At 71.3% G+C, this 56,889-nt stretch carries 48 protein-coding genes and 1 pseudogene (1 of these 49 only partly in view); 24 read left to right on the top strand and 25 right to left on the bottom strand.

Going from position 1 to position 56,889, the window contains the following annotated elements:
• Positions 1-68 precede the first annotated feature (68 nt).
• Positions 69-1,076, bottom strand: coding sequence for a phosphatase PAP2 family protein (locus ACFWWR_RS34960; RefSeq protein ID WP_383873002.1), 1,008 nt, complete (start codon positions 1,074-1,076; stop codon positions 69-71).
• Positions 1,077-1,313: 237 nt separating this feature from the next.
• Positions 1,314-2,552, bottom strand: a complete 1,239-nt coding sequence (locus ACFWWR_RS34965; RefSeq protein ID WP_384307541.1) for a hypothetical protein — start codon at positions 2,550-2,552, stop codon at positions 1,314-1,316.
• A 261-nt stretch (positions 2,553-2,813) separates the two neighbouring features.
• Between ACFWWR_RS34965 and ACFWWR_RS34970 the strand changes: the two genes are divergently transcribed.
• Together ACFWWR_RS34970 and ACFWWR_RS34975 are read left to right on the top strand one after the other, a co-directional pair.
• Positions 2,814-4,418: an MFS transporter gene (locus ACFWWR_RS34970; RefSeq protein ID WP_383872997.1), complete on the top strand. Its 1,605-nt coding sequence runs from the start codon at positions 2,814-2,816 to the stop codon at positions 4,416-4,418.
• A gap of 364 nt (positions 4,419-4,782) precedes the next feature.
• Positions 4,783-5,955, top strand: coding sequence for an acyl-CoA dehydrogenase family protein (locus ACFWWR_RS34975; RefSeq protein WP_383872994.1), 1,173 nt, complete (start codon positions 4,783-4,785; stop codon positions 5,953-5,955).
• Between the two features lie 39 nt (positions 5,956-5,994).
• Here the strand turns inward: ACFWWR_RS34975 and ACFWWR_RS34980 are convergent, their stop codons facing one another.
• Positions 5,995-6,435, bottom strand: a complete 441-nt coding sequence (locus tag ACFWWR_RS34980; RefSeq protein WP_383872991.1) for a cell division protein SepF — start codon at positions 6,433-6,435, stop codon at positions 5,995-5,997.
• Positions 6,436-6,735: 300 nt separating this feature from the next.
• On the opposite strand from ACFWWR_RS34980, the gene ACFWWR_RS34985 reads away from it, so the two are divergent.
• Positions 6,736-7,932, top strand: a complete 1,197-nt coding sequence (locus tag ACFWWR_RS34985) for a DUF5685 family protein (RefSeq protein WP_384307544.1) — start codon at positions 6,736-6,738, stop codon at positions 7,930-7,932.
• An 11-nt stretch (positions 7,933-7,943) separates the two neighbouring features.
• On the opposite strand, the gene ACFWWR_RS34990 is transcribed toward ACFWWR_RS34985, so the two are convergent.
• Entirely contained in the window at positions 7,944-8,885 is a 942-nt protein-coding gene (locus ACFWWR_RS34990) for an ABC transporter substrate-binding protein (RefSeq protein ID WP_384307546.1), read from the bottom strand.
• Positions 8,886-9,317: 432 nt separating this feature from the next.
• Between ACFWWR_RS34990 and ACFWWR_RS34995 the strand changes: the two genes are divergently transcribed.
• From ACFWWR_RS34995 to ACFWWR_RS35035, 9 genes are all read left to right on the top strand, one after another.
• On the top strand, positions 9,318-10,181 hold the full coding sequence (locus tag ACFWWR_RS34995; RefSeq protein WP_384307548.1) for an amino acid ABC transporter permease: 864 nt from the start codon (positions 9,318-9,320) through the stop codon (positions 10,179-10,181).
• A complete protein-coding gene (locus tag ACFWWR_RS35000) occupies positions 10,178-11,935 on the top strand; it encodes an FAD/NAD(P)-binding protein (protein ID WP_384307550.1) in 1,758 nt (585 codons plus the stop codon). Before ACFWWR_RS34995 ends, ACFWWR_RS35000 begins: the two co-directional genes overlap by 4 nt.
• Before the next feature lie 75 nt (positions 11,936-12,010).
• The gene (locus tag ACFWWR_RS35005) at positions 12,011-12,772 is read left to right on the top strand and encodes an amino acid ABC transporter ATP-binding protein (protein WP_383872977.1); all 762 of its coding nucleotides are present in this window, start codon (positions 12,011-12,013) and stop codon (positions 12,770-12,772) included.
• Between the two features lie 23 nt (positions 12,773-12,795).
• Entirely contained in the window at positions 12,796-13,875 is a 1,080-nt protein-coding gene (locus ACFWWR_RS35010; protein ID WP_383872974.1) for an LLM class flavin-dependent oxidoreductase, read from the top strand.
• The gene (locus tag ACFWWR_RS35015) at positions 13,872-15,185 is read left to right on the top strand and encodes an NtaA/DmoA family FMN-dependent monooxygenase (protein ID WP_384307553.1); all 1,314 of its coding nucleotides are present in this window, start codon (positions 13,872-13,874) and stop codon (positions 15,183-15,185) included. The genes ACFWWR_RS35010 and ACFWWR_RS35015 overlap by 4 nt, the downstream gene beginning before the upstream one ends.
• A 4-nt stretch (positions 15,186-15,189) precedes the next feature.
• Positions 15,190-15,972, top strand: coding sequence for a DUF1684 domain-containing protein (locus ACFWWR_RS35020; protein WP_383872969.1), 783 nt, complete (start codon positions 15,190-15,192; stop codon positions 15,970-15,972).
• Positions 15,973-16,181: 209 nt separating this feature from the next.
• Positions 16,182-17,087: a S1 family peptidase gene (locus tag ACFWWR_RS35025; RefSeq protein WP_383872965.1), complete on the top strand. Its 906-nt coding sequence runs from the start codon at positions 16,182-16,184 to the stop codon at positions 17,085-17,087.
• Between the two features lie 153 nt (positions 17,088-17,240).
• Positions 17,241-18,143: a slipin family protein gene (locus ACFWWR_RS35030; protein WP_383873017.1), complete on the top strand. Its 903-nt coding sequence runs from the start codon at positions 17,241-17,243 to the stop codon at positions 18,141-18,143.
• 233 nt (positions 18,144-18,376) lie between these two features.
• Positions 18,377-19,459: a S1 family peptidase gene (locus ACFWWR_RS35035; RefSeq protein WP_384307555.1), complete on the top strand. Its 1,083-nt coding sequence runs from the start codon at positions 18,377-18,379 to the stop codon at positions 19,457-19,459.
• Between the two features lie 268 nt (positions 19,460-19,727).
• Here the strand turns inward: ACFWWR_RS35035 and ACFWWR_RS35040 are convergent.
• Positions 19,728-19,940: pseudogene (locus ACFWWR_RS35040) on the bottom strand (DUF3533 domain-containing protein); the annotation flags it as partial.
• A gap of 285 nt (positions 19,941-20,225) precedes the next feature.
• Between ACFWWR_RS35040 and ACFWWR_RS35045 the strand changes: the two are divergent.
• Complete coding sequence (locus ACFWWR_RS35045; RefSeq protein WP_384307558.1) at positions 20,226-23,657, top strand: DNA polymerase III subunit alpha; 3,432 nt, start codon at positions 20,226-20,228, stop codon at positions 23,655-23,657.
• Complete coding sequence (locus tag ACFWWR_RS35050) at positions 23,654-24,622, top strand: hypothetical protein (protein ID WP_383872957.1); 969 nt, start codon at positions 23,654-23,656, stop codon at positions 24,620-24,622. The genes ACFWWR_RS35045 and ACFWWR_RS35050 overlap by 4 nt, the downstream gene beginning before the upstream one ends.
• 3 nt (positions 24,623-24,625) lie before the next feature.
• Here ACFWWR_RS35050 and ACFWWR_RS35055 read toward each other — a convergent pair whose 3' ends face one another.
• Positions 24,626-25,000 carry a cupin domain-containing protein gene (locus ACFWWR_RS35055; protein ID WP_383872955.1) on the bottom strand — a complete coding sequence of 125 codons (375 nt, stop codon included), beginning with the start codon at positions 24,998-25,000 and terminating at the stop codon, positions 24,626-24,628.
• Positions 25,001-25,093: 93 nt separating this feature from the next.
• Here ACFWWR_RS35055 and ACFWWR_RS35060 point away from each other — a divergent pair, with 93 nt between their 5' ends.
• Positions 25,094-25,540, top strand: coding sequence for a MarR family winged helix-turn-helix transcriptional regulator (locus tag ACFWWR_RS35060; RefSeq protein ID WP_383872952.1), 447 nt, complete (start codon positions 25,094-25,096; stop codon positions 25,538-25,540).
• 183 nt (positions 25,541-25,723) lie between these two features.
• Complete coding sequence (locus tag ACFWWR_RS35065) at positions 25,724-26,587, top strand: esterase/lipase family protein (RefSeq protein WP_383872950.1); 864 nt, start codon at positions 25,724-25,726, stop codon at positions 26,585-26,587.
• Positions 26,588-26,642: 55 nt separating this feature from the next.
• On the opposite strand, the gene ACFWWR_RS35070 is transcribed toward ACFWWR_RS35065, so the two are convergent.
• Complete coding sequence (locus ACFWWR_RS35070; protein ID WP_384307561.1) at positions 26,643-27,677, bottom strand: lytic polysaccharide monooxygenase; 1,035 nt, start codon at positions 27,675-27,677, stop codon at positions 26,643-26,645.
• 271 nt (positions 27,678-27,948) lie between these two features.
• Complete coding sequence (locus ACFWWR_RS35075; protein ID WP_384307564.1) at positions 27,949-28,518, bottom strand: dihydrofolate reductase family protein; 570 nt, start codon at positions 28,516-28,518, stop codon at positions 27,949-27,951.
• A gap of 246 nt (positions 28,519-28,764) precedes the next feature.
• On the opposite strand from ACFWWR_RS35075, the gene ACFWWR_RS35080 reads away from it, so the two are divergent.
• The gene (locus tag ACFWWR_RS35080) at positions 28,765-29,214 is read left to right on the top strand and encodes a GNAT family N-acetyltransferase (protein WP_384307566.1); all 450 of its coding nucleotides are present in this window, start codon (positions 28,765-28,767) and stop codon (positions 29,212-29,214) included.
• A 31-nt stretch (positions 29,215-29,245) separates the two neighbouring features.
• On the opposite strand, the gene ACFWWR_RS35085 is transcribed toward ACFWWR_RS35080, so the two are convergent.
• Complete coding sequence (locus tag ACFWWR_RS35085; RefSeq protein ID WP_095749573.1) at positions 29,246-29,380, bottom strand: hypothetical protein; 135 nt, start codon at positions 29,378-29,380, stop codon at positions 29,246-29,248.
• A 140-nt stretch (positions 29,381-29,520) separates the two neighbouring features.
• Here ACFWWR_RS35085 and ACFWWR_RS35090 point away from each other — a divergent pair, with 140 nt between their 5' ends.
• Positions 29,521-30,138 carry a class I SAM-dependent methyltransferase gene (locus ACFWWR_RS35090; protein WP_384307568.1) on the top strand — a complete coding sequence of 206 codons (618 nt, stop codon included), beginning with the start codon at positions 29,521-29,523 and terminating at the stop codon, positions 30,136-30,138.
• 67 nt (positions 30,139-30,205) lie between these two features.
• On the opposite strand, the gene ACFWWR_RS35095 is transcribed toward ACFWWR_RS35090, so the two are convergent.
• A complete protein-coding gene (locus tag ACFWWR_RS35095) occupies positions 30,206-30,706 on the bottom strand; it encodes a DUF402 domain-containing protein (protein WP_383872935.1) in 501 nt (166 codons plus the stop codon).
• Positions 30,687-31,616: a GNAT family N-acetyltransferase gene (locus ACFWWR_RS35100; RefSeq protein WP_383872932.1), complete on the bottom strand. Its 930-nt coding sequence runs from the start codon at positions 31,614-31,616 to the stop codon at positions 30,687-30,689. Before ACFWWR_RS35100 ends, ACFWWR_RS35095 begins: the two co-directional genes overlap by 20 nt.
• A 71-nt stretch (positions 31,617-31,687) precedes the next feature.
• Between ACFWWR_RS35100 and ACFWWR_RS35105 the strand changes: the two genes are divergently transcribed.
• Positions 31,688-32,059 (top strand): GntR family transcriptional regulator, encoded by a 372-nt coding sequence (locus ACFWWR_RS35105; RefSeq protein WP_383872929.1) that lies wholly within the window; start codon positions 31,688-31,690, stop codon positions 32,057-32,059.
• 400 nt (positions 32,060-32,459) lie between these two features.
• Here ACFWWR_RS35105 and ACFWWR_RS35110 read toward each other — a convergent pair whose 3' ends face one another.
• Positions 32,460-33,230 (bottom strand): DUF72 domain-containing protein, encoded by a 771-nt coding sequence (locus ACFWWR_RS35110; RefSeq protein ID WP_383872926.1) that lies wholly within the window; start codon positions 33,228-33,230, stop codon positions 32,460-32,462.
• Positions 33,231-33,251: 21 nt separating this feature from the next.
• Complete coding sequence (locus ACFWWR_RS35115; protein ID WP_384307570.1) at positions 33,252-34,346, bottom strand: DUF5925 domain-containing protein; 1,095 nt, start codon at positions 34,344-34,346, stop codon at positions 33,252-33,254.
• 202 nt (positions 34,347-34,548) lie between these two features.
• Here ACFWWR_RS35115 and ACFWWR_RS35120 point away from each other — a divergent pair, with 202 nt between their 5' ends.
• Entirely contained in the window at positions 34,549-35,979 is a 1,431-nt protein-coding gene (locus ACFWWR_RS35120) for a xylan 1,4-beta-xylosidase (RefSeq protein WP_384307572.1), read from the top strand.
• 3 nt (positions 35,980-35,982) lie between these two features.
• Here the strand turns inward: ACFWWR_RS35120 and ACFWWR_RS35125 are convergent, their stop codons facing one another.
• The 7 genes from ACFWWR_RS35125 to ACFWWR_RS35155 all read right to left on the bottom strand — a co-directional run bounded on the left by ACFWWR_RS35125 (position 35,983) and on the right by ACFWWR_RS35155 (position 45,697).
• Positions 35,983-39,795: a lipopolysaccharide biosynthesis protein gene (locus ACFWWR_RS35125; RefSeq protein WP_384307574.1), complete on the bottom strand. Its 3,813-nt coding sequence runs from the start codon at positions 39,793-39,795 to the stop codon at positions 35,983-35,985.
• Positions 39,788-40,588 carry a polysaccharide deacetylase family protein gene (locus ACFWWR_RS35130; protein WP_383872914.1) on the bottom strand — a complete coding sequence of 267 codons (801 nt, stop codon included), beginning with the start codon at positions 40,586-40,588 and terminating at the stop codon, positions 39,788-39,790. Before ACFWWR_RS35130 ends, ACFWWR_RS35125 begins: the two co-directional genes overlap by 8 nt.
• Entirely contained in the window at positions 40,581-41,588 is a 1,008-nt protein-coding gene (locus ACFWWR_RS35135; protein WP_383872911.1) for a glycosyltransferase family 2 protein, read from the bottom strand. The genes ACFWWR_RS35130 and ACFWWR_RS35135 overlap by 8 nt, the downstream gene beginning before the upstream one ends.
• Positions 41,585-42,406, bottom strand: a complete 822-nt coding sequence (locus ACFWWR_RS35140; protein WP_384307577.1) for a glycosyltransferase family 2 protein — start codon at positions 42,404-42,406, stop codon at positions 41,585-41,587. Before ACFWWR_RS35140 ends, ACFWWR_RS35135 begins: the two co-directional genes overlap by 4 nt.
• A gap of 365 nt (positions 42,407-42,771) precedes the next feature.
• The gene (locus tag ACFWWR_RS35145; protein ID WP_383872905.1) at positions 42,772-43,869 is read right to left on the bottom strand and encodes a GNAT family N-acetyltransferase; all 1,098 of its coding nucleotides are present in this window, start codon (positions 43,867-43,869) and stop codon (positions 42,772-42,774) included.
• 1 nt (position 43,870) lies between these two features.
• Positions 43,871-44,305 carry a hypothetical protein gene (locus tag ACFWWR_RS35150; protein WP_383872902.1) on the bottom strand — a complete coding sequence of 145 codons (435 nt, stop codon included), beginning with the start codon at positions 44,303-44,305 and terminating at the stop codon, positions 43,871-43,873.
• Between the two features lie 183 nt (positions 44,306-44,488).
• Positions 44,489-45,697: a S8 family peptidase gene (locus ACFWWR_RS35155; RefSeq protein WP_383872899.1), complete on the bottom strand. Its 1,209-nt coding sequence runs from the start codon at positions 45,695-45,697 to the stop codon at positions 44,489-44,491.
• A 294-nt stretch (positions 45,698-45,991) separates the two neighbouring features.
• Here ACFWWR_RS35155 and ACFWWR_RS35160 point away from each other — a divergent pair, with 294 nt between their 5' ends.
• Positions 45,992-46,798 carry an SGNH/GDSL hydrolase family protein gene (locus ACFWWR_RS35160; protein WP_384307580.1) on the top strand — a complete coding sequence of 269 codons (807 nt, stop codon included), beginning with the start codon at positions 45,992-45,994 and terminating at the stop codon, positions 46,796-46,798.
• Between the two features lie 4 nt (positions 46,799-46,802).
• Here ACFWWR_RS35160 and ACFWWR_RS35165 read toward each other — a convergent pair whose 3' ends face one another.
• The 4 genes from ACFWWR_RS35165 to ACFWWR_RS35180 form a co-directional block, all read right to left on the bottom strand.
• On the bottom strand, positions 46,803-48,449 hold the full coding sequence (locus ACFWWR_RS35165; protein WP_383872894.1) for a protein kinase: 1,647 nt from the start codon (positions 48,447-48,449) through the stop codon (positions 46,803-46,805).
• Positions 48,450-48,494: 45 nt separating this feature from the next.
• Entirely contained in the window at positions 48,495-50,249 is a 1,755-nt protein-coding gene (locus ACFWWR_RS35170) for a sulfite exporter TauE/SafE family protein (RefSeq protein WP_384307583.1), read from the bottom strand.
• On the bottom strand, positions 50,246-52,057 hold the full coding sequence (locus ACFWWR_RS35175; RefSeq protein ID WP_384307596.1) for a tetratricopeptide repeat protein: 1,812 nt from the start codon (positions 52,055-52,057) through the stop codon (positions 50,246-50,248). The genes ACFWWR_RS35170 and ACFWWR_RS35175 overlap by 4 nt, the downstream gene beginning before the upstream one ends.
• Positions 52,058-52,580: 523 nt before the next feature.
• A complete protein-coding gene (locus ACFWWR_RS35180; RefSeq protein ID WP_384307585.1) occupies positions 52,581-54,113 on the bottom strand; it encodes a DUF4331 domain-containing protein in 1,533 nt (510 codons plus the stop codon).
• Positions 54,114-54,320: 207 nt separating this feature from the next.
• On the opposite strand from ACFWWR_RS35180, the gene ACFWWR_RS35185 reads away from it, so the two are divergent.
• The 3 genes from ACFWWR_RS35185 to ACFWWR_RS35195 all read left to right on the top strand — a co-directional run bounded on the left by ACFWWR_RS35185 (position 54,321) and on the right by ACFWWR_RS35195 (position 56,062).
• Complete coding sequence (locus tag ACFWWR_RS35185; protein ID WP_383872887.1) at positions 54,321-54,863, top strand: sigma-70 family RNA polymerase sigma factor; 543 nt, start codon at positions 54,321-54,323, stop codon at positions 54,861-54,863.
• The gene (locus ACFWWR_RS35190; protein ID WP_383872884.1) at positions 54,860-55,666 is read left to right on the top strand and encodes an anti-sigma factor domain-containing protein; all 807 of its coding nucleotides are present in this window, start codon (positions 54,860-54,862) and stop codon (positions 55,664-55,666) included. Before ACFWWR_RS35185 ends, ACFWWR_RS35190 begins: the two co-directional genes overlap by 4 nt.
• Positions 55,667-55,792: 126 nt before the next feature.
• Positions 55,793-56,062 (top strand): hypothetical protein, encoded by a 270-nt coding sequence (locus ACFWWR_RS35195; RefSeq protein WP_383872881.1) that lies wholly within the window; start codon positions 55,793-55,795, stop codon positions 56,060-56,062.
• Between the two features lie 181 nt (positions 56,063-56,243).
• Here the strand turns inward: ACFWWR_RS35195 and ACFWWR_RS35200 are convergent, their stop codons facing one another.
• Positions 56,244-56,889: the 3' portion of an ABC transporter permease gene (locus tag ACFWWR_RS35200; RefSeq protein ID WP_383872878.1), read on the bottom strand. Its footprint extends 137 nt past the window's final position; the window shows 646 of its 783 coding nt (coding positions 138-783); the start codon falls outside the window, past its right edge; the stop codon is at positions 56,244-56,246.

Below are 56,889 nucleotides of genomic sequence, written 5' to 3' on the forward strand. Positions count from 1 at the left end.
CTCGGAAGGAGAGCCGGGGCCGTCGCCGTGCGGGGTGGGACGGTGCGCACCGGCCCCGCTGCCTCGGGTCAGCCGCCTGTCAGGGGACGGGCCGTCGAGGGCGTACCGCGCACCACGCGGTCCGTCTGGGGTGGGCGCCGACTGCCGACCGGCGTGACCGGTGAGCGTTCCGAGCGGGCCGTGTGCGGGCCCGGGGCCAGGTAGACGGGCGCGCGTGGCGTCGCCGCGCGGGCCGCGGTCTCGTTCTGGGAGGCCGGGCGCGGCTTGAGCCGCACGGGGGTCTCGACGGGTGACAGGGAGGCCGGAGCCGTCATGCCGTCGCGGGCGCGCCAGCGGTCGCGCAGGTCGAAGATCTTGGTCTCCGCGAGCGCGATCAGCGGCTCCACCCACGGGAGGGCCAGCAGTACCAGCAGGCCGGCGGCCCAGCCGAGGAGCACGTCGCTCAGCCAGTGCGTACCGAGGTAGACCGTGGCCATGCCGACGCCGAGCGAGGTCACCGCGGACACGGCGGACAGCCAGCGGCGGGCCCACGGCGCGGAGGCCAGGTAGGCCAGGATTCCCCAGGTCACCACGGCGTTGGCGGTGTGGCCGCTGGGAAATATATCGCCGCCCAGACCCATCTCGTTCGAGCCGATGGCGGTCGCGTAGTGCGGTCCGAGTCTGCCCATGCCGAGCTTGGCGGCGCCGACCGTGATGTTCAGCAGCAGCAGGGCCGCGCCGAGGGTCAGCAGCGGGCGCAGCGTGTGCTGCCGCCAGGAACGCCAGCCCAGCCAGGCCGCGACCATCACCGCGGTCGGGCCGCGCTGGCCGAGCACCACGTAGTAGTCGACGAACCAGTGGATGCCGGCCCACTGCTGGTACGGCCGGAAGAACATGACCTGCCAGTCGAGCCGGACCAGCCAGGAGGTGATCACCACGAGCCACACGATCGCCAGGTAGAAGGCCAGGGTTCCGGCGAGCAGCGCGACCCGGTGCCGGCTCATCTTCGGCACGTCGATGTGAGCCGGCCGTTCCGGCTCACGGTCCAGCCTCGCGAACACCCGGTCCAGACGGGTGAGGTTTCGTTCGGTACGCACCCAATCGACGTTACAGCGAGTGAGCTCTGTTCCCTGGCGATTCCACGGCTTTGTGATGACGATGTGATGTGGGATTCCTCTCAGAGAGAGGTTTATATCCACTGATTCCGCAATGCCGGGTGCCGGTGCCCTTCAATTCCTTTGATCATTCTGGGTTGCGGTTTTATCCCGCTTATGAATTCGTTCACCGAATCATGGGGCGGAATTGTCCGGGCGCTCATCGCGTCCGGTAGCCGGTCAGGGCGGACCGGAGCCGTTCAGCCAGAACGCCCCGTACACGGCCGATCCCACCGCGACCGTCCCGAGCACCAGGGCCGACCTGGGCGTACGCAGCCGGGCCAGGGCCAGGGCGAGCGGCAGCAGCAGGGGGAAGGCGGGCATCAGCAGGCGCGGTTTCGAGCCGAAGTAGCTCGACGCGCACAGGGCGAGGGCGGTGACGACACCCGCGTACACCAGGAGCGGGAGCGGTTGGCGCTGCCGTACGCAGACGACGTACAGCCAGACGATCAGTCCGACCCCGACGATCAGCCCCACGCCCGCCAGGGCCGACGGAAACGACGTGAACTTGTCGGCGACGAAGCGGGCGAAGGCCTGGCCGCCGTCGAACCCGTTGCGCCAGCCGGCCTGGACGTCGAGGTAGCCGAGCGCGCCGTGGCCGGTGCGGTGTCCGACCCACAGGACGTAGGCGGCGGCGCCGAGGGGCGCGAGGAGCATGCCGAGGGCACGGCGTGTGCCGGTGGCGCGGTGCGTGCCCCGGGCGCGTTCCTCGAAGGGGGCGCCGTCCGGTCGCGCCGGGCTCCGGTCCCGCCCGGACGAGGGATCACCCGCCGTGCCCCGTTCCCGCACGAACGCGACGATCGCCGCCGCCCACACCGCCGCGACGACGGCGAGGCCCACCGGGCGGGTCAGGCCCGCCAGCAGGGCCAGGATGCCCGCCGTCACCCAGCGGCCGGTCACGACCGCGTACAGCGACCAGGCGGCCAGGGCCGTGAACAAGGACTCGCTGTACGCCATCGACTGCACGATCCCGACCGGCAGGGCGGCCCACAGCAGCACCGCGCAGACGCCCGCCCGGCGGCCGTACAGGTGATCGGTGACCGCGAAGATCCCCCAGGCCGCCGCGAGCGAGGAGAGCAGGGCGACGACGAAGCCCCCGTCGGCGTACGACAACGGGGTCACCGCCGCCGACAGCCGCTCCAGCCACGGCAGCAGCGGGAAGAAGGCGAGGTTGGAGTGGACGTCGCCGTTCGGCAGGCGCACCTCGTAGCCGTACCCCTGCTCGGCGACCCTCGTGTACCACAGGGAGTCCCAGCGGGCGGTCAGCAGCGTGTACGCGTTCTTGTCGCGCGCCGCGCTCCACAGGGCCAGCGCGAGCAGCCCCAGGGCGCGTACGGCCGCGTACCCGAGGAGGGCCGGGGCGGCCCGGCGCAGACTCGGGGCGCCCGGCGGTGCCGTGCGCGTTTCAAGATCGGTCACGGGCTCGATTATCGACGGCGTACGGAACCGGCCGGCCGGCCGGGGGCCCGGTCGCGGCCGAGGGGAGTGGTGTACGCCACACGCGTTCCGTGCAACCTCTGAGAGGTCCGCCACTTGGTACCGGCACGAACTCGCGTACTCTGACGTGTCACTCGCCATCGTTGCGCGGGCCGGAGACCACCGCTCCTCTCCGGCCGAGTCACGGGGAGTCCCCACCCTGTGAACCCGCCGAACGCGAGGGAACATCTGGGAGGTACGTACATGTCCGGGACGACCACGGCCGCCGCTGGGTTGCGCCGTCGGGCGGCCGGGGCCGGTGCCAACCGCTGGGTCGTCCTCGTCGTCCTCTGTGCCAGCCTGCTCCTGGTCGCCCTGGACGCGACCGTGCTGCACGTGGCGGTCCCCGCCGTCACCGAGGACCTCAGGCCCGGCGGGATAGAACTGCTCTGGATCGTCGACATCTATCCGCTCGTCTGCGCCTCGCTGCTGATCCTCTTCGGCACGCTCGGCGACCGCGTCGGCCGCAGACGGATCCTGCTCCTCGGCTACACCCTCTTCGGCGTCGCCTCCGCGATGGCCGCCCTCGCCGACACCGCCCAGGTGCTGATCGTGGCGCGGGCGCTGCTCGGCGTCGGCGGTGCCATGATCATGCCCGCCACGCTGTCGATCCTCCGCCAGGTCTTCCCCGACCGGCGGGAACGGGCGCTGGCGATCGGCATCTGGAGCGCGGTCGCGGCGGTCGGCGCGGCGGTCGGCCCGCTGCTCGGCGGCTTCCTCCTGGAGCACTTCTGGTGGGGCTCGGTCTTCCTCGTGAACATCCCGTTGATGCTGGTCTGTCTGCCGATCGGGCGGTTGTTGCTGCCCGAGTCGAAGGGCGACGGGCGGGGGCCCTGGGACGTGGTCGGCGCGCTGATGGCGGCGGCCGGACTGTTCTGCCTGGTGCTGGGCGTCAAGCGCCTCGGCGGCGGGGAGCTGGGCCTTTTCACGGTGGTGCCGCTGGTGGTCGGTGCGGTGCTGATCGTCTTCTTCGTACGGCGTCAGCGGCGCCGGGCGCATCCGCTGGTGGACCTGCGGATGTTCGCGCGGCCGGCGTTCAGCACGTCGGTGGGCTGCATCGTGCTGGCGATGCTCGCGCTGGTGGGTCTGGAACTGATCGCGGCGCAGTACCTGCAACTGGTGCTCGGTCTGTCTCCGCTGGAGACCGGTCTACGGCTGCTGCCGCTGACCATCGCCGCGATGGCGGCGGGCCTCGCGGGTGCACGGATGCTCCGGCGGTTCGGGCCGCGCCGGATGGTGAGCTGCGGTTTCTGTCTGACGGCGGTGGCCGTGCTGCTGCTGACGGCGATGGGCGGCGAGGACAACACGGGTCTGCTGCTGGTCGGGTTCCTGCTGCTGGGCTTCGGCCTGGAGACGACTCTCTTCGGAGCGTACGAGTCGATGCTGAGCGAGGCTCCGCCGGAGCAGGCGGGTGGGGCGGCGGCGATCGGGGAGACGTCGTACCAGCTGGGTGCCGGCATCGGGATCGCGCTGCTCGGAAGCGTGATGAACGCGGCGTACGCGCCTGGGGTGACGTCGGTGCCGGGGGTTCCGGCGTCGGCGTCGGCGGCTGCGGGGCATTCGCTGGGCGAGGCGTACGAGGTTGCCGGGCGGCTCGGGGGGTCGGCCGGAGTGGCCCTGCGTCGGACCGCCCGGGACTGTTTCGTGCACGGGCTGCATGTGACGTTGCTGGTCAGTGCCGGGTTGTTGCTGCTGGGGGCGGTGATGGCGTTGCGGTTGCCGCGCGTCATGCAGTGCGGGGAGGTCGAGGGCGGGGCCGTGGAGGTACCTGCGCCTCGGGAAGTCGCGGAGTCCCGCGTCTCCGCCTGAACGAAGAACGTCTCCCACCCACGCATCGCCCGTCACGGTTCGTTGAGTGATGGAGCCCTCCTGTGGGGTGGAGTCGCCGTCGGCGGCTGCGGGTCGCCTGTCGGTTGACGCGCCACATCCCTCGGCGGCGGCGAGACGCACACATCCCTCGGTGGCTGTGCGGTCCGCCGCGTCCCTCTGGCGTGACGCGACGCGGCACATCCCTCAAGCCGCCGACGGCGAGTACCCCCACTGGCGACGATCACCTGCAACTGCTGTCTCGGGTGGTGCGTGGGCCGGTGAGGGCCTGGACGTGCGGGACACTGCCTCGTATCGTCAGCCTCGGAAGCGTAACTAGCAGTGCTAGTTTTGAGAGGACGTGCTCATGGCCCCGTTCGACCCCGCCGACCCCCTCGGTATCGACGACCTGCTCGAGCCGGAGGACCTCGCCGTGAGGGAAACCGTGCGGGCGTGGGCCGGTGATCGTGTGCTGCCGTATGTCGCCGAGTGGTACGAGAGCGGGGAGCTGCCCGGGATTCGGGAGCTCGCCCGGGAACTGGGCGGGATCGGGGCGCTCGGGATGTCGCTCGATGGATACGGGTGCGCCGGTGCGAGCGCGGTGCAGTACGGACTGGCCTGTCTGGAGCTGGAGGCCGCCGATTCCGGGATCCGGTCGCTGGTCTCGGTGCAGGGGTCCCTCGCCATGTACGCCATCCACCGGTTCGGGAGCGAGGAGCAGAAGCAGGGCTGGCTCCCGCGCATGGCCGCCGGTGAGGTCATCGGGTGCTTCGGGCTCACCGAGCCCGACCACGGATCCGACCCCGCCTCCATGCGGACGTACGCCAAGCGCGACGGCGGAGACTGGGTGCTCAACGGCCGGAAGATGTGGATCACCAACGGGTCCGTCGCCGGGGTGGCCGTGGTGTGGGCGCAGACCGAGGAGGGGATCCGCGGGTTCGTCGTGCCGACCGACAGCCCTGGGTTCTCCGCGCCCGAGATCAAGCACAAGTGGTCACTGCGCGCCTCCGTCACCAGCGAGCTCGTGCTCGACGACGTACGCCTGCCCGCCGACGCGGTACTGCCGGAGGGGACAGGGCTCAAGGGCCCGCTCAGCTGTCTCTCCCACGCCCGCTACGGCATCGTCTGGGGGGCCATGGGCGCGGCCCGCACCTGCTTCGAGGCCGCGGTCGACTACGCCAGGACGCGGGAGCAGTTCGGGCGGCCGATCGGCGGGTTCCAGCTGACCCAGGCCAAGCTCGCCGACATGGCGGTCGAGCTGCACAAGGGGATTCTGCTCGCCCATCACCTCGGGCGGCGCATGGATGCCGGCCGCCTGCGTCCCGAGCAGGTCAGCTTCGGCAAGCTCAACAACGTCCGCGAGGCCATCGACATCTGCCGCACGGCCCGGACCATCCTCGGGGCCAACGGGATCTCGCTCGAATACCCCGTGATGCGGCACGCCACCAACCTCGAGTCGGTGCTCACCTACGAGGGCACCGTCGAGATGCACCAGCTCGTGCTGGGCAAGGCGCTCACCGGGCTCGACGCCTTCCGCTGAATTCCCCCAGCAGCGGCAGGGCCGGTGAGCGGCCCTGCCTCAGCTCTGGTTGAAGAAGCCGTCCGTGCGGTGCGCGGCCGGGTCCCCGTTCACGATCTCCGTGTTGGCGGGAGTGAGCAGGAACACCCGGGTGGACACCCGCTCGATCGAACCGCGCAGGCCGAAGATCAGCCCCGCCGCGAAGTCGACGACGCGCTTGGCGTCGCCGGCCTCCATGGCCGTGAGGTTCAGGATGACCGGGACGCCTTCACGGAACAGTTCGCCGATGGCGCGGGCGTCCCGGAAGCTGTCCGGGGTGACCGTGCCGATCCGGCGGCCCTTCTCCTCGGCGACGTCGGACGCCACCTTGACCCGCGGGTCCGTGACCCAGGCCTCCCCGGGCTGCTCGGTCCCTTCGGAGTAGTCGTCGTCGTAGTAACGCTCGTCATCGTTGTCGTCGACGAGGCCAAGCCAGGCACTTGCCTTGCGTACCGATCCCATGGACGCCTCCTCTCACAGCGGTCATTTCTGCCTTCCGCATCCCTATGGTCATCCATGATGCGGACGTCGCGCCAAGTGGATAGACGCCGCGCGGGGGGTTTGTGACGGTACTGGTGCACAGCGAATCCGTCGAGAGTCCAAGTGTCCCAAGGGTCGTTCCGCAAACGGCTGCTGACTGTGAGTGAAATATGATTGTCCACGGCGTATGGGTGATGGGCGGTGCGTACGGGTGAATGCGACGATCGGTACGATGCCGCAGCTCACCGCAGTTCAGCGCCGTAAGCATCACGGGGGATCGTCGTGTTCGGAATCGTCAGGCCCTGCCGTCACCGGCTCGGCGAGAGTCTCAAAACCCAGTGGATGGCCCATTTGTGCGGGCTGTGCCTCGCGCTGCGCAAGGATCACGGGCAGTTCGCGAGGATCGTCACGAACTACGACGGCTTGCTGATATCGGTTCTGACGGAAGCTCAGGCCGAGCGGGCCGGTGGCGGGCGGCGTACGGCCGGGCCCTGTCCGTTGCGCGGAATGCGTACCGCGTCCGTCGCGCACGGTGAGGGGGCGCGGCTCGCGGCCGCCGTCTCGCTGGTGCTCGCCTCGGCCAAGGTGCGCGACCATGTCGCCGACGGGGACGGGGTCCTGGCCCGCAAGCCGGTGGCGCTCGCCGCGCGCCGGGTCGCCACGAGCTGGGGCCGGGCCGGGGAGCGGACCGGCTCGGACGTCGGATTCGACACCGCCCTGCTCGTCGACGCCGTGGACCGGCAGCTCGGCATCGAGGCGCTGGCAGGGCCGGGAACACCCCTCCTGACGGTCACCGAACCCACCGAGACCGCGACCGCCGCCGCCTTCGCGCACACCGCGGTCCTCGCCGGACGGCCGGGGAACGCCGAGCCGCTCGCCGAGGCCGGACGCCTCTTCGGGCGGCTGGCGCATCTCCTGGACGCCGTGGAGGACAGGGAAACTGACGCCGCGTCGGGTGCCTGGAACCCGCTCACCGCGACGGGTACGCCGCTCACGGAGGCCCGGCGGCTCGCCGACGACGCCGTGCACGGGATACGGCTCGCGCTGCGGGAGGCCGACTTCACGGACGCGAAGCTCGCGCACCGGCTGCTCGTGCACGAGCTGCGCACCTCCGTGGACCGGGCCTTCGGTACCGCCTCCTGCGCGCACGGACCCGCGCCGACGGGTGCGATGCCGGGCGGACCGTACGCCCCGCCCGGCGGCCCGTGGACCCCGATGCCCCCGGAGCCGCCCCGCCGCGACCGGCGCGGGCTGCTCGCCGGGTGCGCGGTGTGGATGGGGCTCGCCTGCACGTGCCAGATGTGCTGCGGGGAGTTCGACGACCCGTGGAGCAGGGAGCGCCGGGAAGGGCTGTGCGCCAACACCGACTGCAGCGGCTGCAGTGACTGCTGCAGCTGCTGCGACTGTTGCGGGAAGTGCTGCGGTGACGGTTGCGGCTGTGACGGCTGTGACGGCTGCGACTGCGGCTGCAGTTGCTGAGCCTCTCCCGGTCAGTCCTTGAGCTCCGGTGGTGAGATCCGCGACTTCGCGATCGCCGAGCCCGTCGTGCCCCACTTCTTGAGGATGCTGTCGTACGTCCCGTCCGCGATGAGACTGTTCACCGCGGCCTGGAAGGCGGGGGCCAGTTCGCTGCCCTTCTTGAACGCGAAGCCGACGTCCAGGCGGTGGAACTCGTTGAGGAACTTCACCCCCTCCTGGTGGGCGACCGCGTAGCGCAGACCGTTGATCGTGGACATCACGATGTCGCTGCGGCCCTGCTGGAGCGAGGACCAGACGGCGCCCTGTTCGTTGTAGGTCTGCACCTTGTACGCCTTCTCGCCCGTGTCGGTGCACAGGTGCTTGTTGTCCTCCAGCGTGGCCTCGAAGGTGGTGCCCGCGCCGGTCGCGATGTTCAGGCCGCACAGCTGCTTCAGGTCGGTGACCTTGGACAGCTTGCTGTCCTTGCGGGTGGCGAAGCCCTGGCCGTCGTTGATGTAGGTGACGAAGTCGATGGTCCTGCGGCGCTCGTCGGTCACGCCGAAGTTGCCGACGCCGAGGTCGTACTTGCCGCTGTCGAGGGCCGGCAGGATCGCCTCGAAGCTTGCCTGTTCGGTCCTGAGCCCGAAGCCGAGGACCTTGGCGACGGCGTTCGCGAAGTCGACGTCCTGGCCGGCCAGGGTCTTCCCGTCGTCCAGGATCGAGGTGCCGGGCGGCTGACCGGAGACGCTGACGGCGATGGTGAGGCTCGACGCACCGGACGGCAGGAGTCCGGCAGCCGCCTCGTCCTTCTTGACGGCCGAGACGACGTCCGTGGTCGGGATCTCGTCGGACTGGGCGGAGGCGTTGACGGAGTCGTCCGTGCCGGAGCCGCACGCGGTGAGGAACAGGGTCGCTGCGGTGATCAGGGCAAAGGGGGCGATCAGCTTATTTCGGGCACGCGTGGGCGTACGCATGGTCTGGCGGTCTCCTGAGGGCGAGAAGCGCTGGGTGAGGGGGAGCGCGTGTGAAGGCGAAAGGAGAAGGCGAAGGGGAGAACGCGAAGGGAGAACGCGAAAGCGCCCCGCCGGATCAACAGCTCAGGGCGCGCAGTGGGTCAGCTCAACAGGAGGAGGACCACACTCGACCGAAGTCGATGTGGGAGCGCTTGACCAGCCACTGCTGTGGATGCATGGGCCAAGTGGAACAGGCATCCGGTTGTGCGTCAACCGACTTGAGACGCACGGCTCACAGTCTGGACAGCCTTGACAGTGAGGGGAAACCCACCCGTAGTCTCAAGGGACGGTCCTGCTGAGGGGCTCGGCCGTACCGACGCGTTCACGTTCCGCGCGTCTCCGTGTGAAGGCACCCACCCGAGTTCTCCCGACTCGATGTCACGGAGCCTTCGCATGTCCTCCGACACCCTCGCCAAAGCCCCCGCCGCCCCGGATGTCCCCGAGCACGCGGACTCCCTGCGGATCGTCCCGCAACGCCGGCTCGGCCAGTGGACCGCCGCCGTCGCCGTGCTGGTACTGCTGGCGCTCGCCGTCAACTCCGTTCTGCGCAACGAGGCGTTCCAGTGGGACGTCGTCGCCGACTACTTCACCTCGGACGCGGTGCTGCGCGGCCTGTGGCTCACCCTGTGGCTGACCGCGCTCGTGATGGTGCTCGGCTTCGCGCTGGGCACGCTGCTCGCCGCGTTCCGGCTGTCGGCCAACCCCGTGCTCAGAACCGTCAGTTGGGGATACGTCTGGCTGTTCAGGTCGATCCCGATCCTGGTGCAGCTGCTGCTGTGGTTCAACATCGGCGCGCTGTACCCGCAGATCCTCGGCGTGAAGACGGTCGACCTGCTCGGCCCGGTCACCGTCGCGATCATCGGCCTCACCCTGCACGAGGCCGCGTACGCCGCCGAGGTCGTCCGCGGCGGCATCCTCTCCGTCGACCGCGGACAGATCGAGGCCGCGCAGGCGCTCGGCCTGAGCCGGTGGCGCCGTTGGTGGCGGATCGTGCTCCCGCAGGCGATGCGCTCCATCGTGCCGCCCGCCGGGAACATGCTGATCGGCACCCTCAAGGGCACCTCGATCGTCAGCGTCATCGCCGTCCAGGACCTGCTCTACTCGGTGCAACTCGTCTACCACCGCACCTACCAGGTCATCCCGCTGCTGATGGTGGCCACCGTCTGGTACACCGTCGTCACCTCGGTGCTCAGCGTCGGCCAGCACCACGTCGAGCGGCACTACGCCCGGGGCACGGGCTCGGGGAGCACTCGATGAGGCCCTCCCTCGTGATCGTCGGGGCCGGGCCGCGGGGAACCGGCCTGATCGAACGGATCGCCGCCAACGCACCTGAGCTGTACGCCGGTTCGGGCCTCGACATCCACCTGGTCGACCCGCATCCGCCGGGCGCCGGACGCATCTGGCGCCCGGCCCAGTCGCCGCTGCTGTGGATGAACTCGCACGCCGAGGACGTCACCATGTTCACCGACGAGACGGTCGACATGGCCGGGCCGGTGCGGGAAGGCCCGACACTGCACGAGTGGGCCGGCATCGACGGCCGTACCTTCGCGGACCGGCGGCTCCAGGGCGCCTACCTGAGCTGGGTGCACGAGCGGGCGGTGGCCGAGCTGCCGCCGGGCGTCGTCGTCCACCACCATCCGCGCCGTGCCCTGCGGATCGGCGGGCCGCCCCAGGGGCGCCAGCAGGTATGGCTGGAGGGCCGCGCCCGCCCGCTCCTCGCCGACCTCGTCGTGCTCGCCCTCGGCCACCTGGACGCCGAACCGGACGACGGCCAACGCGAGTTGGCGGCATACGCCGGCGAGCACGGCCTCGTCCACCTCCCACCGGACTTCACCGCCGACAGCGACCTGTCCCGGCTCGCGCCCGGCGAACCCGTCCTCGTCCGCGGCTTCGGGCTCGCCTTCGTCGACCTGATGGTGCTGCTCACCGAGGGCCGGGGCGGGCGGTACGTCGGGGGCAGGTACGTGCCTTCGGGGCAGGAGCCGGTCCTGTATGTCGGTTCGCGGCGCGGAGTGCCGTACCACTCGAAGATCGGATACGACTGGACCGGTGAACGGCCCCCGCTGCCCCGGTTCTTCGGGCCCGCCGAGGTGGACGGGCTGCTCGCCCGGCCGACAGGCTTCGACTTCCGGCGGGACGTGTGGCCGCTGGTGGAGAAGGAACTGGGTTTCGCCCACTACCACCGGCTGTTCACGGTCCACCCCGAGCGGACCACCGTGGCCTGGAGTGTCTTCGAGGAGAAGTACGCGGCCGTCGACGACCCGGCCGGGCGGGCGGCCCTCGTCGCGGCCGCCGTGCCCGATCCCGCCGACCGGCTCGACCTCGCCGCGCTCGACCGTCCTCTGGAGGGGGTGCGGTACGGGTCGTACGCGGAGCTTCAGGAGGGGGTGCGGGCTTACGTCGAGGGCGACCTGAGCCGCCGTCACGATTCCTCGTACAGCCCCGACCTCGCCGTCTTCCTCGGGCTGCTCTCCGTCTACGGCCAGTTGGTCCGGCTCGGGGACATCGGGCCCTGGTGGCACGGGTTCTTCAGCTATCTGGCCTCCGGGCCGCCCGGGCCCCGGCTGCGGCAGCTGCTCGCCCTGTCCCGCGCGGGCGTGGTGCGGTTCCTCGGCGCGGGCATGACCGTCAGCGCCGAGGGCGGGGTGTTCCGGGCGTCGAGCGCCACCGTGCCGGACTCCGTCGTGGAAACCCGGGCGCTGGTCGAGGCACGGCTGCCCGAGCCGACGGTCGGGCGGGCCCGTGACCCGCTGCTGCGCGGGCTGCACGCCGACGGGGTGGGCGAGACGCCGGACGGGCTGCTCAGGGTGGACCCGGTCGACGGGCGGATCCTCGACCGGGCCGGTCGGCCGCATCCCCGGCGCTTCGCTCTCGGGCCGCACACCGACGCCCGTGCCCCCGGGGCGTTCACCCGGCCGCGCACCGGCGGGCCCGCGTTCCGTCAGAACGACGCGACGGCCCGGGCCGCGCTGGCGTTCCTGAGCGCGCTCTCCGGGCGTGCGGCCGCCTGAGAGACACCCCTTCGGCCGACCTTCGACCGTCCTTCGACCGTCCTTCGACTGCCCTTCGACTGCTAGGAATCCGCGATGACCGTCATGGTCGACATCAGGTCCGTCCACAAGAGCTTCGGCTCGCTGGAAGTGCTCAAGGGCATCGACCTCGCCGTGCGCGCGGGCGAGGTCACCGTGATCCTGGGCCCGTCCGGGTCCGGCAAGTCCACGTTGCTGCGGACCATCAACCATCTGGAGAAGGTGGACCGGGGCGCGATCAGCGTGGACGGGGCGCTGGTCGGCTACCGGCGCTCCGGCGACCGGCTGTACGAGCTGAGCGAGCGCGAGGTGCTGAGGCAGCGCACGCGCATCGGGTTCGTCTTCCAGAACTTCAACCTCTTCCCCCACCTCACCGTGCTGGACAACATCATCGAAGCGCCGGTGTCCGCGCTCAAGCGGCCCCGCAAGGACGCCGTCGAGTCCGCGCGCCGGCTGCTCGACCGGGTGGGGCTCGCCGAGAAGGCAGACGCCTATCCGAGGCACCTCTCCGGCGGGCAGCAGCAGCGGGTGGCCATCGCCCGGGCGCTCGCGCTGGAACCCGGGCTGCTCCTCTTCGACGAACCGACCTCCGCGCTCGACCCCGAGCTGGTCGGTGAAGTCCTCGACGTCATCAAGGACCTGGCCCACCAGGGCACCACGATGATCGTCGTCACCCATGAGATCGGGTTCGCCCGCGAAGTCGCCGACACCGTGGTGTTCATGGACGACGGGCGGATCGTCGAGCAGGGCGCGCCCGGTGACGTGCTCGACGCGCCCCGCCACGAGCGGACCCGAGCCTTCCTCTCCAAGGTCCTCTGAGACCTGCCAAGAAGGGTTTCCCCATGACCTCATCGCACGGCCGGCGCCTGCTGCACCTGGCCGCCGCCGTCGACCAGCGGGCGGTGTACGACGCCGACTCCTACGTCGCTCTGGCGCGGCTCGCCGAGCGCGGCGGCCTCGACTTCGTGACCCTGGACGACAGCTTCGCCCGCCCCGGTCCCGACGCGCTCCGCGTCCTGTCCCGGGTGGCGCCCGCGACCAGCCGGGTCGGCCTGGTGCCCACCGTCACGACCACGCACACCGAGCCCTTCCACGTCCAGGCGGCCGTCGCGACCCTCGACTGGGTCAGCGGCGGCCGGGCCGGCTGGCGGCTCGACGTGTCGACCACCGAGGGCGAGGCCCGCCTCTTCGGCCGGCGGAACGCGGCCCCGGCCGAAGCGCTGTGGCAGGAGGCCGGTGAAGTCGCCGACGTCGCCGCGAAGTTGTGGGACAGCTGGGAGGACGACGCCGAGATACCGGACGCGGCGACCGGCCGTTTCATCGACCGGGCCAAGCTGCAGCACGTCGACTTCTCCGGCTCCGCCTTCTCGGTCCGGGGTCCCTCGACCGTGCCGAGACCCCCGCAGGGCCACCCCGTGCGCGTGGTCGACGCCACCGAGGGACCCGCCCGGCCAACCGCCGCCCGGTACGCCGACGTGGCGCTCGTCCGGGCCGTGAGCCCGGCGCAGCTCGCTGCCGTACGGGACCAACTCCGGGACGCGGCGTCGGCGTTCGGCCGGGACCCCGACGACCTGCGCGTCCTCGCCAGTCTCGTCGTCGACCTCGGCGGCGGCGAGTACGCGGCCGAGCCCGGCCACGGCGGGGGCGGCCCCCGGCAGACGGCCCAGGGCCCGCTGTACCGGGGCGGCCCCGTCGACCTCGCCGAGCTGATCGCCGCCTGGTACACGGACGGCACCACCGACGGCTTCCACCTCACCCCCGCCGAGCCTCGCCGTGACCTGGAGCGGCTCGTCAACGGCACGGCGGCGCTGCTGCAACACCGGGGGCTGTTCCGCACGTTCTACCCGGGCAGCACGCTCAGGGAGCACCTGGGACTCGCCCGGCCCGCCAACCAGTACGCCGTGAGCGGGGGAGCGTCATGACCGTACGGCAGCGCCCCGCGCGCAAGCGGGTCCACCTCGCGGCGCACTTCCCGGGCGTCGACGACACCCCCGTCCCGGCCGGTCCCCGCTCCCGGTCCCCGATCGGGTTCTCCACCTTCGAGCATCCCGCCCGGACCGCCGAACGCGGCCTGTTCGACTTCTTCCTCCTGGCGGAAGGGCTGTGGCTGCGGGAACACAAGGGGCGGATCCACGACCTGGACGTGGTGGGACGTCCCGAGTCGCTCGCCGTGCTCGGTGCCCTCGCCGCCGTGACCGACCGGCTCGGACTCGCCGCGACCGTCGACGTCACCTTCAACGAGCCGTACGAACTCGCCCGCGGACTGGCCACGTTGGACCACCTCAGCGGCGGGCGGGCGGCCTGGAACGTGGTGACCTCCGCCGATGCCCGCACCGGCGAGAACTTCCGGCGCGGGGGGTACCTCGACCGGGCCGACGGCATTGCCCGCGCGGCCGAATTCGTCGCCACCGCACGGGAGCTGTGGGACGCCTGGACCCCGGACGGAGTCTCCCGGCCGTTCGCGCACCGGGGGCAGCACTTCGACATCGCGGGCGAGTTCGGCGTCCCGCGCCCGCCGCAGGGGCACCCGGTCGTCATCCAGGCGGGGGACTCGGCGCAGGGGCGGGAGTTCGCCGCCGCCACGGCCGACGTGCTCTGCACGCGGCACAGAACCCTGGAGGCCGGGCGCGCCCTCTACGCCGACGTCAAGAAGCGCCTGGAGAAGTACGGCCGTGCCCCCGACGACCTCAGGATCATGCCCGGTGTCACGGTCGTCCTCGGCGACACCGCCGCCGAGGCGCAGGAGCGGGCGGCCGGGATCCGGCGGCAGCAGGTCTCCCCGCAGAACGCCATCCTCACGCTGGAGCAGATCTGGGGCGTCGACCTTTCGTCGTACGACCCGGACGGGCCGCTGCCCGAGATCGATCCGGTGCCGCAGCCGGCGGTCGCACGGGAGCGGACCCGGCGCGGTGACACCGTGGCGATCGCGGAGAAGTGGCGGGCCCTGTCGAAGGCGAAGGGGCTGTCCATCCGGCAGACCGTGATCGAGGCGGGCGGCCGGCAGTCCCTCGTCGGCACTCCGGAGGCGGTCGCGGCCGAACTCGACGCGTTCGTACGGCGGGACGCGGCCGACGGCTTCGTCCTCGTCCCGCACCTCACTCCGGGCGGGCTCGACGAGTTCGTGGACCGGGTGGTGCCGCTGCTCCAGGAGCGCGGCGCGTTCCGTACGGAATACGAGGGCACCACCCTGCGCTCACACCTAGGGCTCCCCGACCTGGCGTGGAAGGGCTGATCACATGGCGACGGACGCGTCCGACGCGTGGAAGCGGTGGCACGAGCACCGCCTCGAGACAGTGGCGGCTCCCTACGGACCGCTCGCGCTGACCGGCACGTACTGGCTGGAGGACTATCCGGACGGGCGGCTTCCGGACACCCCCGGGTCATGGAGGGCCGAGGGCGACACGGTCGTCCTGACGGCCGCCGACGGGGACGGTCTCACCGTGGACGGCCGGCCCTTCGCAGGTGAGGTGCGGCTCACCGGCGACCCGGGCCCGGCCGCCGCCGCCCGGGTGGCCCACGGCGAGCGGCGGCTGGTCGTGCTGGTGCGCGAAGGGGTCTGGGGGGTACGCGACTTCGACCCCGCCTCCGCCGCCCGCCGGGCGTTCCGGGGCATCGAGGCCTCGCCGTACGATCCGCGCCGGTCGGTGCCGGGCCGCTTCACCCCGTACGGCGAGGACCGCACCGTACGCGTCGAGAACGCGGACGGACGGGCGCGCGGTCTCGGCCTCGGCGGGGAGCTGGCATTCAGCCTGGACGGGCGGGAGCTGACGCTTCAGGTGACGGTCCAGGGCGACGGCTCGCTGTGGGCTGTTTTCGGCGATACCACGAGCGGGAGGGGCAGTTACCGCTTCCGGTTCCTGCGGCCCGCCGCGCCGGACGCCGACGGCCGGACGACGGTCGACCTCAACCGGGCGCTGCTGCCGCCGTGCGCGTTCGCCGACCACTTCATCTGCCCTTTTCCGCCACCGGGGAACAGGCTCGATGTCGCGGTCGAGGCGGGGGAGCGCAACCTGCTCTGAAAAGCGGTCATCTCGCGTAGACCATAAAGATCGTTTAAATGTTGACGGCCGAAAGGCGCCCTTGCGCCTACCGTCCGTTCGGCCGAATATTCCCCACAGCGCTTGTCAGGAGCACGGCGTGTTCGGAATCCGGGCGCCCGGCATCCTGGCTGCGCCTCACGGGCCCGACCCCACGAGGGCCCCCGACTTCCCCTGTGGAGGAACGAAAAGTGAGGATCAAGCGCACCACCCCCCGTAGCGGCATCACGAGACGGACCCGGCTGATCGCCGTATCCGCCGGCCTCGCCGCCGCAGCCGCGATCGCGATCCCCAGCGCGAACGCGTCCGACGCCCCCACCACTTTCAGCGCCACCGCGCTCAAGAGCGCCAGCAGTTCGGTGCTCAAGGCCGACATCCCGGGCACCGCCTGGGCGGTCGACAGCAAGACCAACCGTGTCGTCGTCACCGTCGACAGCACGGTCTCCCAGGCCGAGATCGCGAAGATCAAGGAGCAGGCGGGCACCGGCGCCGACGCGCTCACGATCAAGCGGACCCCCGGCAAGTTCAACAAGTTGATCCAGGGCGGCGACGCCATCTATGCGAGTAGCTGGCGCTGCTCCCTCGGCTTCAACGTCCAGAACAGTAGCGGCGTCCAGTACTTCCTGACCGCCGGTCACTGCACCGACGGCGCGGGCACCTGGTACTCCAACTCCGCCCGCACCACGGTGATCGGCTCGACCACCGGCTCCAGCTTCCCGGGCAACGACTACGGCATCGTGCGCTACTCCGGGTCCGTCAGCAGGCCCGGCACCGCCAACGGTGTGGACATCACCCGCGCGGCCACGCCCGCCGTGGGCACCACCGTCATCCGTGACGGCTCCACCACCGGTACGCACAGCGGCCGTGTCACCGCCCTCAACGCGACCGTCAACTACGGCGGCGGCGACATCGTCTCCGGTCTGATCCAGACCAACGTCTGCGCCGAGCCCGGCGACTCCGGCGGTTCGCTCTACGGCAGCAACGGCACCGCGTACGGTCTCACCTCCGGCGGCAGCGGCAACTGCACCTCCGGCGGTACGACGTTCTTCCAGCCCGTCACGGAGGCCCTCAGCGCCTACGGTGTCAGCATCTACTGACGCCCTGGCCCGACTTCGGCACCCGTAACGGCCTGGCCCGCAGCCGGCAGCAGACGAGCCCCCGCACGCAACTGGCGTGCGGGGGCTCGCCCTTGTCCTGTACCGGCGTTACCGTCAACACACAGGCGGTCACGTCGGACCCTGGGGGCCGTGATGGTCGAGGAGCTGGTGGCGGCGGGAGCGACGCTCGCGTCCGCCGGAGCGGTGTACGTGATGGCGGCCGCGCGGGTCGTCAAACAGTACGAACGGGGTGTGGTCTTCCGGCTCGGCAAGCTCCGTCCGGAGGTGCGCGAGCCTGGCTTCACCATGATCGTTCCGGGCGTCGACAAGCTCCGGAAGGTCAACATGCAGATCGTGACGATGCCGGTGCCCGGCCAGGAGGGCATCACTCGGGACAACGTCACGGTGCGGGTGGACGCCGTCGTCTACTTCAAGGTCACCGCGCCGGCCGAGGCGGTCGTCCGGGTGGAGGACTACCGGTTCGCGGTCGCGCAGATGGCGCAGACCTCGCTGCGGTCCATCATCGGCAAGAGCGAGCTGGACGACCTGCTGTCCAACCGCGAAAAGCTGAACCAGGGCCTGGAGTTGATGATCGACAGCCCGGCCGTGGAGTGGGGCGTCACCATCGACCGGGTGGAGATCAAGGACGTCTCGCTGCCCGAGACCATGAAGCGGTCCATGGCCCGGCAGGCCGAGGCCGACCGGGAGCGGCGGGCCCGGGTCATCAACGCCGACGCCGAGCTCCAGGCGTCGAAGAAGCTGGCCGAGGCCGCCAAGGAGATGTCCGAGCAGCCCGCCGCGCTGCAACTGCGGCTGCTGCAGACGGTGGTGGCGGTCGCCGCCGAGAAGAACTCGACGCTGGTGCTGCCCTTCCCGGTGGAGCTGCTGCGGTTCCTGGAGCGGGCGCAGCAGGCGCCGCCCGCGGTGCGGCAACCGCCTTCCGGGGAGCGGCAACCTGCGCCGCCCGCGGCACAGCAACCGGTGCAGGAGCAACTCCCGTCCGTCGAGCCCCGTCCGAACTCCGATGCGCAAGGGTCGATTTCAAGACAGGACTAGACCTCACAGGCTGATGGATATTACTCGCACGTAGTGTTTGCAGCGCGAAGAGCCTGGGGTGACCGTGGACAGTCAAAACTGAAAGGGGCGCGCAACCGCGTTCTACGCGCGTCCGGAAGTCGACCTTGTGCGCCCCCTGTGGGGTTCGAAAGAGTGGGCGCTCGTCAACCAGCCTTCCGGTCCGCGAGGTCCCCACAACCTCCGGGCCGACCCCCCCCACAGGAGGACGCGAGTTGAAGCACCGACGCATACCCAGGCGGCGGATCGCCGTGGCAGGTGCGGGCATCACCGCACTGGTCGCCGCGGGAGTCACCTTCCAGACTGCGAACGCCAGCGAGCCGGCGAACACCCCTGAGCCTCAGGTCCTTTCGGCTCTCGCGGCCGGAAAGCTCGCCTCGACGCTCGGCCAGGACCTCGGCGCCGACGCGGCAGGCACGTTCTACGACGCGAAGACCAAGAGCCTCGTGGTCAACGTGGTCGACGAGGCCGCGGCCAAGACCGTCGAGGCGGCCGGCGCCCAGGCCAGAGTCGTGGAGAACTCCCTGGCCGAACTGAAGAGCGCCCGCAGCACCCTCACGCAGGACGCGACCATCCCCGGCACCTCGTGGGCGACCGACCCGACGACCAACAAGGTCGTGGTCACCGCCGACCGCACGGTCTCCGACGCCGAGTGGGCGAAGCTGACCAAGGTCGTCGACGGGCTCGGCGGCACGGCCGAACTCCAGCGCACCAAGGGGGAGTTCAAGCCCTTCATCGCGGGCGGCGACGCCATCACCGGAGGCGGCGGGCGCTGCTCGCTCGGCTTCAACGTGGTCAAGGGCGGCGAGCCGTACTTCCTCACCGCCGGGCACTGCACCGAGTCCATCTCCACCTGGTCGGACTCCAGCGGCGCCGAGATCGGCACCAACGAGGTCTCCAGCTTCCCGGACAACGACTACGGCCTGGTCAAGTACACCGCCGACGTGGCCCACCCGAGCGAGGTGGACCTCTACAACGGCTCCGCCCAGCAGATCACCGGGGCGGCAGCCGCCACCGTCGGCATGAAGGTCACCCGCAGCGGCTCCACGACCCAGGTGCACGACGGCTCGGTCACCGGTCTGGACGCCACCGTCAACTACGGCAACGGCGACATCGTCAACGGCCTGATCCAGACGGACGTCTGCGCCGAACCCGGCGACAGCGGCGGCTCGCTCTTCTCGGGCAGCAGCGCGATCGGCCTCACCTCCGGCGGCAGCGGCGACTGCAGCTCGGGCGGGGAGACCTTCTTCCAGCCGGTGACCGAGGCGCTGTCGGCGACCGGCACACAGATCGGCTGACCTCGGCCCGCACCGGTTGCCGGATCACCTGATCCGGCACCGCGGTTCGGCTTCCGTGAAGTCCCGCCCCGCGCGCGAGGGGCGGGACTTTCGCGTCGTACGAGACCGAACCACGGCCACGGTGGGCCGAGCCGGTGCCCCGTTCGCGCCGCTGTGACGTCCACGGCTTCGCCCGCGTCGTCCCCGAGACCCTCGCGAGCCGTCCGTGCTTCCGCCGCGACGACGACATGGCCCTGCTCCCGGCGACGGCCTGCGTGGCTCGCGTGGCCTACGCGGTCTGCGCGGCCTGCCTCGGCTGTCGCTTTCCGCGCAGACCCGCCGCCAGCAGCGTGATCACGATCCCGGCGAACGCCCACGCCGACAGGACCAGCAGTGCGGCGGTCGTGTCGTTGCCCTCGAAGTACGCGATCGAGCGTGCCGCCCAGGTGCCGGCGCCCGGCGGCAGTGCCGGTCCGATGGCGCTCCAGAACGGCGGCAGCATCTTCCGTCACCACCTGGACGCCGCCGCGGTGCACCGCGTCGCCGACCACCCCGTCCTGTGGGCCCACGGCGTCCTTCACCTCGCCGAGAAAAGGGGTACCCGGAGTGTCGGCACCGGTGGTCCGCGTCATGCCCCCACGGTCCGGGCCACGGGGTGTTTGTGCAGGTGGGACGGGCTCGAACGGATGTCGCACATACATTCGAGAATTGGTCTATGGTGGGGGTGAGGTAGCTGGGAACAAATGTTCGAGAGCCCCTGTCGGGCCCACGAGTGCGGGAGGTGCGTGTGCCGGGCTTCACGCATCTGCACACCGTCTCCGGGTTCTCCCTGCGGTACGGAGCCTCACACCCGGAGCGGCTGGCCGAGCGCGCCTCCGAGCGGGACCTGGACGCCCTGGCCCTCACCGACCGCGACACTCTCGCCGGCACGGTCCGCTTCGCCAAGGCCTGCGCCAAGGCGGGGGTCCGCCCGCTGTTCGGCGTGGACCTCGCGGTGGAGATGTCCGAGGGTGTACGGCAGGAGCGGCGCCGCACGCCCGTGCGCGGAGGCGCCTTCATCGACGAGTCGACACCCCGCGTCACCTTCCTCGCCCGGGACGGCGCCCGCGGCTGGGCGGACCTGTGCCGGCTCGTCACGGCGTCGCATGCGGGGGAGGGCCCGCCCCTGCTGCCCTGGGCCGACAACATGGCGGCCGGCCTGACCGTCCTGCTCGGCCCCGCCTCCGACGTCGGCCGCGCCCTCGCCGCGGGCCGCCCCGACCGTGCCGCCAAGCTGCTCTCCCCCTGGCGGGAGGTCTACGGCGACGCCCTGCGCCTCGAAGCCGTCTGGCACGGCCGCGAGGGCACCGGCCCAGGCTCCCTGCGGCTTGCCGCCCGTACCGTCGGCTTCGCCGCCGAACAGCGGATCCGGCCCGTGCTCAGCAACGCCGTCCGGTACGCCGATCCCGGCCTCGGCCCGGTCGCCGACGTCCTGGACGCGGCCCGCCGCCTGGTTCCTGTCGACCCGTCGAAGGAACTGGACTCCGGCGAGGCCTGGCTCAAGGACTCGCCCGCCATGCTCGGGGTGGCGGAACGGGTCGTCGAGGCCGCCGGCTACCGGCGCGACACCGCCCACCGCCTGCTGGAACAGACCCGGGCGACGGCCGCCGAGTGTCTGGTCGACCCCGAGGACGACCTCGGTATCGGCACCGTCCACTTCCCCGAGCCGCACCTGGTCGGCGCGGACCGCCGCACTGCACAGCGGGCGCTGGCCTCGCGGGCGGCGACCGGGATGGTGCTGCACGGTTACGACCGTTCCGCAAAAGCGCGGCACTACTGGGAGCGGATGCACCGGGAACTGGACATCATCGCCCACCACGGCTTCGCCTCCTACTTCCTGACGGTCGCTCAAGTGGTGGACGACGTACGGGACATGGGCATCAGGGTCGCCGCCCGGGGCTCCGGTGCCGGCTCCCTCGTCAACCACCTCCTCGGCATCGCGCACGCCGACCCGGTCGAGCACGGACTGCTGATGGAGCGGTTCCTGTCCAAGGAGCGGATCGTCCTGCCGGACATCGACATCGACGTGGAGTCCGCGCGCCGCCTGGAGGTCTACCGCGCGATCATCGGCCGGTTCGGTACCGAGCGGGTCGCGACGGTCGCGATGCCGGAGACCTATCGGGTGCGGCACGCGATCCGTGACGTCGGCGCCGCCCTGTCCATGGACCCGGCCGACATCGACCGCATCGCCAAGTCCTTCCCGCACATCCGCGCCCGCGACGCCCGCGCGGCACTGGTGGAACTGCCCGAACTCAGGCAGCTGGCAGAGGAGAAGAAGCGGTACGGCAGGCTCTGGGAACTGGTCGAGTCCCTCGACGCCCTCCCGCGCGGAGTCGCCATGCATCCCTGCGGAGTACTCCTCTCCGACGCCTCCCTGCTCTCCCGTACGCCGGTCATGCCGACCAGCGGCGAGGGGTTGCCCATGGCGCAGTTCGACAAGGACGACGTCGAGGACCTCGGGCTGCTCAAGCTTGACGTGCTAGGGGTGCGGATGCAGTCGGCGATGGCGCACGCGGTCGCTGAGGTGGAGCGGGCGACGGGGAACCGGATCGACCTGGACGCCTTGCCGGACGGCGACCCGGCCACGTACCAACTCATCCGTTCCACCGAGACGTTGGGCTGTTTCCAGATCGAGTCGCCGGGTCAGCGGGACCTGGTCGGGCGGCTGCAGCCGGCCACCTTCCACGACCTCGTCGTGGACATCTCGCTCTTCAGGCCGGGTCCGGTCGCCGCCGACATGGTGCGGCCGTTCATCGAGGCGCGGCACGGGCGGGCACCGGTCCGTTACCCGCACCAGGACCTGGAAGGACCGCTGAAGGGGACGTACGGAGTCGTCGTCTTCCACGAGCAGATCATCGACATCGTCGCCATCATGACCGGCTGCGGGCGCGGCGAGGCGGACCGGGTGCGGCGCGGCCTGTCCGACCCGGAGTCGCAGGGGCGGATCAAGATCTGGTTCGCGCAGCACGCGGCGGCCCACGGCTACGACGCGGAAACGATTCAGCGGACCTGGGAGATCGTCGAGGCCTTCGGGTCGTACGGCTTCTGCAAGGCGCACGCGGTCGCCTTCGCCGTGCCGACCTACCAGTCGGCGTGGCTGAAGGCACATCACCCGGCCGCCTTCTACGCCGGGCTGCTCACGCACGATCCCGGGATGTACCCGAAGCGGCTGCTGCTGGCGGACGCGCGGCGGCGTGGGGTGCCGATCCTGCCGTTGGACGTGAACAGGTCGGCGGTCGCTCACCGTATCGAACTGGTGTCTGGTTCACCGGCCGTGTGGGGCCTGCGTCTCGCCCTCTCCGACGTTCACGGCATCAGCGAGGCCGAGGCGGCGCGGGTCGCGGACGGACAGCCGTACGCCTCGCTGCTCGACTTCTGGGAACGGGCCCGCCCGAGCAGGCCGCTCGCCGGGCGGCTGGCCCAGGTGGGTGCGTTGGACGCCTTCGGGTCCAACCGACGTGATCTGCAATTGCACTTGACCGAGTTGCACCGAGGAGCCCGGGGAAGTGGCAGCGGCGGCGGCCAACTCCCGCTGGCGGGCGGCCGGAAGACGGCCCCGGCCGGGCTGCCCGACCTCTCCGCGGCGGAGAGGCTGAGTGCCGAGCTGGGCGTGCTGTCCATGGACGCCTCGCGCAATCTGATGGACGACCACCGGGCCTTCCTCGACGAGCTGGGCGTGGTGCCGGCCCGGCGGCTGCGGGACGCGCGGCACGGGGAGACCGTGCTGGTCGCGGGCGCCAAGGCGGCCACCCAGACGCCGCCCATCCGGTCCGGCAAGCGGGTCATCTTCAGCACCCTGGACGACGGCACGGGCCTGGTCGACCTCGCCTTCTTCGACGATTCCCACGACGCCTGCGCGCACACCGTCTTCCACTCCTGGCTGCTGCTGGTGCGCGGGGTGGTGCAGCGCCGCGGCCCGCGCAGCCTCAGTGTGGTGGGCGCCGCCGCCTGGAACCTCGCCGAACTGGTCCAACTGCGCGCCGAGGGCGGGCTCGACGTGGTGGCGGCGCGACTGGCCGAGCCGCTGCCCGAGAAACCGGACGGCGATCCGACCCACGGCCGGCGCCTCTCGATGCCCACCGGATACGAACTGCATCCGTGGGCCGATCTGCGCCCGGCGGGCGAAGAGCCCGCGAAGGTACGGAAGTTGTGGCACCAGAGTCCGGGGAGTGCGGGATGACCATCCTCTGCGTACGTTTCCAGCTGCCGCCGACGCAGGAGACGGCACTGCCGGGGCTGCTCGGGTTGCTCGAGGAGTTCACGCCCGTCGTCGAGGCGCTGCCGCCGGACGGGGCGCTCGCCGATCTGCGGGGCGCCGAACGGTACTTCGGGCGTGACGCGACGGAGCTGGCGTCGGTGATCCGGGTCCGGGCGCTCGCCCTGTACGGCGTCGACTGCGTGATCGGCGCCGGTCCGGGCCCGATGCTGGCCCGCATCGCGCTGCGCGACGCCGAACCGGGGGTGACCTGCGCGGTGTCCGAGGACGCCGTCGTGGAGTTCCTCGCCGACAAGCCCGTCGCCGCGCTCCCCGGCGTCGGCGCCGCCACCGCCCGCACCCTGGGCGAGTACGGCCTCGACACCCTCGGCCTGGTCGCCGCCGCACCCCTGTCCACGCTCCAGCGTCTGGTCGGTGCGAAGGCCGGCCGCGAACTGCGGGAGAAGGCGAACGGCCTCGACCGCGGCCGGGTCGTACCGAACGCCGTGTCCCGTTCGCTGGCCGCCGAACGCCCCTTCGACCGGGACGAGCTGGACGCCGACCGGCACCGCCGCGCCCTGCTCTCGGCCGCCGAGGAACTGGGCGCCAGGCTGCGCGCCCTCGACAAGGTCTGCGGCACCCTGACCCTCACCGTGCGCTACGCCGACCGCTCCTCGACCACCCGCTCCCGCACCCTCAAGGAACCGACCGCGCACTCGGCCGCGCTGACGAAGGCGGCCTACGGCATGTACGAGGCCCTCGGCCTCCAGCGCGCCCGGGTCCGCTCGGTGGTTCTGCGCGCCGAGGCCCTCGGCCCCGCCGAACTGGCCTCCTACCAGCTCGCCTTCGACCCCGTGGACGAGAAGCTCCGCCGCATCGAGGAGGTCGCCGACCGCGTGCGAGCGAAGTTCGGGCCGCGGGCGGCGATGCCGGGGACGCTGGCAGCGTGAAGGTCAGTTGGCCCACGGGGGCGTGATGCGGGTGCCGTCGGCGAGTTCCGCCTCCAGGCCGATGGAGGTGGTGACCCAGGAGGTGGCGACCTCGCTCGTCGGGTTCTCGACGGCGAGGGTCGACCCCGGGTTGATGATGACCGTGTCGCCCGCTGTGACGCGGTGGGTGTGGCCGTCGAGGGTCATCAGCAGCTCGCCGCCGAGCACATGGAAGATCTCCTCCCGGTTGACGGTGTGCGCGGGCGCCTTGGTCCCTGCCGGGATCTCGCCGCGCCAGGCGCACAGCTCCCTGCTGCCGGTGCGGGGGGTGGCGTACGAGACGAAGCGGGCGCCGTGGATCTCGTGGGTGACGGCTTCGGACGGGCGGATGACGGGCATGGGCTCTCCGATGGCATTTGGTCAAGCTGCTTGACTATGTGTATCCATAGTCAAGCAGCTTGACCAACCCGTCAAGAGTGTTTCAATGCCTCCGTGCAGAACTCCGAAGCCATGGCCCTGTCCGCCGCCCTGCTCGCCGTTGCCGGTGAGCTCACGCAACGCATCCACGAGGGTGTCGTCGCCCGTGGCTTCGAAGGGGTCAGGCCCGCGCACGGATTCGCGTTCGCGCGGCTCGCCCCGGACGGGGCGACGGTCACCGACCTCGCCGCGCACCTCGGGGTGACCAAGCAGGCCGCCAGCCAACTGGTCGACGAGATCGTGCGCAAGGGGTACGCCGAGCGGCGGCCGCATCCCGGTGACGCCCGGGCCCGGCTGGTCGTACTGACCGGGCGGGGATGGGCCTGCACCCGGGCCGCGGAGGAGGCGGCCGCCGAGGCGGTCGAGGCGTGGGCGGCGCTGCTCGGTGAGGGCGGAGTGGGCGCGTTGCGCGAGCAATTGACGCGCATTGCCCCCTACGGCCCCATCAGGCCAGCTTGGTGACGATTCGTCAGTTCTTTATCAGGAACTCCGGCCGTCGCTGGTTACCACTGGAAGTTTTTACTGACGCGTAACTTCACAAGTGCACTACTCGTCCGTAACTTGACGAGTGAACAGCATCCTCGTGATCCGGATCACAGGGCGTAGAGCCGTCGCAACTCCCTTGAGCCGCAAGGAGATCACCCGATGCTGCCCTGGAAAAGAGTGCTCAGACCCCTGGCCGCCCTGCTGCTGACCGCCGCGGTCGCCGTCGTCCCCGCCACCACAGCCCAGGCGGCCGACGCCTCCAGCTCGGGAGGCTGGAACGACTACTCCTGCAAGCCGTCCGCCGCCCATCCCCGGCCCGTCGTCCTCGTGCACGGAACCTTCGCCAACTCCGTCGACAACTGGCTGACCCTCGCGCCGTACCTGAAGAACCGCGGTTACTGCGTCTTCTCGCTCGACTACGGCCAGCTGCCGGGCGTCCCGCTCGTCCACGCCCTCGGCCCCATCGACAAGTCGGCCGAGCAGCTGAAGGCCTACGTCGACAAGGTGCTCGCCGCGACCGGCGCCGCCGAGACCGACCTCGTCGGCCACTCGCAGGGCGGCATGATGCCCCGCTACTACCTCAAGTTCCTCGGCGGAGCCGCCAAGGTGAACGCCCTCGTCGGCATCGCGCCCAGCAACCACGGCACCACGCTCCTGGGCTTCACCCGCCTCCTGCCGTACTTCCCGGGCATCGAGGACCTGCTCACGACCAACACCCCCGCCCTCGCCGACCAGGTCGCCGGCTCCGCCTTCCTCACCAAGCTCAACGAGGGCGGCGACACCGTGCCCGGTGTCCAGTACACGGTCCTCGCCACCAAGTACGACGAGGTGGTCACGCCGTACCGGAGCCAGTTCCTCAACGGGCCCGGCGTGCGCAACATCCTGCTCCAGGACCTGTGCCCGGCCGACCTGTCCGAGCACGCCGTCATCGGGCTGCTCGACCGGATCGCCTTCCACGAGGTGGCCAACGCCCTCGACCCGGCGCATGCCACCCCGACCACCTGCGCGTCGGTGCTCGGCTGAGTGCCGCCGGGGCCTGTCCGGCCTGAGCCGCCGGACAGGCCCCGGAACCCCGGGATCAGCGACCGCGCCGACCGCCGCCCACCGCACGTCGGCGCACCGAGGCGAACAGGACCGCCGAGCCGAGCGCCAGCGTCGCCGCGCCGCCCACGGCGAGGTACGGCGTGCTGCCGTCGCCGCCGGTCTCGGCGAGGTTCTCGGCGCGGCCGGCCGCCCTCGGCTCGTCGGGCAGGGTGCTCTCGGTCTGCGCGACCGGTTCGGTCTCCGCATTCGCCTTCGGGTTCGTTTCCGGCTCGGCCGACGTACCGGCGTCCTGGTCGCCGTGGCCGTTGTGCTCGACCGTCGACTTGTCGCTGCCGCCCTCGATCTGCTCCTCGGAGGGGGCGGAGGCGGTCGGGACCGGGGAAGCGCTGCTCGTCGTACCGCTGTCGCTGTCACCGCTTCCGGTCCCGCTTCCGCCGCCGAACACCACGTCCGAGCAGGAGTAGAACGCCTCCGGGCTGTCCGAGCGCTGCCAGATCGCGTACAGCAACTGCTTGCCGGAGCGCTGGGGGAGGGTGCCGGAGAAGGTGTAGAAGCCGCCGGACGCGACCGGGTCGGTGGCCGTCGCCACCGGGTCGGCGAGGTCCAGGTCGTCCCAGGCGAGCGGCTGTGCCGGGTCGTAACCGGCCTTGGTGATGTACACCGTGAACGTGCCCTTGTGGGGGGCGGTCACGCGGTACTCGAAGGTGTACGACCCACTGCTCACGCCGGTCGCGGGCCAGTCGGCGCGGGCCAGGTCGAGTCCCTTGAACTCGTCGTTGTTCGCGCTGCACAGCTTGCCGTCCGGGATGAGCGCCTGGTGCTGTCCGTCCGCGTTGCCGATGCGGATGCCGTTCCAGTCGTAGAGCGCCTGCGTGCCGCCGGCCGCGACGGCCGCTCCGCACGCGTTCGACGCCGGGCTCTCGGGACCTTCCGCGTAACACTGCGAGACCCGGCTGACCGGGTCGCCCAGCGATCCGTGCGCGGACGCGGGGGCGGCGGACAGCGCGGTCACGGCGAGCGGGGTCAGGCCGAGAGCGGCGACGGTGGCGGCCTTGCGGCGTGCGGGCATGGGGGATCTCCTCGGAACCGGAACTGATGCGTGCCGGATCAAAGAAACCGTGAAAACGCCTGCTGGGCGCGGTCGGCAGCGATCTTTATGGCCGCCTTAAGGGAGTGCTGAGACGGAGATCAGACAGTCGACCGGTCGCGGGTTCGCCAGCGGCCCGGCTGTCGCGCAGGGTGAGCGCCGCATTCCCCTGCGCGATGCGGCGTCCTGCTTCTCGGGAGTGCGTCGGCACGAGCACACCATCGATGGTTCCACGATCACCTGACCGTCGGCGTCAGGCGTCGCGGCCCACGCGGTAGCGGAGGTAGACGACTCTCGAGCTGAAGGTGCGGGTCTCGACGAGTTCGAGATCCACCCGGCGCTCGCGCCGGGGAAAGAACGGAATGCCACCGCCGACCAGCACGGGGTGGACCCTGGCCCGGTACTCGTCGATCAGACCCGACGCGGCCGCCTCGGCGGCGAGCGTCGCGCCGCCGATCGCGATGTTGCCGTCCCCCGGCTCGGCTCGCAACCGCTCGATCTCCTCCGCCAGGCCGCCGGAGGCCAGGCGGGCATTGCCCCGCACCGTCGACAGCGTGGTGGAGAACACCACCTTGGGGAGCGACTTCCAGAGCGCGGCGAACTCGAGCGTCGAGAAGTCGAGCGACGGGTTCTGGTCGGCGGTCTCCCAGTACAGCATCGTCTCGTACAGCCGTCGTCCCAGCAGATGGACGCCGACCTCTCGAATCTCGTCGGTGGCGAAGCGAAAGACCTCCTCGTCGGGCGCCGTCCAGTTGAAGCCGCCGTCCGGCCCGACGATGTAGCCGTCGAGTGAGACGCTCATCGAATAGGTCACGCTGCGCATCACAAAGCCTCCTCGGTGACGGGCTCGACAGTACGACCGCCGGCCGCCGCAGGACTCATCGCGGCTCGCGGGATCACTGAGCCAAGAGGGTTCCTTCCGGGCCCGGCCGTCCCGGCGTGCTCCGGCGGCGTGCTGGTGAGTCCGGCAGATCGTGGAGCGCGACGCTCCGCGCCGCGGTCATCGGATCCCCCTCACCACCGGGCGGAAGCCCGTGCACCGCGCATCGGTCCCGGTAGCGTCCGCCTCATGACGAACGAGGAGATCCGGCCTGCGACGACAGCCGACGTGCCCGCCGTGAAAGCCGTCACCGACGCCGCCTACCACCACTACATCGAGCGCATCGGGAGGGTGCCGCGGCCCATGGAGGCGGACCACGCGGCGAACGTCGCCGAGAGGAAGGTGTTCGTGACGGGGGAGCCCGTGATCGGGCTGGTGGTGATCGAGGCGTACGAGGACCACCTGTACCTGGACAACATCGCCGTCCACCCCGACGCGCACGGCAGGGGCGTGGGGGGACGGCTGCTGCGTTTCGTGGAGGCACGCGCGCGTGCGCTGCGTCTGCCCGAGGTCAGGCTCTACACGCACGCCATGATGTGGGAGAACCAGAAGATCTACCCGAAGTACGGGTACGAGGTCGTGGAGCAGCGCATCGACGGGCCGTACGACCGCGTTCACTACCGCAAGCGGCTGGACTGACACGAACTCGGGCCGAGGGAGCTGGTGCCCCTCACCCGTCCGGCCACCACGTGCGCGCGATGTCCTTTCGGACCTCCGGGCGTCCCGCGGGGCGCTCGTCGGCCTCCTCGCGGACCTGGCGGGAGTCCGTCTTCTTCAGGGGCTTCTGCACGGTCACACGGCGCATGGCTGCCTCCTTCAGGGTCTTCCGAGTTCCGCGTTCTCACGGAGGTAGACCCGTTCAGGGAGAGTTCCTCATCGGTTGCCGTTCTGTCAGTGGCCAGTGTCACGATTCGACTGTCAGTGGCGGGTGTCACTCTTGGGCGCATGACGAACGAGAGTGACGACATGACTTCGGTGAGTGTCGACTGGGACGCGCGGGCCGCCTCCTTCGACGACGAGCCGGACCACGGTCTGCGCGACCCGCAGGTGCGCCACGCCTGGGCCGAGCGGCTGCGCGACTGGCTTCCCGAGCACCCGTCCGACGTCCTCGACCTCGGCTGCGGTACCGGCAGTCTGTCGCTCCTCGCCGCCGAACAGGGACACCGCGTCACCGGTGTGGACCGGTCCCCGGCGATGGTCGACCTGGCGCGCGCCAAGCTGGCCGGCCGTGACGCCGTGTTCCTCGTCGGTGACGCGGCGGAACCGCCCGTGGGGGAAGAGCGCTTCGATGTGGTGCTCGTACGGCACCTGCTGTGGGCGCTGCCCGACCCCGACCGCGCCCTGCGGCACTGGCGGGAGCTGTTGCGCCCCGGAGGGCGGTTGGTACTGGTCGAGGGCGTGTGGGGGACGGTGAGCCCGGTGGGCATCCCCGCCGACCGGCTCACCGCCCTCCTCGCCCCGCTCGCCGGGCAGGTGCGCGTCGACCGGCTGTCGGACGACGCGCTGCTGTGGGGGAGAGAGGTGGAGGACGAGCGGTACGCGGTGGTGACGGTGGTCGGCTGAGGTCGGTGACGAGGGGGGCGGTGGTCGATCGGTGACGAGTGGTGGCGGTGGTCAGTCGGTCGGTCGCTCACGAGAGGAGCGCGTCGAAACCGCCCGCGTGCGCCAGCGCCTCCAACTCGTCCAGCGCGGCCACGGCGGCGGCCGCCGCCTGCGGATCCCGCTCCGCGAGACCGCTCTCGGCGAACTCGTCCTCGTCCAGGCGGATCACATCCGTGCCGTCGGCCGAAAGCCACAGGTCCAGGTCGAGATCCTCCACGACGACTTCGGCGCCGGACCGCGTGGCCGGGCGGGTGATGTCGCAGTACCAGCCCTTCAGGGCACCGGACGCGGCGCGGACCTCCTTCACCGCGTACCAGCGGTCCCGCCAGTAGTACTCGGTGAAGACGTCGCCCGGCTCGAAGCGGACGAAGCCGAAGTCGCGGACGCCCTCGCCTGCCCAGGGGGCACGGACGGCGAGCCGCGTGCCGTCGTCGCCGAGGAGTTCGGCGCCGTAACGGATCTTCGTGCGGCCCGCCTTGACGAGGACGACCTCCAGGAGGGCCGAGGGGTCAGCCGAGTTCGCGGACATAACGCACCTCCGTGGCGCAGATCTCGTACCCGAACCACTTGTTGATCGCGATCATCGGGCTGTTACCGGTGTCGTTGCCCGTGAACGCCTCCGTGAATCCGGCGGCACGGGCGCGGTGCAGGGAGTCGTTCTTCGCGAGCTTGGCCAGGCCCCGGCCGCGGAAGGCGCGGGCGGTGCCGGTCATGACGGTGCCGTAGCGGGTGCCGCCGTCCGTGCGGGCCATGCTGAAGGCGGCGGGGCGGCCGTCGGCCACGGCGACCGAGGTCAGCTCGGGACTGAAGAGAGGGTGGTGCCAGGTCTCCGCCAGCCAGGCCTCGTAGTCGGTGAACTCGTAGGCGATGTCGCTCGGTTCGTCCGACATCGTCTCCGAGTCCAGCTCGAACAGCGGGCGCGGATCGTCCGCGAAGTCGGCACCCGTGCGCAGTTCGACCCCCGGCGGCAGCGGCCGGAGCGGCGGCAGGCTGCCGCCCGCCAGGTCCAGGCGGAGGAAGTGCGCGGAGCGGCTGTCACGGTAGCCGTGCCGCTCGGCGAAGCCGCGGTTGCCCGGCTCGTCCAGGACCCAGGCGAACAGCTTGGTCGCGCCCCGGCCGGCCAGGTGTTCCTCGGCGGTGCGGACCAGCAGCGAGCCGGCGCCGCGGCGGGTCCGCCCCGGGTGCACATAGACGTTGACATAGCCGAGGCCGGCCTCGGGGCTGTCGTGGACGAGCCCGACCTGGGCGGTGCCGATCACCTCGCCGTCCTCCTCCGCGACCAGCGGCCGGTAGTGGGCCTCGGGCCGGATGTGGTCGAGGTCGTAGGTGAGGGAGTCCGGGGTGACGAGGAAGAACGGAAGCGCGAGGTGGCGGACGCGGGCGAAGCCCTCGATGTCGGCTCGGACCTCGGGCGCGAGGTCGCGCACGATCACAGTCATGTACGCGCACGCTACGGGGGAGATGCACCGCGGTGCCTCTCATTTTCGGGCGGGTGCGGGACAATCACCCCGTGACCTTGAAGATCCACATCGATGAGAGCGCCCCGCCGTACGAGCAGGTGCGGGCCCAGATCTCCGAGCAGGCGCGGTCGGGGGTGCTGCCGGTGGGATACCGGCTGCCGACGGTGCGAGGGCTGGCCGAGTCGCTCGGACTCGCCGCGAACACGGTCGCCAAGGCGTATCGGGCGCTGGAGGCGGACGGGGTGATCGAGACCCGGGGGCGCAACGGAACGTATGTCGCCGCCGCGGGCTCGGCGGCGGAACGGGAAGTCGCGCTGGCCGCACAGGCGTACGTCGAGCGTGCCCGACGGCTCGGGTTGGACGAGGAGGCGGCGCTCGTCGCGGTGCGGGATGCCCTGCGGGCGGCTTACGGGTCGGGGTGAGCGGGCGCCGGGGGCCGGGAGGCGGGGAAGGCACGGGTAGAGAACTGGGCCAGGGCTCGGCTTGGGGGTTGCGCAGGGCTCGGCTCGGAGGGTTGAGCGGGTTTCGCGGGAAGGCTGAGCAGGGGTTGGCACCGCCGACATGCGCCCTCGTGGCTGGGCGCCGTTCCGGCGGAGAAGAAGTTGGGCGCTGTTTGGGCGGTGGGGAAGTTGGGCGCCGTTCCGGCGGAGAAGAAGTTGGGCGCCGTTCCGGCGGAGAAGAAGTTGGGTGCCGTTCTGGCGGTGGGGAAGTTGGGCGCGTTCTGGCGGTGAGGAAGCTGGGCGCCGTTCTGGTGGAGTGGAGCCGGGCGCCGTTTCCACGGTGAATGAGCTGGGCGCCGTCGTGGTTGAGGGAACGCGGACGTCAGGCCCGTTCCAGGTGCTCCGGGGCTCGGGTGACGTCCCAGCCCTCCGCCCGTGCCGCACCCGCGAAGGTCATCGCGTCCTCCACCGCCGCCCCCGTCGGGTCGTTGTTGAAGTACGCGAACACGTCCTGGTCCCCGGACCAGGTCGCCGTGATCCGCTCGGCCCAGGTCTTCAGGGCCCGTCGGCCATAGTGCGGCCAGGCGCGGGCGCGGCCGACGTGGAAGCGGACGTAACCCCAGTCCGTGGTGCGCCACAGCGGGGTCGCCGGGCGGGAGCGGACGTCGGCCCAGCACAGGGCGGCGCCGCGGGATTCCAGCACCTCGCGCACCTCGTCCGTCCACCACGAGTCGTGGCGCGGTTCGACCGCGATTCTCGTGCCGGCCGGGAAGCAGGACAGGCAGGCGTCCAGCAGCCCCGCGTCCGCGCGCAGGGTCGGTGGCAGCTGGAGCAGGACCGGACCCAGGCGGTCGCCGAGGCCGGCCGCGTGGCTCATCAGGCGGTGCACCGGCTCCTCGGGGTCCCGCAGCCTCTTGATGTGGGTCAGATAGCGGCTGGCCTTCACCGCGACGACGAAGTCAGGCGGGGTGCGCTCCCGCCAGGCCTCGAAGGTCTCCCGGGACGGCAGTCGGTAGAAGGCGTTGTTGATCTCGACCGTCGCGAAACGCGCCGCGTACTCCTCCAGCCACAGCCGGGTGGGGCACCCCGCCGGGTAGAGGACGCCCCGCCAGTCCTTGTACTGCCACCCCGACGTGCCGACGAACAGGGTCATACCCTCATGAAAGCACGGGTGCTACAGGTACAGCCCGGCGTCCGTACCCGGCCGGGGCTCCGGCAGCGACGTCGGCGAGGTGCCCCGCCGCAGCGCGTACAGCTCGGCCAGCGTCGCGCCCTCGCGGGCCACGCCCTCCTCGGTGCCCAGCCAGCTCACCGCCTCCCGGCGGGTCAGCCGGCCCACCTCGATGCGGGCCAGACAGCGGCCGGGGCGGACCACGGCCGGGTGGAGGCGCTCCAGGTCCTCGTTGGTCGTGACGCCGACCAGGACGTTGCGGCCCTGGCCGAGCAGGCCGTCGGTCAGGTTGAGCAGCCGTGACAGCGCCTGGCCCGCCGTGTGCTTGGCCTCCCCGCGGATCAGCTCGTCGCAGTCCTCGAGGAGGAGCAGCCGCCAGCGGCCCTTGCCCGTGGAGTCGTCCTCGCCGATCGCGATGTCCATCAGATAGCCGACGTCGGAGAAGAGGCGCTCGGGGTCCAGGACGCAGTCCACCTGGCACCAGTCCCGCCAGGAACGCGCCAGCGTCCGCAGCGCCGACGTCTTGCCGGTGCCCGGCGGGCCGTGCAGGAGCAGCAGACGGCCCGCGATGTCCTCCGGGGTCGTCTTCATCAGGATGTCCATCGCGTCCGCCACCGGCGCGGTGTAGTTGTCCCGCACCTCGTCCCACGTGCCCGCGGAGATCTGTCGGGTGGTGCGGTGCGGGCCGCGCCTGGGGGAGACGTACCAGAAGCCCATGGCCACGTTCTCCGGCTGCGGTTCGGGCTCGTCCGTCGCGCCGTCGGTGGCCTGGTCGAGGACCTTCTCGGCCAGCTCGGGGCTGGTCGCCGTCACCGTGACGTCGGCGCCTCGGTTCCAGCGGGAGATCAGCAGGGTCCAGCCGTCGCCCTCGGCGAGGGTCGCGCTGCGGTCGTCGTCGCGGGCGACGCGCAGCACCCGGGCGCCCGCCGGCAGCAGCGTCGCCCCGGACCGCACGCGGTCGATGTTGGCCGCGTGCGAGTACGGCTGCTCGCCCGTCGCGAAGCGGCCGAGGAACAGCGCGTCGACGACGTCGGACGGTGAGTCGCTGTCGTCGACGTTGAGCCGGATCGGCAGAGCGTCGTGTGGGTTCGCAGACATGCCGCCATGATCCGGCACGCGGACGCCGTGTGCACCCGCTTTCCGCAGTGCGCCGCCCGCGCTCCTGCGGCACGGACGGCGCGAGCACCACGGCGCGTCGCGCGCGTCCCGCGCTCCCGGCGTATCCCCTTCGTCCTGTTACACAGCTGTGCATCCACGACATCTGCCCCAGAGGGCGCCCTCCCGGATACCGTTGGCCTCGATGGGACGTCATGGGTGGGATTCGGGGGTGGGGCGGTGGCGGCTCACCGCGCTGCTCGGTGTCGGCGTGGCAGCACTGGCCCTGGTGGTGACCCTCCTCAACACGCTTCCCGGGGGCGGCTCGGGCACCGAGGGCACCTCGCGCGACGGAGACAAGGTGCACGGCACGCCCACCGCCACTCCGGACGCGACACGGCCGGACGTGGGGTGGGGCTTCACCCACACCCAGTTCAGCGCCGACGAGGGCAGTGCCGCCGCCGTCGAGCGCGTCGAGGGGCTGCTGTCGAAGGCCGGGGGCCTGCCGCAGATCCAGCACCTGATGGGCTGGGGCGCCGACAACCCCGAACCGGTGAAGGGGCGTTACGACTTCGAGGCGATGGACCTCCGCGTCGACTTCATGCGCGCGTCCGGCGGCACGCCCGTCATCACGCTGTGCTGCGCCCCCGACTGGATGAAGGGCGGCGAGGCCGGCGTCGACAAGACCGACTGGAGTCAGGGAGCCCTGGAGACCGCCCCCGAGCGTGAGCACTACCAGGACTTCGCAGACCTGGCCGCGACCGTTGCCAAGCGCTATCCGGACGTACGCCACTTCATCGTCTGGAACGAGTTCAAGGGCTTCTGGAACGACGCCGAGGCCCGCTGGGACTACGAGGGTTACACCGAGCTCTACAACCTCGTCCACAAGGCCCTGAAGAAGGTCGACAAGGACATCATGGTCGGCGGGCCCTACCTGGTCATGGACAGTCTCGACCCGAGGTCGGACAACGCGTCCGCGACCTTCAAGGGCCCCTGGGGCGCCATGGACCAGCGCACCCTCGACGCCTTCGAGTACTGGAACAAGCACAAGGCGGGTGCCGAGTTCGTGGTCGTGGACGGGTCCAGCTACACCCAGGACGACGAGCTGCTGCCCGACGAGTTCGCGGCCACCGACAAGTTCACCGCGGTGGGCGACTGGGTGCGCGCGCGGACCGGCGATCTGCCCCTGTGGTGGGCCGAGTACTACGTCGAGCCCGCCGACGGCAACGACGAGCGCAAGGGCTGGTCCGAGATCCGCCGGGTCGCCGTGCAGGCCGCCGGGATGATCGCCATGGTCAAGGGCGGCGCCTCCTCCGGCTTCTACTGGAACCCGGAGAGGGAGAAGGGCTCCGACTGCCCGGGCTGCCTGTGGACACCGACCCACAGCGGCAGCGGGGGCAAGAAACTGCCCATGTACGACCTGGTCTCGCGCTTCAGCCAGGAGTTCCCGCCGGGAACCGCCTCCAAGGAGGTGTCCGTCGCCGCCTCCGACGTGTCCGAGGTCCGGGTCCTGGCGACCGACAAGGTGGTCCTGGTCGTCAACACCCTCGACCGGTCGATCAAAGCGAAGATCGACGGCAAGGACCTCACGATGCAGGCGTACGAGGTCAGGTGGCTCGAAGGCCGAGCCACCTGATCCTCACTTGATCGTCAGCAACCGCTGCACCAACGCGGCCAGCAGCACCGCCAGCAGCGGCAGCGAGAACCAGAAGGTGCTCTGCAGCCACCGCAGTTGCCGCACGCTCGGCCGCACCGCGACCCGGACGACCTCCCGCGCCGACAGCAGCACGATCAGCGCGAGCGCCGCGAGGGCCCCGACCACCGACCACGGCGTCCAGGTCACCTGCGGCCCGATGGGGCCCGGATCCGGGGCCGGAACCTTGCCCTCGGGCTGCTTGCGCAGCGCGTACATCGTCACGTCCTCGTTGACGAAGACCTTCTTCAGCTCTTTCCGGTCGTCCAGGTTCTTGATCAGCCGCGGCTCCCAGCCCGATGCGTAGCCCACGTCCAGCTGGAGGTAGACGACCTGGCTGCGGTTGACCATCAGATACGAGTTCGGACCCGCGTCCTTGAGTGCCTTGACCAGGCCGGACACCAGCACCGGGTCGGTCGGGGCCAGCGTCGGCAGGTACTCGACCTTCTCCATGTCCTTCGCGCCCCACGGCAGCGACGGCGTCACCACGTTCACCGGGTCGTTGCTCAGCCACAGCAGACGTGCCGTCGGGTCGTCATGGGCGTACACGTACTCCATCGCGGCGATCTCGCCGGTCCGGGTCCGCTCGAAGGGCTCGTTGCCCCAACGGGCCACCAGGAAGCCGCCGATCAGCAGCAGCCCCGCCATCAGCGCGGCCAGCGGGGCGAGGCTCACCCGGTCCTTGTCGCGTTCCTCGACGGTGACGCCGGTGCGCGGGAACAGCGCGAGTCCGGCGAGCAGGGCCGCGCCCGGCAGGGCGAACATGAAGACCCGCAGGGCCATTTCGCCGCCGTACGACTGCATGCCGAAGCCCAGGAACGGCACGAAGGTGAGGACCAGCAGCGACCGCTCGCGGTACTTGTGCTCGCGCCTGCGCCACCAGCCGTAGCACGCGAACGCCATCACACCGCCGGCGAGCAGCACGCGCGCGTAGAGCACGAGTTTGTGGGTCGAACTGCCGCCCTCGATACGGCCGGACACGGACGAGGACACATTGCCGCCGACCCCGCCGACCCCGCCGAACATCTCGTCGAAGTGCCCGGACCAGTACGGCTCGGCCATGAAACCCACCCAGGCGGCCACAACGACGCCGAACAGGACAGGCAGCCCCCGCAGTTCGCTGCGGCCGACCAGGACGAGCACCGTCAGCACGCCCAGCATCACGAACGGGGTGAGCTGGTGGGCCGGGACGCTCGCCGCGAACAGGCCGATCACCACCGTCAGCAGCACGGCCCGCTGCCGCCGGTTCGTCGGCTCGACCTCGATCTCGCCGGGGCGCCGCTTGGTCCAGATCACCCCTGGTGCCCGGAACCAGACGAGCAGGATCGCCACGAAGACCAGGTAGAGGAGGTAGGTGAAGCCCTGCGGGGAGAAGTAGTCCTGGCCGACCCAGCCGCTGAGCACGAAGATCCAGATGCCGGTCCACTTGGCCCGCCAGCTCGCCCGCATCGAGCGCACCAGCAGGAACATCGGTGCGAGGTAGAGCAGTTGGATGGCGAGCGGCCACCAGCGGATGACCTCGGTGAAGTCGTCGACCCCGCAGGCCTTCAGGACGAACGCGGCGGCCGCGAAGAACCCCGGCCAGCTCCAGCGCGCGTCCAGGTCGGGCACCGCGGACCCGGTCCGGTCGATGTAGTCGAGGAAGCCGAGGTGCTGCCAGGCCGTCGCGAACCGGGGCTCGGCCTCGATCACGGCGGGCAATGCGTGCAGCGAGACCACCGTCGCGAGCAGCGTGACCAGCAGCAGCGCCCGGTGCTCGCGGCCCAGCCACAGCAGCGAGGCGAAGACCACGACCAGCAGACCGGCGCCGACGAGCGTGGGCGTCGGCAGCACGGAGATCAGCCCGAGCCCGCCCATCCGGTCCAGATCGGCCTCGCCCAGCCGCAGCGCGGGCACCCAGTACAGCAGGAGCGCGGCGGTCAGCAGACAGCCGAGGACCACACCGAGACGGGTGGGCAGCAGGGACCGTGCCCCCGGGACGGGCAGCACGTCGGGCTCCGGTACCTCTTCAGGGACGCGCGTCTCCCGCGCCTCTTCGCGTACGGGCGTCTCCTCTGCCTCGGTCTCTGCAACTGCGTCTGTCTCGAACGGCGCGTCCACCTCCGCCTCGGCCGGACCCAGCGACGCCTCCGAGCCCGGTTCCCGGGCCTCGACCGGCAGCCCCAGCTCCGGCTTGCGCGCCCAGGTGGGCCGGCGGTCCTCGGGCACCGCGGGCGTGCCCGTGGGCGGGGTGCCGGGGCCCGGGCGCACGTCGGGCCGGCGTTCCAGGTGGTCGAAGTCGACGTGGACGCCCAGGGCGAGGGTGTCCTGGTCGAGCGCCCAGGCGGTCCCGCGCTTGTGCGGCGCGGCGGGGACCTCGCGGGCACCCAGGTCGGCGAGGTCCCCGTCGGGCGCCGCGCCCTCGGGCAGCTCGGCGTCCGACGCACGGACGATCCGGTAGAGCCTGGGCGCGGCGAGGGTGACGATCACCGCGAGGGCGGCGATCTCGGCGACGCCCGCGCCGGTCAGGCCCATGCGGGGGAGCAGCAGCAGCGTCAGACCGAGCACCAGGGCGCACAGCAGGCCCTGCAGCCAGGCGAGTCCGGCGGTGCGGCTCTGCGCGCGCAGCACCGCGAAGTACGTCTCCATGACGACCCGCAGGAGCCCGCCGACCGCGAACCAGCGCAACAGCGGGGTGGCCGCGTCCGCGTAACCCGCGCCGAAGACACCGAGGATCCACGGCGCCCCGAAGAACAGCACCGCGGCCACCGGCAGCATGATCCGCGCCATCCGCTTCAGCGCGGCCCGGGTGTTGGAGGCCAGCCGCCGTGGGTCGTGCGAGCCCTCGACGGTCAGGGAGGCGCCCATGTTGATGGCGAGCAGGTTCACCGTGCCGCCGATGGTGGCGGTGATGTAGAAGTACGCGTTGTCCTCGGAGCTGACCTGCGAGGCGATGATCACGGGGATCAGGTAGACCACGGCGAGCGAGAACAGTGAGCCGGTGTAGTCGCCGGCCAGGAACCGCCCGACCTCCCGCCACGTCGGCGGATGCGCGTGCTCCTCGGTCGCCTCCACCTGCCGGGGCACCAGGCGCCGGAACACCAGCCAGCCCAGCGGCAGCACGGAGAAGGCGATCGCCGCGACCCAGGACACGAACACGCCGGTCATGGGGATGGCCACCGCGAACGCGACCAGCAGCCCCAGCTTCACCGCGGAGAACACGGTGTTGCCGACCGGAACCCACAGCGCGCTGCGCAGACCGGTCAGCACCCCGTCCTGGAGCGTGAGCAGGTTCCAGGCGACGACGGCCACGACGAACCCGAGCCCACTGGCCGGCGCGTTCAGGAAGCCGTACGACGGCCCCCACACGTCCAGCGTCAGCAGGAAGACGCCCGCGGCCAGCGCCACGACCACCGAACTGCCGACGTACGTACGGAGGATCAGCCGCCCGGTGGCCCGGCCCGCGACCGGGATGAAGCGGGCCAGCGCCCCGGTCAGGGTCACCGCGGTGAGACCCGCGAGCAGCTTCATCGCGGCGATCGCGGCGGAGCCCTGGCCGACCGCCGCCTCCGAGTAGTAGCGGGCCGCGGCCAGCCAGAACCCGAGGCCGAGCACCGCGGAGATGCCGGTGTTGAGCATCAGGGCGTAGGCGTTGCGGAACAGCTGGCTGCCCCCTGGTGACCGGCCCAGGCCGGGCAGACGGAGCCGGCGCCCCGACTGCTCGGGCGCCCCGGTCGCGGGCGAGGTGTCCTCGGTCGTGGTCGTGGTCGTGTCAGACACGGGAACGGATGGCCTTCCGGCGGACCTGGCGTGCTCTGCGGACCAGGGCGTACCCCTTGGTGAGGGCACGGTCCCCGGCGAAGTTCCGGGCGATCCCACGGCCCTCCACGAGCCGCTCGAACTCCTCGACGTCCGTGCTGCGCCGCACGGTGACCCGTTGCAGGGCGTACGGCCCCTGGCGGCGCCGCGCGAGACCGTTGCCGACGGCGAGCGCCTGGCCGTACCCCGTCTCGCGCACCGCCTGGCGCACCCGGCGGCTGGAGTAGCCGTACGGGTAGGCGAAGGAGGCCGGGGCGGTGCCCAGTTCGTCGGTGACGATCTCCCTGCAGTGGATCAGCTCGTGGCGCAGTGCGGCGTCATCGAGCTGGTCCAGCGGCGGGTGGGTGTGGCTGTGCCCGCCGATCTCGACGTCCGCCGCGGCCAGTTCGCGGACCTGGGCCCAGTCGAGCATCGTGTCGAGGCTGCCGCCGGTGTCGTGCGGACCGCGGATCCAGCCCGTGGAGACGAACACGGTGGCGGCGAAGCCGTGCTTGGCGAGGACGGGCAGGGCGTGCCGGTGCACGCCCTCGTAGCCGTCGTCGAAGGTGATCAGCACGGGCCGTGCGGGCAGCGGACGGCGACCGCGCCAACGGGCGGCGAGATCGGCGGTGCTGACCGGGGTCAGGCCCAGGTCACCGATCAGCGCCATCTGGGCCGCGAAGTCGTCGGGTGTGACCGACAGTTCGCGGGTCGCTTCGTTCGGGTCGGTGGCGATCGCGTGGTACATGAGGATCGGCACGGGTGCCTCAGTCATGTCTTCCCCCCTCGCTGTCCGACAGCCGAGCCACCGTGAAGGTTGCCCCGCCCCGGCGGGCCCGCACACTTCCGACCACGTATCCGCCCGCCGCCGTGAGCACCCCGGCCACGATCGCGCCCGCCCGGCCCGCACCTCCCGGCCGGGCCAGCAGGGCGTCCCGCAGCCCGCGCGCCACCCCGGCCGGCAGGACCCGGGTGGCGTACCGGCGCTCCGACTCCAGCCCCTTGTCGGCGCCGACACTGCGCGCCACCAGGGCCTTGGACAGGCCCTCGGCGTACGCGCGGGTGCGGAAGTACCCGAAGTGTTCGCGCGCCTCGGGCACCCGGTGGTGGATCACCGCCCGGTCGTCGATCAGCAGGACCGCGTCCGGCCGGGCCCGGGTGAGGCGGATGCACAGTTCCGTCTCCTCGCAGCCCAGCGGCCGTTTGTCGCCGTCGCGTCCGATGCCGGTGGCGAAGCCGCCCGCCGCGTCGAAGGCGCTGCGCCGGAAGGACGCGTTGCCGCCGAGCACGTTGCGCACCTTCACCAGGCCGGGCGGCAGCCCCTTGTACGTGCAGCCCACCACCCAGTCGAACTCCGCGGGAAACCAGGCCGGCCGGCGCCCCGAGGCCCAGATGGGCTCCGTACGGCCGCCGACGGCCATCACCCGCGGATCCGCGTAGGCCTCGGCGAAGTGCGCGAGCCAGTCCCGCTCGGCGACGGCGTCGTCGTCCAGGAAGGCGACCACCTCACCGCGCGAGGCGGCGATGCCGGTGTTGCGGCCGGCGGACAGACCGCGAGGGCCCGCGTTGGCGAGCACCCGCACCCGCGGGCCGTCTCCGGACTCCTTGTACTCCTTGGTGAGCCGGTCCAGGAGCGCCGCGTTGTGGTCGACGACCAGCAGGGTCTCCAGGGCCGGCCGGTACTGCGCCCGCACCGAGGAGACCGCCGCGAGGATGTCCTCCCAGCGGTCCTCGGTGTAGACGCAGATCACGACGGAGATGTCGGGACCGCTCAAGACACCTCTCCCCGGACCGAGTCGAGCATCGGGGAGTGGTGCCTGCGGCTGCGCAGGGCACGCCGGTTGGAGCGCTCCCGCAGGATCACCTTGAGCACCCTGATCCCGTCCCGCACGGCCCGCAGGTTGCTGGTGCCGTGGATGCGGAGGTACTCGTGGCTCGGTATCTCCTGCACCTTGAGCCCTGCCTTCACGACCCGGATGTTCATCAGGGTCTCGACCTCGAAACCGGTGCAGTCGAGGTCGATCTTGTCGAGGCAGTGCCGCCAGAACGCGTTGTAGCCGTAGCAGAGATCCGTGTAGCGGGCGCCGAACTTGCGGTTCACGGTCGTGCACAGCGCCCAGTTGCCGAGCTTGCGGATGAAGGTCATGTCGTCGGTGCCGCCGCCGTTGGCGAAGCGGGACCCCTTGGCGAAGTCCGCGCCCGAGACGAGGGCGGAGACGTAGGAGACGATCTCGTTGCCGTCGGCCGAGCCGTCCGCGTCGACCATCACGATGATGTCGCCGGTGCAGGCGTTGAACCCGGTGATCAGGGCGTCGCCCTTGCCCTTGCCACGCTGTTCGACGACCTTGACGTCAGGCCACAGCTCGCGGGCGACTTCGACGGTGTTGTCGGTGGAGTTGCCGTCGACCAGGACCACTTCGTGGATCCAGTCCGGAAGGGTCTTGAAGACGTAGGGGAGATTCTCCGCCTCGTTCATGGCGGGAATCACCACGCTCACCGGAGGCGCTATGGCCAGGTGAGAGGAGATGGGTCGGTAATGGCTGGCCACCACGGCGTCCTGGCTCGATGTGGCCGGTCGCAGATCGAAACTCATGAGTCTGGTCCCTCTCGTCCGGTGGACCGCCCGCCCCTGGGCAGCCCGGCAATGTGTCCGGTTCGAAAGGGGGGTTTCTCACGCACGGCACCACGGAATGGAACTCCGCACCCACCGGGTGAGTTGGCAAAGCTGGCCGGCCGCCGGAAACGACTGCCGACCGCGCGGCACGACTCGGTCACAAGTGCGGTCACCGAGCACGGCACCCCCCTACCGCGCCCCGCGCCGGGCCATCGCGGTCCTTGAGCCCTCCCCTAGAGCCGCGCAATGATGGACCGATGCGGGTGAGATGTACGACGGTATTGACGATTGAACCCCTATGGCAAGACCTGGAACGAGGCCTCACGTTTTTGTTGGTTTGACCGTTACCGACGGGACGAGCGGATCCTTCCCGCCCGCTTGAGCAGTTTGTCGGCAGGTTCGAACAACTCCGGCCGGGACACCACCGCGTTGCGCAGTGCCCGCACCGGGGCGCGGCGGACGCGATGTCCGAGCGCCACCGGGTGACGCCTGGTCACCCATCCCTCCGACACCTGCAGCTCACGTGTCTTCAGGGAGTCCTTGTATTCCTTCTGGCCCCGGCCCAGGTCGAGATAGGCGATGCCGTCGGCGGCGGCCGCCTCGGCCATCCGCAGATGCAGCACCAGGCCGGGGGAGTACTTCGAGAACGCCGGGTCGTAAGCCGGGAACCAGCACGCGAGCACCCGCTCGGTGCGCAGCCCGAAGTGCGCGGCGATCGGCTTGCCGTCCGCGTACAGCACGGACAGGATCCCCGCGAACGACTCGGAACGCGTGTGGAACAGGTGCTGCACGAGCCGGGTGATCCAGTCGTGCGCGAAGCGGTCGCTGCGCCCGGTCCTGCGGTACTGCGCCGACTTCCAGTTCATCAGCGTGCGCAGGGCCGCCGGATCGCGTTCGTCGTGCACGTACGTCACCTCGCCCGCGTCCCGGCCCAGCTTGCGCTCCTTGGCCAGCGTGGTGCGGGTGAACTTCGGTGACTGTGCGCGGAGTTGGGTCAGGTAGGCCTCGTAGCCCTGGTCGACGTCCATCACCGGGGACGGGAAGGTGCCGGTGGCGTCGGCCTCGAACGCCCGCTGGCCCTCCACCAGGTGGTCGAACTCCCACAGGGCGAGCCCGCAGGCCCGCAGCAGCTCCCGGGCGTCCCAGGTGAAGCCGGGCCGGTGCACCACGCCCTGGGCGTCGGAGATGCCGAGCCCGATCGCCCGGCCAACGCCGGTGGCGGTCCGCTGGTAGGGGAAGAACGCGGCGACCTCGCCGGCCTCCCGCGCCACCGCGATCCGTACCCCGCGCCGGTACCGGCCCACCGCGAGCGCGAACTCGGGCGACAGGAACGGGTTCGCCAGCTCCGGGGAGCCGAGCAGATGGGCCTTGGACTGCATCGCCGTCCACGCCGTGCGGTCGGCGGCGCTCAGCTCTCCGGGGCGGTACACGCTGATGTCCACGTCAGATGCCCTGCCTTGTCGTCGTACGGCCAGGCGGCCGGCGGAGCAGGACCAGCAGGAGGAGAACGCAGCTGATCGCGGTCACGGCCACGATCCCGCCGCGCACCGACCAGCTGTGCAGGGCCAGCATGGTCTGGGCCACCAGCATGTTGACGACGACCGAACCCGCGAGCGCGGCGATGGTCCGCCCGAACGGTTCGAGGCCGCGCAGGGCGGCGCCGACGGCCGCGGCGGGCGCCACGAGCAGGAAGAACAGGGTGAGTGGGCCGCGCAGGGGTGAGTCGGAGCCGGCGAGTGCCAGGACCGCGCCGAACCCCCCGACGGCCGTCGCGGCGCCCGCGAGCAGCGGCGCCAGGTCCCTCCCCGGTCCTGGCCGCGCTCCCCCGGTGCCGTCCGTCGACGCTGTTGAAGATGTCTTGCCACGTATGGACTGCATTGGCGACTTTGCCCCCCGAAGCGCCGGATGCCGGGCTTCAATGTCGCTCAGTCGCGCGGGGGCCGTCAAGATGCCGAAGCCGGACGCACCGGTCGGTTGCCGACTTGGTACCCGCGTTCCCCGGAGACGGCCCGCGTCTCCGGGGAACGGTCGCTCAGGTCAAGCGAGTTGGGGTTCCAAGGCTCACGGCACGATCTTCAGCAGGCGGTTCGGGGAACCGGTGCCCGGGCTGGTGACCTTGCCGGTGGTCGAGCCGTTGACGAGGGCCGTGGCGACCTGGGCCGGGGTGGACGAGGTGTGACCCGCCAGGTAGACCGCGGCGGCGCCCGCGACGTGCGGGGTCGCCATCGAGGTGCCGGAGATGGTGTTCGTCGCGGTGTCGCTGGTGTACCAGCCCGCCGTGATGGAGGAGCCGGGGGCGAAGATGTCCAGGACCGAGCCGTAGTTCGAGTAGCTGGCCCTGGCGTCGGTGCTGGTGGTGGCGCCGACCGTGATCGCCGAGGCGACGCGGGCCGGGGAGTACGAGGAGGCGTTGGCGCTGCTGTTGCCGGCCGCGACGGCGTAGGTCACGCCGCTCGCGATGGAGTTGGCGACCGCCGTGTCCAGGGTGGTGGAGGCGCCGCCGCCGAGCGACATGTTGGCGACCGAGGGGCCCGAGTGGTTGTTGGTCACCCAGTTGATGCCCGCGATCACACCGGCGGTGGTGCCGGAGCCGGCGTTGTCGAGCACGCGGACCGCCACGATCTTCGCCTTCTTGGCGACGCCGTAGGTCGAGCCCGCGATGGTGGTGGCCACATGGGTGCCGTGGCCGTTGCCGTCGGAGGCGGTGGTGTCGCCGTCGACCGCGTCGTAGCCGTACGAGGCACGGCCGCTGATCTGGGAGTGGGTGATGCGCACGCCGGTGTCGATGACGTACGCCGTCACACCGCTGCCGCCGGTGTCCGGGTAGGTGTACGTGCCGGACAGCGGCAGCGAGGTCTGGTCGATGCGGTCCAGGCCCCAGGGGGCGCTGGACTGCGTGGTGTCGGTGAGCTGGACGCGCTGGTTCTGCTCGACGACGGCCACCGACGGGTCGGCGGCGAGTCTCTTGGCCTCGGTGGCGGAGAGGGTGGCGGTGTAGCCGTTCAGCGCGGCGCCGAACGTCTTCCCGACCGAGCCGCCGTACTCCTTGATCAGGCTCTTGCCTTCGCTCGAGGAGGCCTTGAAGCCGGCGTCCTTCTTGAGCGTGACGATGTAGCTGTCCTTGATCGCCGTGGGGGAGCCGGCGGCCAGGACCTTGCCTTCGGCGGGGGCGGCCTGGGCGGGGAGGGCGGTGAGTCCGCCCACGAGGGCGGCGGTCGCCAGGCTGGTTATCGCGGCGAGCCGGACCTTCTTGCTACGCAGGTGTGCCATTACGAGGGAGTCCTCCTCATAGGCGACGCGTGCCTGGGTGGGGCGCGCGTCTGTGGGGGGTGCGCGCGTCGTCGCACGCACGGCCGTGGAGCGTCGCGTTCCGCCCCAGGCTGAGTAAAGAGTCAGTGGTCTACGGGTGTAGATCAAGGGACTTGACGCCCTGTCACATGTTTGTCATGAACGCGTAATGAAGCGTGTCATGAACGCGCCTGAAAAGTCTTGGCATGAGCACTTCCCGTCAACACGCGTAGTTGCTACGACGGTTGTGGCAGAGATCCTGCTAAGGGAGGTTCCATGAGACGTTCCCGATTTGCCGCATACGTCGGCTCACTCCTCCTCGCCGTCGGCACCGCCCTCACCGGGGCGACGACCGCGCAGGCAGCCCAACTCGCCGCACCTGGTGGGTATGTGGCGCTCGGCGACTCCTACTCCTCCGGAGTGGGAGCGGGCAGCTACATGTCCGCGAGCGGCGACTGCAAGCGCAGCACGAAGGCCTATCCGTACCTCTGGGCCGCCGCCCATTCACCCTCGTCGTTCGACTTCACCGCCTGCTCGGGCGCCCGAACGGGTGATGTTCTCGCAAATCAACTCACCCCGCTCAGCGCCGCCACCGCCCTCGTCTCGATCAGCGTCGGGGGCAACGACGCAGGCTTCGCCGACGTCATGACGACCTGTGTGCTCCAGTCCGACAGCTCCTGCCTGTCCCGGATCAACACCGCGAAGGCGTACGTCGACTCGACGCTGCCCGGCAAGCTCGACAGCGTCTACTCGGCCATCCGCTCCAAGGCACCGGCCGCCCGTGTGGTCGTGCTCGGCTACCCCCGCTTCTACAAACTCGGCACCACCTGCGTCGGCCTCTCCGAGACCAAGCGGAAGGCGATCAACGACGCGGCCGACTACCTCGACACCGCCATCGCCAAGCGTGCCGCGAACTTCGGGTACACCTTCGGTGACGTCCGCACCACCTTCACCGGCCACGAGATCTGCTCCGGCAGCTCCTGGCTGCACAGCCTCAACTTGCTGAACGTCGGTGAGTCGTATCACCCGACGGCGGCCGGCCAGTCCGGCGGCTACCTGTCGGTGTTCAACGGCCTGGCCTGACCCCTCAGGAAGACGGCGAAGTGGAAGCGGAGGCCCCGTTTGACGGGGTCTCCGTCACACAGGTCACCGAGAACGGCACCGAGTTGGACGTCGTCTCCACCGGAGAGCGGACCTCGACACCGATCTCGTTCTCCAGGTTGCCGCTCTCGCCGTTCGTCGTCACGAACGCCGTGTCCTGACGGGTCAGGCCGCCGCCCTTCGGGAACGAGAGGGTCTTCCAGTCCTGATCCATGATCTCGCCGTCCTTGGACACCCAGCGGTACGTCACCTCCGACGGCAGGCTGCCCACCGTCAGCGTCGCCGTGAACGCGGGCGCCTCGCCCTGCGGGGGCGGGCAGGTGCCGGTGTACTCCGTGTGCGAACCGGCCACCGTGACCTGCACCGACGGGGGCGGAGCGGCGGTCGTGGGGCTGCCGCTCGGGCTCGGACTCGGGGAGCGGCTCGGCTCCGCCGTGTCACTCGGGTCGGGGTCGCTGACCGACGGCGAACTCAGACCGGACGTCTCGTTCTTGGGGCCTTCGGCCTCCTTGCCGTCGTCGCCGTTCAGCAGGGCGTACATCAGTCCGCCGATCGCCAGCGCGAGCGCGGCGATGCCCGCGATCAGGACGACCGCGGCGCGACGGTTGCGGTGCGGCCGCTCGCCCGTGCTGGTCGTGCCCCCGGACTGCGTCCAGGGGGCCGGGACCGGTGCCGTCGGCGGCGACTGGTCGCGACTCGGCGGGTGGGCCGGCCGGTACGACGGCTGCTGGTGTGCGGCGGCCGTCGGCGCGTAGGGGGAGGCCTGCACGGCGTCCGCGCGGGGCGTGCCTTCCCCAGAGGGGGTACCCCCGGCGCCGATCACCCGCAGATCCTGCTCGGCCCGGTCGGCGGGCAGCCGCTCCGCCGGCTCCTTGCGCAGCAGCCCCTCGATCACGGGGGCGAGCGGACCCGCCCGGTGCGGCGGCGGCAGCTCCTCGTCGACGATCGCGCGCAGGGTGCTGAGGGGTGTGTTCTGGCGGAACGGAGAGCTTCCCTCGACCGCCGCGTACAGCAGTACGCCGAGCGACCACAGGTCGGACTCGGGGCCGGGCGTGCGGCCCAGCGCCCGCTCCGGTGCCAGGAACTCGGGCGAGCCGATGACCTCGCCGGTCATCGTCAGCGCGGAACTGCCCTCGACCATGGCGATGCCGAAGTCGGTGAGCACCACGCGTCCGTCGTTCGACAGCAGGACGTTGGCCGGCTTCACGTCCCGGTGCAGCACCCCGGCCTCGTGCGCGGCCCGCAGCGCGGACAGCACGTCCGCGCCGATGTGCGCGGCACGCTGCGGGGTGAGCGGACCCTCGGCCTCCAGGAGCTCGGCCAGCGAGATGCCGCGGACCAGCTCCATGACGATCCAGGGGCGCTGGTCCTGGGTGGCCACGTCGTAGACCGTCACCACGTTGGGGCTGGAGATCCGGGCCGCCGCCCACGCCTCCCGCTCCAGCCGCGCGTACATCCGCTCGATGTCGGCGCCGGGCAGCCCGGAGGGCGCGCGCACCTCCTTGACGGCGACCTCGCGGTTGAGCAACTCGTCGCGGGCCCGCCACACGGTTCCCATGCCGCCCTCGCCGAGCGGGGCAAGGAGACGGTAGCGGCCCGCGATCAGACGTTCACTGCCCGGTTCTTCGGACACGGGGGCCCCCTCTTCGCATCCGCGAGATATCTCCACAAAAGTAGCTCAGCCGAGTGCGGATGCCGCCCCCTTGAGCACCAGTCCGGCCCCAAGGGCCACGACGACGAGCGCCGACCCCAGCGGTGCGGTCCGGCGGACCAGGGCCGTCAGCGGGCTGTCGGCCCAGCGCGGGCGTCTGTCCAGCACCCGGGTCACCCCGGTACCCAGTTTGACGACGGCGAAGCCGGCCGCGGTGAGGGTGAGGGCGAGCCCGACGCCGTACGCCACGACGAGCAGCAGCCCGAACCAGGCCTGCCCGAGCGCCGCCGCGCCGACGAGTACGACGACCGCGGACGGACTGGGCACGAGGCCGCCGGCGAAGCCGAGGAGGATCGTGCCGCGGAGGGTGGGGGCGGTGGCGTGGGTGTGGGTGAAGCCGCCGTGGGTGTGCTCGACGGTGTGGGGGTGGCTGTGGGGGCGGCCGCTTTCGGGACCGTGGTGGTGGTCGTGGTCGTGGTCGTGGTCGTGGTCGTGACCGTGGCCGGGGTGCGGGCGCGGGTGCTCGTGTGCGTGGCCGGTGGGAGTGGCACTGTGGGCCCCGACCAGGACCGGCGTGCGCTCGTGAGCGTGCTCGCTGTCGTGCGGGTGCGGGTGTCCGTGGTCGTGCGGATGCGGATGATCGGGACCGTGGTCGTGGTCGTGGTCGTGGTCGTGGTCGTGGTCGTGGTCGTGGCTGTGGGGGTGCGGGTGGGCGTGTCCGTGGGCCTGCTGCCGGTTTCGCCAGGCCCGTCGTACGAGGGTCGCGCCCGCCACCGTCACCAGGGCGCCGCTCGCGATGCCCAGCCACGCGATCACCGAGGGCGCCGCGGCGGAGCCGGCCGTGACCAGGAGGCCGAGGGCGACCACGCCGAGGGTGTGGGTGACCGTCACCGAGGCGGCGAGGGGCAGGACGTCCTTCATGCGGGCCCTGCCTCCCCGGGCGGCGGCCACGGCGGCCATCAGGGTCTTGCCGTGGCCCGGCGCGAGGGCGTGCATGGCGCCGAGGGCGACGGCGATGAGAAGGGCGAGGGCGGCGAAACCGACGGTGAGGTCGTTGCGGGCGACCAGGGAGTCCAGGGCCCTGGTCCAGCGGTCGGCGCCGCGCGGCAGGACGGAGGCGGCGGGCGCGTCCTCCTGCTCCTCGACGAGGGCCGGGCCGCCGGGCCGTACGCGCAGGGTGGCGCTCGCGGTGTCGGCGGGGGAGGAGAGCAACTCCTCGGGATACTTGGTCAGCTCGCCGGACAGTGACTTCGTCGGTACGTCCGACTCCGTGAGCGTGGTGCGGTCGCCGCGCGCCGTGATCTCCCGCCAGCCGGGGCCGGAGTCCGTGGCCGCGCTGCGGAAGCCGAGGGCGACCGTGTCGTCCTCGGGGAGCGGTGCCGTGAGGCGGCACTCCAGGCGGAGGGTGTCCAGGCCGGCCTGGCCGGGGCGCAGGCGCGCGTGGCTGCTCTTCGCGGTGAGGGCGACCGCGCGGCCGTCGACGGTGACCCGGCTGTCGTCGGCGGCCTGCGCACACCGCTGCCGGGCCCACTCGGTCATGCCGAGCTTCTCGATGTCCGGCCCGGCCTGGGTCGCCGGGATCTCGGCGAGGTCCTCGACGTGGTCGACGCGCAGTGCGCCGGGGACGGCGACGAGGCCGTCGTAGTGGTTGACGGTGAAGTTGCCGAGGGGGTGGGCGCCGGCCGTACCCGAGGGGACGAGCACGAGCGCGCAGGCCGCCGTGAGGACGGCCGCTGCGGAGGCGAGGACGCGACGACGGGGCCGACGGGGCTGGGGCTTCACTTGGCGGCCTCCAGCGTCTCACGGGCCGCACGGGCGCCCAGGGGTGAGAACCCGGGGTTGAGGTCCAGGGCTGCCTTCAGGTGGGTGCGGGCCTGCTGCGCGTTGCCCGTGGCGTGTTCGATCACGCCACGGTGGTGGAGGAAGGCGGCGTTGCGGTAGCCGGTGGCCGTGGCCCGGCGGGCGTACGGCAGTGCCTCCGCGTCGCGGCCGTTGACGTGCAGGGCCCAGGCGAGGGCGTCCGCGGTGTGAACGGTGTGGCGGCGGGCCCATTCGGCGCGGGCCGCGCGCAGGGCCTCGGCCTTGTCGCCGTGGTCGGCGGCGGCGAGCGCGGTGTCGAGGTCGGCGTTGACACCGCCCGCGCGGGCGAGTGCCGTCCAGGCGTCCACGAGGGCGTACTGGTCGCCGGCCTTCGCCCGGTCGCCCTCCGCGCCGCGGGCCTCGTACAGCTCGCCGAGTTCGACGAGCGGGCCGGGCAGCGGGTAGCGGGCGACGACGGCCTCCATGCCCTTGATCGCGGCGGCCCGGTCGCCGCTCGCGGCCTGGGCGCGGGCGCGGCCCTCAAGGGCGGGCAGGTAGGTGTCGTCGGCGGCGAGGGCACGGGCGTAGTGGGTCAGGGCAGTCGCGTACTCGCCCTGGTTCCAGGCGAGTTGGCCGAGCGAGGTGGCCACGTAGGCCACGTCTCCGGGGGCGGTGGCGGAGGCGAGCGCCTGCTCCAGCACCCGCCGCGCGGTGGCCACGTCGCCGCGCAGCTCGTGCACGTACGCGTACCGCGTGAAGACCGGAATGCCCGGTCGGCGTTCGTCCGCGAGGTCGGCGGCCTTCGCCGCGTCGTCGTAACGGCCGAGTTCGACGAGTGCGTCGATACGGGAGGACAGCGCGCGCTCGCTGTAGGGGTTCTGCTTCAGCGCCTGGTCCGCGTACGTCAGCGCGTTCTCGAAGTCGTGCCGGGCCGCGGCGAGGGCGGCGCGGCCGGCCAGGGCCTGGACATTGTCCGGCTCGATACCGAGTGAGCGCTTCAGTGCCCGCTCGGCCTGCGGATAGCGGGACGGGTCGCCCTTGGTCCTGGCCTGCTCGACATAGGCGAGACCGAGGGTGGCCCAGCCTCCGAAGTCCCTTGGCTGGGACCGCAGATGAGCCTGCAGCGCGGTGATGCTCGCGTCGAGATCACCGCCGGTGAGCAGTTCGGGCGACACGGCGGCGGGTGCGGAGGCGACCACCGCAGTCCCCCCGTCCCGCACGGCACCGACCGCCACGGAACCGGCGGTGAACGCGACGGCCAGCAGCACCGCACAACCGGCGAGCCGAGCGCCCCGCCAACGCCGCCCGGCGGCCCCGACCCGCCGCACGGCGGCGATGCGCTCGTCGACGACGGCGATCTCGGAGCCCCGAGCGGGACGGGTCGCCTCCGGCGCAGCCCGGGTACCGTGCCCAGGGCCCGCTGACGCGGTTCCCGCCTCCGGGCCGGGCGCGGTCTCCGGCGGGGCTGCTTCTGCGCCGGCCCCGGCTTTCGCCTGAGCCGACTTCGCCGTGCCCTCGTCCTCCGATCGGGTTCCGGTCGTCAGGGGGAGGGCCTCCGGGGCGGACTGGGCTTCCGGCGCGTTCCGGGTTCCGGGCGGCGGCTCGGCTTTCGACGCGGCGGCCTCCGACGCAGCTTGGACGGCTGGCCGGGAGCCCGTCGTCGAGGCTTCTGCCTCCGGCCGGGTGGCGCTCTGCGGCTGGACTGCCTTCGACTCGGCCCCGGGCTTGGGCGGGGCTGTCTCAAGGGTTCCCTTGCCTTGCGGTGGGGCGGTCTCCGACGTGCCCTGCACCTCCGGCTCGGCTGCCTTCGCAGCACCCTTCGTGTCCGGCCCGGCTGCCTTCGGGGCGCCACTCGCCTCCAGCTCGGGTGCCTTCGGGGCGCCATTCGCCTCCAGCTCGGGTGCCTTCGGCGTGACTGGCTTTTGATCGGGGGCGGTTGGCGCAGCCCCTGCATCCGAGCCGGCGCCCGCCCCCGGCGCGATGGCCGTACTCGCCCCGTCCACGGGCACCGGCACAGCAGCGGAACCTGGACGGTCTGCGTGTCCTGGCCCCGCGGTCATGTCCGCATCGGCTGCGTGTCCTGGCCCCGCGCCCATGCCCGCACCGCCCTCGTGTCCCGGCCCGGCGTCCAACCCGCGCCCGCGCTCCGGCAGCGCCGTCGGCTCTGCGCCCTGGTGGTTCTCCGGTGCGCTGTTGTTCGTACGCCGGGCCATGCCCTCTCCTCGGTCGCTTGCTGTGAAGGGAAGTCGCGGCGCGGCCCGCGCCGTGGGGGATGGGTGGGTGCGGGCCGCGCCAGTCGGTGGGGAGTACGGATCAGTACGCCCGACCCCTCATCCGGCGCCACCACATGAGGGCCGAGCCGATCAGGAGGATTCCGGCCGCGCCGGCACCCGCGGAGGCGGCGATCAGGGTGGTGTCGTCGGATCCGCCCGCACCGGCCGGCTGGAGGGCGTCGCCGATCTGGCTGCGGACGTCGTTGCCGTCTGTCGTGCCCTTGGCGAGCGGGCCGCGTGAACCCTCGGTCGGGAGGGCGACGTACGGGAAGGCCTTCTCGAAGTCCTTGTCGTTCTTGTCGACGGCGTCGCCCAAGTCGTTCTTCGCGCCGAGCAGTTCACCCTCGACGACCTGCAGCGAGGCGTCGATCACGTCGTCGGTGAGGCGGCGTCCGTTCGGGAAGCCGGCGTTGTCGCCGTCGAGGACACCGAGGCGCTTGGGGTCGGAGACCGGCTTGATCGAGGTGTTCAGGCGCAGTTCCTCCGCCGCGACCACGTGCGGCGGCTGGTTGAGGCCCTTCACGCCCTTGAGGAAGACGTCGACGAGGTCGTTGCGCGGCTCGTCGGGCGCGTCGATCTTGTAGATCGCCTCGATGAGCTTCGGCAGCTCCGGGTTGGTCACGTTCTTGAGGAACTGGGCGTCGTCCCAGGGCGCGGACGCGTTGAACTTGTCCTTGTCCTTGATGGGGTTGACGACCTCGTTGACCAGCGGCATGCCGAGGCGCGAGACCTGGGAGTAGTAGCCCTGGGCGTTCTTGCGCTGGGTCGTCGACCAGATCCCGACGATCGGCTGCTCGGCCGACTCCGTGATCATGTGGGTCGGGACCTGGAGGGCGATGGAGTTGACGTTGTAGCCCTTGAGCGTGTCGTTGCCGACCTCGGTGAGGTTCCCGCCGTACAGCAGGTCGAAGACGCGCAGGTCCAGGAAGAACGGGTCGTCGGCCTGGCCGGCGAACGTCGTCGAGCCGCCGGGCAGTTCGTGCACCGCCTGGTCGCGCAGCTTGGCGTAGTCCGGCATGGACGCCTTGCCGACGTTGGACGGCGCCACCGGCACGTCGTCGGCGACCTTCGTCTTCGACACCAGGTGCTGGTCCTTCAGCTTCACCAGGTCGATGTCGTACGTCTGCGTGATGTTGAGGTCCGGGTCGTCCAGACTCTCGACCGGCCCGGTGTTGTAGAGGAACGTCTTCTCGTTCTTGACGTGCGTCTTGAAGGTGAAGCGGTACAGCAGCTCACCCTGCGCGTCACCGTTGTTGTCGATGTGGATGTCGTACTGCGCGTCCTCGGCGAACGGGAAGAAGTTCGGACCGCCGGCCGGTTCCTCGAAGGGGATCCAGTTCGCCACGATCGTCGTCGTGTCCGGCTTGTCCGGGCTGACGAACGCGTACACGTCCGTGTTGTCGTACTGGGGCTGCCCGGAGATCAGCGGGGCCTCCCGATGGCTGGAGGCGGCGGCCGCCCCCGGTTCCAGCGCGGTCACGCCGGCGGCTGCGAGCCCCCCGGCGGCCAGCGCACCACATACGAGGGTCGCGAGGTGCTTGCGTCCCGCACCGCTCCTGGAGATAGGTGTCATGCCGTCCGTCCTCAGTCCAACTTGCCTGACACCGGGGATTCGGAGCGGGGGTGGGGCCGGATTGGTCGAATCTGAAAAGACTTTTTCTGCCTGCTGGACCCGCGCTTTCGGCCCGCTGATCCGTAACCCCATCCGGAGGTGTGTGCGTTGCGAATACCGCGTGGGACGGGGCGGGCAGGATGCGGTGTGCGGAGAGGGGGAGCCGGGGTGGAGGCGGACGAGCTTCTGGTCCTCGTGGCGGGCGGTGACCAGAACGCGTTCGAGGAGCTGTACCGGCTCGTGTCCGGGCCCGTGTTCGGGCTCGTGAGACGGGTCGTACGGGATCCCGCGCAGTCGGAGGAGGTGTCGCAGGAGGTGCTGCTGGAACTCTGGCGCTCCGCGGGGCGGTTCGACCCGGGTCGGGGCAGTGCCTTGTCCTGGGTGCTCACCCTCGCCCACCGCCGGGCCGTCGACCGGGTGCGCAGCGCCCGCGCGGCCGGCGAGCGTGAGCAGCGGGAGGCCCGGCGGGCCCATCACCCCGCCTTCGACCACGTCACCGAGGAGGTCGAGGCCGGCCTCGAACGCGAGTGGGTCCGCCGCTGCCTGGACCGGCTCACGGTCCTGCAGCGCCAGTCGGTCACCCTCGCTTATTACGAGGGTTATACGTACCGTGAAGTGGCCGAGCAGCTCTCGTTGCCGCTCGGTACGGTGAAGACGCGGATGCGTGACGGGCTGACCCGTCTGCGCGAGTGCCTGGGAGGTGTGGCATGAGCCTTCTGCGCCGAGAGGACCTCCACTCCCTGGCCGCTCCCTACGCCCTGGACGCCCTCGAACCCGACGAGCGCCGCCGTTTCGAGAAGCACCTGAAGAAGTGCGACAGTTGCGCCGCCGAGGTGCGTGCCCTGGCCGAGGACGCCGTCCGGCTCGCCTGGTCGACCGCGGCCCCGCCGCCACCCGCGATGCGCGAGCGGGTCCTGGCCGCCGTACGCGCGACGCCGCAGGAGAACGCCCGGCCCGAAGTGGCACGCGCGCGTACGCCCCAGCTGCCGCCGCACGTGTGGGGCGTACAGCCGCCGCCGCGCGTACGTGAGCGGCGGCGGATCCCCCTGTTCGTGCCCTTCGCGACGGTCACCGCCGCCGCGGCCCTCGTGGTCGCGTCCCTGTTCGCCGTCCAGGCGGGGCAGACGGAGGACCAACTGAACGCCGAGCGGGCCCAGGCGCGTGAGATCGCCCACGTTCTCGCGGCTCCCGACGCGCGGGCGACGACGGGTCAGGACACCGAGGGCCGCAGTATCGGAGTGATCGCCTCCGCATCGGAGGGCAGTGCGGTCGTCACCCTCAGCGGATACGGCGACCTGCCGAGCGACCGCGTGCGCCAACTGTGGCTCATGCGCCCCGACGCGCAACCGCGCTCCCTCGGCCTCTTCGACGACGACACGCCCTTGGTGGCGTCCGGTCTCGACACCTCCGCCACGTCACTCGCTGTGACTGTCGAGCCCGACGGGGGCTCGCCGCAACCCACTACTCAGCCGGTTGTCCAACTCGCCCTGAAATCAGTTGGATTCGGAGAGTGATCACAGAGGGGTCGTCAACCTGCTTACGGGGAAGGTGAATCCTGTGACCGCGATACACGAGTGCCCCGAGGGGGCGATAGGGTTACCCTGCCCGGGCCGGGTGGACTCGTACGGGTGGGGAGTGACATGGAACAGATAACAGTGCGCAGCAGGGCACGTGTCCCTGCGATCACCTGCGGGAGCAGCGCGACCAGTTCGCGCCTCGACCGCCATCTCTCGGTACTGGGCGGTCCTGCCGTCCCGCAGCGGGAGACGGTCGAGGCGACCTCGTTGATGCGTGAGCTGACCGCACGTGACACCCCGCGTGAGCGCAGCCCCAGGGGTGCGCGAGTGAGTCGGGTTTTGCTCTTCGCGCCGCTGCGTCGACTGCGCCGTTCGCTGTTCGGCGGGCGCTGAGTCCTCACGCTCAGACGTTCCTGATCCGCGCTCGGGCGGCCACACCGCCGGGCAGTGCTGCGATCCCGTCGTCCGTCATCCCCACGGCATGCAGCGGCGTCCAGGTGTGGTCCGCCGAGCGCGGCCACGTTCTTTCCCTTCCTCCCGTTGCCCCCGCGTTCAACCCCGCAGGACCGTGAGTTCAGCGCTCGCCGTGCGCGTACCGGTGCACGGCGAGCGGCACGAACGCCGCGAGGAGGACCGCGCACCAGGCCAGCGACCCGGCGACGGGATGGGCCACCGGCCAGGCCGCCCCCTCCGGTACGGGGGCGTTGCCGAAGAGGTCCCGCAGAGCCGTCGTCACCGCGCTGATCGGATTCCACTCGGCGACCGTCCGCAGCCAGCCCGGCAGCCCGTCGGCCGGGATGTACGCGTTGGACAGCAGTGGCAGCAGGAAGGTCGCGCCGCCCAGCTGACCAGCCGCCTCCTCGTTCCGGGTGAGCAGACCCAGGAAGATCCCGATCCAGGTGGTGGCGAACCGGAACAGCAGCAGCAGGCCGAAGGCGCCCACCGCCTCCAGGGCGCTTCCCTCCACGCGCCAGCCCACCGCGAGGCCGACCAGCAGCAGCGGAACCGTACCGGCCGCCGTGACGACCAGGTCCGCGACCGCCTGCCCGAGAGGTACGGCCGCCCGGCTCATCGGCAGGGTGCGGAAGCGGTCCATCACGCCCCGGTGGGTGTCCCCCGCCGCCTGGAACATCCCCGTCATGATCCCGTTCGCGGCCGTCGCCACCAGCAGGCCCGGAACGAGGAACGCACGGTACTCCTCGCCCGGCATCGCGAGCGCG

This window comes from Streptomyces sp. NPDC058678, from assembly GCF_042714835.1.
Taxonomy (GTDB): domain Bacteria; phylum Actinomycetota; class Actinomycetes; order Streptomycetales; family Streptomycetaceae; genus Streptomyces.

Coding starts and splice junctions, on each gene's coding strand:
- ACFWWR_RS34970 (WP_383872997.1), top strand. CDS start 2,814: ATGTCCGGGACGACCACGGCCGCCGCTGGGTTGCGCCGTCGGGCGGCC.
- ACFWWR_RS34975 (WP_383872994.1), top strand. CDS start 4,783: ATGGCCCCGTTCGACCCCGCCGACCCCCTCGGTATCGACGACCTGCTC.
- ACFWWR_RS34980 (WP_383872991.1), bottom strand. CDS start 6,435: ATGGGATCGGTACGCAAGGCAAGTGCCTGGCTTGGCCTCGTCGACGAC.
- ACFWWR_RS34990 (WP_384307546.1), bottom strand. CDS start 8,885: ATGCGTACGCCCACGCGTGCCCGAAATAAGCTGATCGCCCCCTTTGCC.
- ACFWWR_RS34995 (WP_384307548.1), top strand. CDS start 9,318: ATGTCCTCCGACACCCTCGCCAAAGCCCCCGCCGCCCCGGATGTCCCC.
- ACFWWR_RS35000 (WP_384307550.1), top strand. CDS start 10,178: ATGAGGCCCTCCCTCGTGATCGTCGGGGCCGGGCCGCGGGGAACCGGC.
- ACFWWR_RS35005 (WP_383872977.1), top strand. CDS start 12,011: ATGACCGTCATGGTCGACATCAGGTCCGTCCACAAGAGCTTCGGCTCG.
- ACFWWR_RS35010 (WP_383872974.1), top strand. CDS start 12,796: ATGACCTCATCGCACGGCCGGCGCCTGCTGCACCTGGCCGCCGCCGTC.
- ACFWWR_RS35015 (WP_384307553.1), top strand. CDS start 13,872: ATGACCGTACGGCAGCGCCCCGCGCGCAAGCGGGTCCACCTCGCGGCG.
- ACFWWR_RS35020 (WP_383872969.1), top strand. CDS start 15,190: ATGGCGACGGACGCGTCCGACGCGTGGAAGCGGTGGCACGAGCACCGC.
- ACFWWR_RS35030 (WP_383873017.1), top strand. CDS start 17,241: ATGGTCGAGGAGCTGGTGGCGGCGGGAGCGACGCTCGCGTCCGCCGGA.
- ACFWWR_RS35050 (WP_383872957.1), top strand. CDS start 23,654: ATGACCATCCTCTGCGTACGTTTCCAGCTGCCGCCGACGCAGGAGACG.
- ACFWWR_RS35055 (WP_383872955.1), bottom strand. CDS start 25,000: ATGCCCGTCATCCGCCCGTCCGAAGCCGTCACCCACGAGATCCACGGC.
- ACFWWR_RS35065 (WP_383872950.1), top strand. CDS start 25,724: ATGCTGCCCTGGAAAAGAGTGCTCAGACCCCTGGCCGCCCTGCTGCTG.
- ACFWWR_RS35070 (WP_384307561.1), bottom strand. CDS start 27,677: ATGCCCGCACGCCGCAAGGCCGCCACCGTCGCCGCTCTCGGCCTGACC.
- ACFWWR_RS35075 (WP_384307564.1), bottom strand. CDS start 28,518: ATGCGCAGCGTGACCTATTCGATGAGCGTCTCACTCGACGGCTACATC.
- ACFWWR_RS35080 (WP_384307566.1), top strand. CDS start 28,765: ATGACGAACGAGGAGATCCGGCCTGCGACGACAGCCGACGTGCCCGCC.
- ACFWWR_RS35085 (WP_095749573.1), bottom strand. CDS start 29,380: ATGCGCCGTGTGACCGTGCAGAAGCCCCTGAAGAAGACGGACTCCCGC.
- ACFWWR_RS35090 (WP_384307568.1), top strand. CDS start 29,521: ATGACGAACGAGAGTGACGACATGACTTCGGTGAGTGTCGACTGGGAC.
- ACFWWR_RS35095 (WP_383872935.1), bottom strand. CDS start 30,706: ATGTCCGCGAACTCGGCTGACCCCTCGGCCCTCCTGGAGGTCGTCCTC.
- ACFWWR_RS35100 (WP_383872932.1), bottom strand. CDS start 31,616: ATGACTGTGATCGTGCGCGACCTCGCGCCCGAGGTCCGAGCCGACATC.
- ACFWWR_RS35110 (WP_383872926.1), bottom strand. CDS start 33,230: ATGACCCTGTTCGTCGGCACGTCGGGGTGGCAGTACAAGGACTGGCGG.
- ACFWWR_RS35115 (WP_384307570.1), bottom strand. CDS start 34,346: ATGTCTGCGAACCCACACGACGCTCTGCCGATCCGGCTCAACGTCGAC.
- ACFWWR_RS35120 (WP_384307572.1), top strand. CDS start 34,549: ATGGGACGTCATGGGTGGGATTCGGGGGTGGGGCGGTGGCGGCTCACC.
- ACFWWR_RS35130 (WP_383872914.1), bottom strand. CDS start 40,588: ATGACTGAGGCACCCGTGCCGATCCTCATGTACCACGCGATCGCCACC.
- ACFWWR_RS35140 (WP_384307577.1), bottom strand. CDS start 42,406: ATGAGTTTCGATCTGCGACCGGCCACATCGAGCCAGGACGCCGTGGTG.
- ACFWWR_RS35150 (WP_383872902.1), bottom strand. CDS start 44,305: ATGCAGTCCATACGTGGCAAGACATCTTCAACAGCGTCGACGGACGGC.
- ACFWWR_RS35155 (WP_383872899.1), bottom strand. CDS start 45,697: ATGGCACACCTGCGTAGCAAGAAGGTCCGGCTCGCCGCGATAACCAGC.
- ACFWWR_RS35160 (WP_384307580.1), top strand. CDS start 45,992: ATGAGACGTTCCCGATTTGCCGCATACGTCGGCTCACTCCTCCTCGCC.
- ACFWWR_RS35180 (WP_384307585.1), bottom strand. CDS start 54,113: ATGACACCTATCTCCAGGAGCGGTGCGGGACGCAAGCACCTCGCGACC.
- ACFWWR_RS35190 (WP_383872884.1), top strand. CDS start 54,860: ATGAGCCTTCTGCGCCGAGAGGACCTCCACTCCCTGGCCGCTCCCTAC.
- ACFWWR_RS35195 (WP_383872881.1), top strand. CDS start 55,793: ATGGAACAGATAACAGTGCGCAGCAGGGCACGTGTCCCTGCGATCACC.